This is a genomic window from Streptomyces sp. NPDC048696 (genome assembly GCF_043198895.1).
GTDB lineage: Bacteria > Actinomycetota > Actinomycetes > Streptomycetales > Streptomycetaceae > Streptomyces.
Map to the genome: position 1 here is coordinate 1 of NZ_JBICVJ010000024.1, position 54,282 is coordinate 54,282.

The 54,282-nt window shown below is 71.4% G+C and carries 57 protein-coding genes and 1 pseudogene (1 of these 58 only partly in view); 31 read left to right on the top strand and 27 right to left on the bottom strand.

From position 1 onward, the window contains the following. Nucleotides 1-177 precede the first annotated feature (177 nt). Nucleotides 178-978 carry a DUF4239 domain-containing protein gene (locus tag ACGFRG_RS33305; RefSeq protein WP_393270030.1) on the top strand — a complete coding sequence of 267 codons (801 nt, stop codon included), beginning with the start codon at nucleotides 178-180 and terminating at the stop codon, nucleotides 976-978. A gap of 524 nt (nucleotides 979-1,502) precedes the next feature. Here the strand turns inward: ACGFRG_RS33305 and ACGFRG_RS33310 are convergent. The 3 genes from ACGFRG_RS33310 to ACGFRG_RS33320 form a co-directional block, all read right to left on the bottom strand. Then, nucleotides 1,503-1,814, bottom strand: a complete 312-nt coding sequence (locus ACGFRG_RS33310; protein WP_393270033.1) for a hypothetical protein — start codon at nucleotides 1,812-1,814, stop codon at nucleotides 1,503-1,505. A gap of 405 nt (nucleotides 1,815-2,219) precedes the next feature. Then, on the bottom strand, nucleotides 2,220-3,056 hold the full coding sequence (locus tag ACGFRG_RS33315) for an alpha/beta fold hydrolase (protein WP_393270036.1): 837 nt from the start codon (nucleotides 3,054-3,056) through the stop codon (nucleotides 2,220-2,222). 166 nt (nucleotides 3,057-3,222) lie between these two features. Further along, the gene (locus tag ACGFRG_RS33320) at nucleotides 3,223-3,888 is read right to left on the bottom strand and encodes a DUF4097 family beta strand repeat-containing protein (RefSeq protein WP_393270039.1); all 666 of its coding nucleotides are present in this window, start codon (nucleotides 3,886-3,888) and stop codon (nucleotides 3,223-3,225) included. 222 nt (nucleotides 3,889-4,110) lie between these two features. Here ACGFRG_RS33320 and ACGFRG_RS33325 point away from each other — a divergent pair, with 222 nt between their 5' ends. The 3 genes from ACGFRG_RS33325 to ACGFRG_RS33335 all read left to right on the top strand — a co-directional run bounded on the left by ACGFRG_RS33325 (nucleotide 4,111) and on the right by ACGFRG_RS33335 (nucleotide 6,984). Next, nucleotides 4,111-4,878 (top strand): helix-turn-helix domain-containing protein, encoded by a 768-nt coding sequence (locus tag ACGFRG_RS33325; RefSeq protein ID WP_393270042.1) that lies wholly within the window; start codon nucleotides 4,111-4,113, stop codon nucleotides 4,876-4,878. A 176-nt stretch (nucleotides 4,879-5,054) separates the two neighbouring features. After that, a complete protein-coding gene (locus tag ACGFRG_RS33330; protein WP_393270045.1) occupies nucleotides 5,055-5,714 on the top strand; it encodes a rhomboid family intramembrane serine protease in 660 nt (219 codons plus the stop codon). A gap of 40 nt (nucleotides 5,715-5,754) precedes the next feature. Beyond that, a complete protein-coding gene (locus ACGFRG_RS33335) occupies nucleotides 5,755-6,984 on the top strand; it encodes a cytochrome P450 (protein WP_393270048.1) in 1,230 nt (409 codons plus the stop codon). Nucleotides 6,985-7,003: 19 nt separating this feature from the next. Here ACGFRG_RS33335 and ACGFRG_RS33340 read toward each other — a convergent pair whose 3' ends face one another. The 3 genes from ACGFRG_RS33340 to ACGFRG_RS33350 form a co-directional block, all read right to left on the bottom strand. After that, nucleotides 7,004-7,486, bottom strand: a complete 483-nt coding sequence (locus tag ACGFRG_RS33340) for a CinA family protein (protein WP_393270051.1) — start codon at nucleotides 7,484-7,486, stop codon at nucleotides 7,004-7,006. A 58-nt stretch (nucleotides 7,487-7,544) separates the two neighbouring features. Continuing rightward, nucleotides 7,545-8,258 (bottom strand): hypothetical protein, encoded by a 714-nt coding sequence (locus tag ACGFRG_RS33345; RefSeq protein ID WP_393270054.1) that lies wholly within the window; start codon nucleotides 8,256-8,258, stop codon nucleotides 7,545-7,547. Nucleotides 8,259-8,366: 108 nt separating this feature from the next. Continuing rightward, entirely contained in the window at nucleotides 8,367-9,293 is a 927-nt protein-coding gene (locus ACGFRG_RS33350; RefSeq protein WP_393270057.1) for an FAD-dependent oxidoreductase, read from the bottom strand. Nucleotides 9,294-9,461: 168 nt separating this feature from the next. Between ACGFRG_RS33350 and ACGFRG_RS33355 the strand changes: the two genes are divergently transcribed. Continuing rightward, a complete protein-coding gene (locus ACGFRG_RS33355) occupies nucleotides 9,462-9,791 on the top strand; it encodes a helix-turn-helix transcriptional regulator (protein ID WP_361428549.1) in 330 nt (109 codons plus the stop codon). 47 nt (nucleotides 9,792-9,838) lie between these two features. Here the strand turns inward: ACGFRG_RS33355 and ACGFRG_RS33360 are convergent, their stop codons facing one another. Then, the gene (locus ACGFRG_RS33360; protein WP_361428547.1) at nucleotides 9,839-10,669 is read right to left on the bottom strand and encodes a hypothetical protein; all 831 of its coding nucleotides are present in this window, start codon (nucleotides 10,667-10,669) and stop codon (nucleotides 9,839-9,841) included. 320 nt (nucleotides 10,670-10,989) lie between these two features. Between ACGFRG_RS33360 and ACGFRG_RS33365 the strand changes: the two genes are divergently transcribed. The 4 genes from ACGFRG_RS33365 to ACGFRG_RS33380 all read left to right on the top strand — a co-directional run bounded on the left by ACGFRG_RS33365 (nucleotide 10,990) and on the right by ACGFRG_RS33380 (nucleotide 13,258). Beyond that, a complete protein-coding gene (locus ACGFRG_RS33365; RefSeq protein ID WP_361428545.1) occupies nucleotides 10,990-11,466 on the top strand; it encodes a hypothetical protein in 477 nt (158 codons plus the stop codon). A 23-nt stretch (nucleotides 11,467-11,489) separates the two neighbouring features. Next, nucleotides 11,490-11,804 (top strand): hypothetical protein, encoded by a 315-nt coding sequence (locus tag ACGFRG_RS33370; RefSeq protein ID WP_393270062.1) that lies wholly within the window; start codon nucleotides 11,490-11,492, stop codon nucleotides 11,802-11,804. Nucleotides 11,805-11,848: 44 nt separating this feature from the next. Next, nucleotides 11,849-12,175, top strand: a complete 327-nt coding sequence (locus ACGFRG_RS33375) for a DUF4288 domain-containing protein (protein WP_361428541.1) — start codon at nucleotides 11,849-11,851, stop codon at nucleotides 12,173-12,175. 291 nt (nucleotides 12,176-12,466) lie between these two features. After that, nucleotides 12,467-13,258, top strand: a complete 792-nt coding sequence (locus ACGFRG_RS33380; RefSeq protein WP_393270065.1) for an alpha/beta fold hydrolase — start codon at nucleotides 12,467-12,469, stop codon at nucleotides 13,256-13,258. Nucleotides 13,259-13,362: 104 nt separating this feature from the next. Here ACGFRG_RS33380 and ACGFRG_RS33385 read toward each other — a convergent pair whose 3' ends face one another. The 4 genes from ACGFRG_RS33385 to ACGFRG_RS33400 all read right to left on the bottom strand — a co-directional run bounded on the left by ACGFRG_RS33385 (nucleotide 13,363) and on the right by ACGFRG_RS33400 (nucleotide 18,656). Next, nucleotides 13,363-13,932, bottom strand: a complete 570-nt coding sequence (locus ACGFRG_RS33385; protein WP_393270068.1) for a transcriptional regulator — start codon at nucleotides 13,930-13,932, stop codon at nucleotides 13,363-13,365. 1 nt (nucleotide 13,933) lies between these two features. Continuing rightward, entirely contained in the window at nucleotides 13,934-15,487 is a 1,554-nt protein-coding gene (locus ACGFRG_RS33390) for a helix-turn-helix domain-containing protein (protein WP_393270071.1), read from the bottom strand. Further along, the gene (locus ACGFRG_RS33395; protein WP_361428533.1) at nucleotides 15,484-15,774 is read right to left on the bottom strand and encodes a helix-turn-helix transcriptional regulator; all 291 of its coding nucleotides are present in this window, start codon (nucleotides 15,772-15,774) and stop codon (nucleotides 15,484-15,486) included. Before ACGFRG_RS33395 ends, ACGFRG_RS33390 begins: the two co-directional genes overlap by 4 nt. Before the next feature lie 1,637 nt (nucleotides 15,775-17,411). Continuing rightward, entirely contained in the window at nucleotides 17,412-18,656 is a 1,245-nt protein-coding gene (locus ACGFRG_RS33400; protein WP_393270074.1) for an FAD-dependent monooxygenase, read from the bottom strand. A gap of 121 nt (nucleotides 18,657-18,777) precedes the next feature. Here ACGFRG_RS33400 and ACGFRG_RS33405 point away from each other — a divergent pair, with 121 nt between their 5' ends. The 5 genes from ACGFRG_RS33405 (at nucleotide 18,778) to ACGFRG_RS33425 (ending at nucleotide 22,842) form a co-directional block, all read left to right on the top strand. Then, nucleotides 18,778-19,398, top strand: coding sequence for a TetR/AcrR family transcriptional regulator (locus ACGFRG_RS33405; RefSeq protein WP_393270077.1), 621 nt, complete (start codon nucleotides 18,778-18,780; stop codon nucleotides 19,396-19,398). 186 nt (nucleotides 19,399-19,584) lie between these two features. Next, nucleotides 19,585-19,785, top strand: coding sequence for a hypothetical protein (locus ACGFRG_RS33410; protein ID WP_361428509.1), 201 nt, complete (start codon nucleotides 19,585-19,587; stop codon nucleotides 19,783-19,785). 128 nt (nucleotides 19,786-19,913) lie between these two features. Beyond that, nucleotides 19,914-21,188, top strand: a complete 1,275-nt coding sequence (locus ACGFRG_RS33415; protein WP_361428507.1) for a cytochrome P450 — start codon at nucleotides 19,914-19,916, stop codon at nucleotides 21,186-21,188. A gap of 234 nt (nucleotides 21,189-21,422) precedes the next feature. Then, a complete protein-coding gene (locus ACGFRG_RS33420; RefSeq protein ID WP_393270081.1) occupies nucleotides 21,423-22,358 on the top strand; it encodes a hypothetical protein in 936 nt (311 codons plus the stop codon). 217 nt (nucleotides 22,359-22,575) lie between these two features. Continuing rightward, nucleotides 22,576-22,842, top strand: coding sequence for a chaplin (locus ACGFRG_RS33425; protein ID WP_361428503.1), 267 nt, complete (start codon nucleotides 22,576-22,578; stop codon nucleotides 22,840-22,842). A gap of 120 nt (nucleotides 22,843-22,962) precedes the next feature. Here the strand turns inward: ACGFRG_RS33425 and ACGFRG_RS33430 are convergent, their stop codons facing one another. Then, the gene (locus ACGFRG_RS33430) at nucleotides 22,963-23,841 is read right to left on the bottom strand and encodes a tyrosinase family protein (RefSeq protein ID WP_361428501.1); all 879 of its coding nucleotides are present in this window, start codon (nucleotides 23,839-23,841) and stop codon (nucleotides 22,963-22,965) included. Nucleotides 23,842-23,950: 109 nt separating this feature from the next. Further along, complete coding sequence (locus ACGFRG_RS33435) at nucleotides 23,951-24,649, bottom strand: tyrosinase family oxidase copper chaperone (RefSeq protein WP_393270085.1); 699 nt, start codon at nucleotides 24,647-24,649, stop codon at nucleotides 23,951-23,953. A 512-nt stretch (nucleotides 24,650-25,161) separates the two neighbouring features. Here ACGFRG_RS33435 and ACGFRG_RS33440 point away from each other — a divergent pair. Further along, on the top strand, nucleotides 25,162-25,434 hold the full coding sequence (locus ACGFRG_RS33440) for a hypothetical protein (protein ID WP_393270088.1): 273 nt from the start codon (nucleotides 25,162-25,164) through the stop codon (nucleotides 25,432-25,434). Between the two features lie 91 nt (nucleotides 25,435-25,525). On the opposite strand, the gene ACGFRG_RS33445 is transcribed toward ACGFRG_RS33440, so the two are convergent. The 5 genes from ACGFRG_RS33445 to ACGFRG_RS33465 all read right to left on the bottom strand — a co-directional run bounded on the left by ACGFRG_RS33445 (nucleotide 25,526) and on the right by ACGFRG_RS33465 (nucleotide 28,481). After that, entirely contained in the window at nucleotides 25,526-26,026 is a 501-nt protein-coding gene (locus tag ACGFRG_RS33445; protein ID WP_393270091.1) for a DUF5949 family protein, read from the bottom strand. 228 nt (nucleotides 26,027-26,254) lie between these two features. Further along, complete coding sequence (locus ACGFRG_RS33450) at nucleotides 26,255-26,581, bottom strand: hypothetical protein (protein ID WP_361428493.1); 327 nt, start codon at nucleotides 26,579-26,581, stop codon at nucleotides 26,255-26,257. A 260-nt stretch (nucleotides 26,582-26,841) separates the two neighbouring features. Continuing rightward, entirely contained in the window at nucleotides 26,842-27,558 is a 717-nt protein-coding gene (locus ACGFRG_RS33455; RefSeq protein ID WP_393270096.1) for a hypothetical protein, read from the bottom strand. 290 nt (nucleotides 27,559-27,848) lie between these two features. After that, the gene (locus ACGFRG_RS33460) at nucleotides 27,849-28,088 is read right to left on the bottom strand and encodes a chaplin (RefSeq protein ID WP_393270099.1); all 240 of its coding nucleotides are present in this window, start codon (nucleotides 28,086-28,088) and stop codon (nucleotides 27,849-27,851) included. Nucleotides 28,089-28,229: 141 nt separating this feature from the next. Beyond that, complete coding sequence (locus ACGFRG_RS33465) at nucleotides 28,230-28,481, bottom strand: chaplin (RefSeq protein WP_393270101.1); 252 nt, start codon at nucleotides 28,479-28,481, stop codon at nucleotides 28,230-28,232. 268 nt (nucleotides 28,482-28,749) lie between these two features. Here ACGFRG_RS33465 and ACGFRG_RS33470 point away from each other — a divergent pair, with 268 nt between their 5' ends. The 9 genes and pseudogenes from ACGFRG_RS33470 to ACGFRG_RS33510 all read left to right on the top strand — a co-directional run bounded on the left by ACGFRG_RS33470 (nucleotide 28,750) and on the right by ACGFRG_RS33510 (nucleotide 39,291). Further along, the gene (locus tag ACGFRG_RS33470) at nucleotides 28,750-29,964 is read left to right on the top strand and encodes a glycosyltransferase (RefSeq protein WP_393270104.1); all 1,215 of its coding nucleotides are present in this window, start codon (nucleotides 28,750-28,752) and stop codon (nucleotides 29,962-29,964) included. Then, nucleotides 29,961-31,445 (top strand): exopolysaccharide biosynthesis polyprenyl glycosylphosphotransferase, encoded by a 1,485-nt coding sequence (locus tag ACGFRG_RS33475; protein ID WP_393270107.1) that lies wholly within the window; start codon nucleotides 29,961-29,963, stop codon nucleotides 31,443-31,445. Before ACGFRG_RS33470 ends, ACGFRG_RS33475 begins: the two co-directional genes overlap by 4 nt. 49 nt (nucleotides 31,446-31,494) lie before the next feature. Beyond that, a complete protein-coding gene (locus ACGFRG_RS33480; RefSeq protein WP_393270110.1) occupies nucleotides 31,495-32,901 on the top strand; it encodes an O-antigen ligase family protein in 1,407 nt (468 codons plus the stop codon). After that, entirely contained in the window at nucleotides 32,898-34,592 is a 1,695-nt protein-coding gene (locus tag ACGFRG_RS33485) for a lipid II flippase MurJ (RefSeq protein WP_393270113.1), read from the top strand. Before ACGFRG_RS33480 ends, ACGFRG_RS33485 begins: the two co-directional genes overlap by 4 nt. Nucleotides 34,593-34,617: 25 nt before the next feature. Beyond that, nucleotides 34,618-35,304 (top strand): annotated as a pseudogene (locus ACGFRG_RS33490) (polysaccharide deacetylase family protein); the annotation flags it as partial. A gap of 191 nt (nucleotides 35,305-35,495) precedes the next feature. Beyond that, nucleotides 35,496-36,683 (top strand): glycosyltransferase, encoded by a 1,188-nt coding sequence (locus ACGFRG_RS33495; protein WP_361428477.1) that lies wholly within the window; start codon nucleotides 35,496-35,498, stop codon nucleotides 36,681-36,683. Then, nucleotides 36,680-37,390: a YveK family protein gene (locus ACGFRG_RS33500; RefSeq protein ID WP_393270116.1), complete on the top strand. Its 711-nt coding sequence runs from the start codon at nucleotides 36,680-36,682 to the stop codon at nucleotides 37,388-37,390. Before ACGFRG_RS33495 ends, ACGFRG_RS33500 begins: the two co-directional genes overlap by 4 nt. Then, the gene (locus ACGFRG_RS33505; protein WP_393270119.1) at nucleotides 37,387-38,580 is read left to right on the top strand and encodes a GNAT family N-acetyltransferase; all 1,194 of its coding nucleotides are present in this window, start codon (nucleotides 37,387-37,389) and stop codon (nucleotides 38,578-38,580) included. The genes ACGFRG_RS33500 and ACGFRG_RS33505 overlap by 4 nt, the downstream gene beginning before the upstream one ends. Nucleotides 38,581-38,751: 171 nt before the next feature. Continuing rightward, nucleotides 38,752-39,291, top strand: coding sequence for an RICIN domain-containing protein (locus tag ACGFRG_RS33510; RefSeq protein ID WP_361428471.1), 540 nt, complete (start codon nucleotides 38,752-38,754; stop codon nucleotides 39,289-39,291). Between the two features lie 158 nt (nucleotides 39,292-39,449). Here ACGFRG_RS33510 and ACGFRG_RS33515 read toward each other — a convergent pair whose 3' ends face one another. After that, nucleotides 39,450-40,799, bottom strand: coding sequence for a glycoside hydrolase family 26 protein (locus tag ACGFRG_RS33515; protein WP_393270122.1), 1,350 nt, complete (start codon nucleotides 40,797-40,799; stop codon nucleotides 39,450-39,452). Nucleotides 40,800-40,939: 140 nt separating this feature from the next. Here ACGFRG_RS33515 and ACGFRG_RS33520 point away from each other — a divergent pair, with 140 nt between their 5' ends. After that, a complete protein-coding gene (locus tag ACGFRG_RS33520; protein ID WP_393270124.1) occupies nucleotides 40,940-42,208 on the top strand; it encodes an ATP-grasp domain-containing protein in 1,269 nt (422 codons plus the stop codon). Here the strand turns inward: ACGFRG_RS33520 and ACGFRG_RS33525 are convergent. The 3 genes from ACGFRG_RS33525 to ACGFRG_RS33535 all read right to left on the bottom strand — a co-directional run bounded on the left by ACGFRG_RS33525 (nucleotide 42,169) and on the right by ACGFRG_RS33535 (nucleotide 44,728). Beyond that, a complete protein-coding gene (locus tag ACGFRG_RS33525) occupies nucleotides 42,169-43,653 on the bottom strand; it encodes a chaplin family protein (RefSeq protein WP_393270127.1) in 1,485 nt (494 codons plus the stop codon). The genes ACGFRG_RS33520 and ACGFRG_RS33525 overlap by 40 nt on opposite strands. A 103-nt stretch (nucleotides 43,654-43,756) precedes the next feature. After that, on the bottom strand, nucleotides 43,757-43,990 hold the full coding sequence (locus ACGFRG_RS33530) for a chaplin (RefSeq protein WP_361428463.1): 234 nt from the start codon (nucleotides 43,988-43,990) through the stop codon (nucleotides 43,757-43,759). Nucleotides 43,991-44,314: 324 nt separating this feature from the next. Then, nucleotides 44,315-44,728, bottom strand: a complete 414-nt coding sequence (locus ACGFRG_RS33535) for a rodlin (protein ID WP_361428461.1) — start codon at nucleotides 44,726-44,728, stop codon at nucleotides 44,315-44,317. A gap of 312 nt (nucleotides 44,729-45,040) precedes the next feature. On the opposite strand from ACGFRG_RS33535, the gene ACGFRG_RS33540 reads away from it, so the two are divergent. Next, entirely contained in the window at nucleotides 45,041-45,367 is a 327-nt protein-coding gene (locus ACGFRG_RS33540; protein WP_361428459.1) for a hypothetical protein, read from the top strand. 191 nt (nucleotides 45,368-45,558) lie between these two features. Continuing rightward, nucleotides 45,559-45,972: a rodlin gene (locus ACGFRG_RS33545; RefSeq protein WP_361428457.1), complete on the top strand. Its 414-nt coding sequence runs from the start codon at nucleotides 45,559-45,561 to the stop codon at nucleotides 45,970-45,972. Between the two features lie 113 nt (nucleotides 45,973-46,085). Here the strand turns inward: ACGFRG_RS33545 and ACGFRG_RS33550 are convergent, their stop codons facing one another. Then, a complete protein-coding gene (locus ACGFRG_RS33550; RefSeq protein ID WP_361428455.1) occupies nucleotides 46,086-46,301 on the bottom strand; it encodes a hypothetical protein in 216 nt (71 codons plus the stop codon). A gap of 179 nt (nucleotides 46,302-46,480) precedes the next feature. Here ACGFRG_RS33550 and ACGFRG_RS33555 point away from each other — a divergent pair, with 179 nt between their 5' ends. Both ACGFRG_RS33555 and ACGFRG_RS33560 read left to right on the top strand, forming a co-directional pair. Beyond that, nucleotides 46,481-46,891, top strand: coding sequence for a rodlin (locus tag ACGFRG_RS33555; RefSeq protein ID WP_393270132.1), 411 nt, complete (start codon nucleotides 46,481-46,483; stop codon nucleotides 46,889-46,891). A gap of 214 nt (nucleotides 46,892-47,105) precedes the next feature. Next, nucleotides 47,106-47,582 carry a carboxymuconolactone decarboxylase family protein gene (locus tag ACGFRG_RS33560; protein ID WP_393270135.1) on the top strand — a complete coding sequence of 159 codons (477 nt, stop codon included), beginning with the start codon at nucleotides 47,106-47,108 and terminating at the stop codon, nucleotides 47,580-47,582. Nucleotides 47,583-47,623: 41 nt separating this feature from the next. On the opposite strand, the gene ACGFRG_RS33565 is transcribed toward ACGFRG_RS33560, so the two are convergent. From ACGFRG_RS33565 to ACGFRG_RS33580, 4 genes are all read right to left on the bottom strand, one after another. Next, nucleotides 47,624-48,025, bottom strand: a complete 402-nt coding sequence (locus ACGFRG_RS33565) for a DUF6009 family protein (protein ID WP_067157137.1) — start codon at nucleotides 48,023-48,025, stop codon at nucleotides 47,624-47,626. Continuing rightward, complete coding sequence (locus ACGFRG_RS33570) at nucleotides 48,022-49,593, bottom strand: phage/plasmid primase, P4 family (RefSeq protein WP_393270139.1); 1,572 nt, start codon at nucleotides 49,591-49,593, stop codon at nucleotides 48,022-48,024. The genes ACGFRG_RS33565 and ACGFRG_RS33570 overlap by 4 nt, the downstream gene beginning before the upstream one ends. After that, complete coding sequence (locus tag ACGFRG_RS33575) at nucleotides 49,590-50,636, bottom strand: bifunctional DNA primase/polymerase (protein ID WP_393270142.1); 1,047 nt, start codon at nucleotides 50,634-50,636, stop codon at nucleotides 49,590-49,592. The genes ACGFRG_RS33570 and ACGFRG_RS33575 overlap by 4 nt, the downstream gene beginning before the upstream one ends. A gap of 1,376 nt (nucleotides 50,637-52,012) precedes the next feature. Beyond that, nucleotides 52,013-53,047, bottom strand: a complete 1,035-nt coding sequence (locus tag ACGFRG_RS33580; protein ID WP_393270144.1) for a hypothetical protein — start codon at nucleotides 53,045-53,047, stop codon at nucleotides 52,013-52,015. Nucleotides 53,048-53,266: 219 nt separating this feature from the next. Here ACGFRG_RS33580 and ACGFRG_RS33585 point away from each other — a divergent pair, with 219 nt between their 5' ends. Both ACGFRG_RS33585 and ACGFRG_RS33590 read left to right on the top strand, forming a co-directional pair. Further along, nucleotides 53,267-54,151, top strand: coding sequence for a helix-turn-helix domain-containing protein (locus ACGFRG_RS33585; RefSeq protein ID WP_393270146.1), 885 nt, complete (start codon nucleotides 53,267-53,269; stop codon nucleotides 54,149-54,151). Further along, nucleotides 54,148-54,282: the 5' portion of a hypothetical protein gene (locus tag ACGFRG_RS33590; RefSeq protein ID WP_361428444.1), read on the top strand. Its footprint extends 96 nt past the window's final position; only the first 135 of its 231 coding nucleotides appear in the window; it begins with the start codon at nucleotides 54,148-54,150; the stop codon falls past the right edge of the window. The genes ACGFRG_RS33585 and ACGFRG_RS33590 overlap by 4 nt, the downstream gene beginning before the upstream one ends.

Here is a 54,282-nt window from a genome sequence, read left to right on the forward strand (position 1 = left end):
GCGTGTCCGGTACGCGTCGGCCTCTTCCTCTTCCGGGTGAATGCGCACGGCGGGCGCGCATATCCGTAACGGTTTCTGCGCAGCACACCGGGGAGGTTGTTCTCGTCCGCGGTGGCGACGCCTGGTGTCCGGGCCGGGGTCGCGCGCCGGGATGGGTGCCGGGGATGTCTGTTCGGGGTGTTCGGGGGACCGTTGCAACTGTGGCTGCTGAACCATCTGTCCACGCTGGAGATCGCCGCGGTGGTGGTCGGCGGGCTTGTCATCGTGGCTGTGGCAGGGGGCACCCTGGCGCACCGCCGGTATCCGAAACTGGCTGAGGGTGAGCACAACGACATGGTCGGGGTGCTGCTCGGCATGTTCGGCGCGATCTACGGCATCATCCTCGCCTTCGTCGTGGTGACGCTGTGGACTCAGATGCAGGACGCCAGGTCGGTGGTCGCCGCCGAGACGACCGGCCTGGCCCAGGTCGTCCGCGACATCCGCGCCTTCCCGCCCCCCGAGCAGCGGCAGCTGAACGCCGCTGTCAGTGGTTACGTACACCGAGTCGTGGAGACGCAGTGGCCCCTCATGCGGGCCGGGAAGGCGGATTACGCGGCCACTGAGAGCAGAATGGACGGCATCTACACCGTGCTCCAGTCCTACGAGCCGGCCACCGAGCGGGAGAAAGCTTTCTACGGGCAGACCGTCGCGGACCTGAACGGTGTGGTCGCACAGCGCCGGTCCCGGATAGCGCAGTCCGGCCAGGAACTGCCCCCGCTGCTCCAGGTACTGGTGTACGGCGGCGCACTCCTGATCATTCCGTTCACGTTTCTGTACGGCAACACGAGCCGCAGAGCGCAGCTGTTCTTCGTCGGTTCCGTCGCCGCTCTCATCGGCTTCAGCCTGCTGCTCGTCCTGGTACTCGACCGGCCGTTCGCCGGCGACCTCAGCGTCGACCCGGGCCCGTACAGGCAAGGCGCGCTGGCCCAGTTCTGGTAGCAGTGCCGGTGGCAAGCTGGAGGCGCCCGGCGGGCCCGTTCGAAGCCAATGCCCCGCCTGCCTTCACCGGCCCGCGCCGCGACGCCCTGCCAACGAGTACCTTCTTTCGCCGCCCGGCCGAGCGGGCAGCCCCGCGCCAACGAGCATCTGGCGGTAGGCCGGTACCAGGTCCTCGGCGTCGGGTCCGCGCAGCAACAGGGCCCTCGCGACCTCGACGCAGCGCTGCGTCAGCAGGGATCCGGTCGCGGAGGCCGCTCGGTTGGCCGCCGCTTCGGCGGCGCCGGCCGCAGCGGCCGCAGGCGCCCCGAGCGCCGCCGCGACAGCGACGGTTCCTGCGGTAAAGCCGCGCCGGGACACAGAGTTGGGCCGAGCAGAGCTCTCGGACGAAAACGAAGAGTGCATAACCGCACCATGCAGCCCTGTCCTCGCGACACGGCCCGGTGCACGCTCTCAACCACTGCGGGTGCAGACCAACGGCCCATCTCTGCGCGGCTGCACGCCTGAGCGCGGGCGCGCCCGGTGCTCTAGGTGGTGCTGTCGAGCTGGACGAATCGGGTCAGGGTCTGGCGGTATGCGTCGGGTTCGATGCCCAGCGGCGGTGCGAAGGAGTGCTGCAGGCTCGACACCAGATACACACCGAAGCCGAGTACGGCGCCGAGCAGCACCATCACCGGCATGTGGCGGGGACCGGCGTTGATGCCGACCAACGCGGGGTACAGCACGACCAGGACGGCGGTAGCGATCAGCGCGTAGAACAGCGCATCCGGCACGCTCCACCGTATGTCGCTGGAGCGCTGATTGCGGACGACGGACACCGCGTCCAGCGCGGTGTCCATGGTCTCTCTCGTGGCCGTGCGTTGGGTGAGCGTGAGGTCTGGCTCGTGCCCTCACCTCGGGCACGGTGTAGCCGGCGACGGCCCGCGCGTACAGGGCAAGTGCGGGAAGTGGCGCGCCGTCCGGCGAGACGGCCCCGTCCGCCGTCGTCCCCCACACCTGCGCCGTCGACTCATGGTGCCCGGGCGCACCCGGAGCCTTGGCCCAGCATTCAACCTGCGTCCCGGCAGCCAGACGGCTCGGCAGAGCCCGGCCCGCCGTACACGTCAGGGCCGCACCCGAAGCGAGCAGCGGGTCCAGCAGGCGCACATTCTCCAAAACCGCAGGGCCCGCATAGGCCAGCCGATAGGTGAGACGTTCCTGCACAGCGGATCGCTCCAGAACGGCCACCGCCGCCTGACTGACCGTCAGTCCGCTGGTCCGGCTTCAGCACCCCCGCGATCCAGCGCGGCGACCTCGCGTACGGCCCCGGCGATGGCCTGGTAGTCCTTTCTCATGATCGCACCGTGGTTGCTGGGGACCTTCGCGCTGACGCGGATGTTCGCGTTGCGGGCGGTCACCGCGTCGAGGCCGGCGCGTATCCGTTCCTGCTCATCACCGCGGCTTCCGAAGGACGTGCCCGAAGCGACCACGTACCGCACCGGGACGGTGATGTTGTCCAGCACGGGGCCCAGCTCGTGCTCACGGGAGAGCCTGCCGAGTTCGATGTTGCTGTTCGCCTGTTCCTCGGCGCTCATCCGCGGAGTCAGGCCGGTCGGGCGCAGCAGCGGCGTGAACCAGCCCATCCGCCGAAACAGCTTCCGGATGCGCTGCTCCATGGCCTCGTCGAGCCAGTCGTGCGGGAACGCGCCGTCGACCAGGACCGCGCCCAGGGTACGGGCCGGATTGCGGTCGGCCCAGTGTGCCGCGACGACCGCTCCGTAGGACCAGCCCACCAGCAGGGCCCGGTCCACTGCCCTGGCCGCGAGAACGGCGTCGACGTCGCGGACGGCGGCCTCGAAGGAGTAGTCCGCCGAACACTTCGACTTCCTGCCGCGGGCCCGCTCGTCGTAGGTGATGTGCCGCCACTCCGTTCCCAGTTCGGCGATGGTCCGCCGCCAGTAGCCCTGGGTGGCGAACTGGCCGTTGAGGTAGATCACGGGGGTCCCGGGGCCGCCGGTGTCGCTGACGGCCAGGGCCGTGTCGTCGACCGGCACCATGCCGGTCCACTGTGCGCCGGTCGAGCAGGTGCTGTTCTTCCTCATGGGTCCCCCTGGTCGTGTGAAGCGTCTTGTTCGACTTCTCCGGGCGCCGCGTGTGGAGCGCGGGCTCCTGGGGACGGGCGGCCGGGTCGTCGGCGGTGACCGAGAGGATCGCGGTCGCGGTCGGCCCGGCCGGACAGTCCTGGCTCTGCTCGTTGGAGGCCGCGGGTCAGAGGCTGCGGGCGGTGATGTCGCCGTGGGAGGTGGTGGCGCGGATGTCGAGTTCGGCGGTGCCGTCGTTCTTGAGGGCGTTGTTGATGCGGCCGTGGCCGGTGGCGGCGTTCAGGGCGGCCGAGACGCCGGGCGCGGCGACGACCGAGATGTCGCCGGACTGGGTGCGGAGCACGACCGTGCCGCGCCCGGCCTCGGCGATGCGGATGTCGCCCCGTGTGGTGCTGATCTCCGCGGGGCCGCCCAGCCGGCCGACCTCGACGTCGCCCTCGGTCGCGGTGAGGCGGAGGCTCGCGGCCTCGTCGATCTTGGTCTGGCGGTACGCGCCGTCGAAGGCGACGTCGCCGAGGCGCCCGACGCCCCGGAGTTCGGCGGCGCCCGCCTTCGCCTCGACGCGGGAGCCGGCGGGCAACTGGACGGTCACCTCGACGGATCCGGAGTTTCCGAGGATCCGGTTCTTCGCCGCCGGGGCCTCGATCCGCAGGACGCCGTCGCCGTAGGCCACCTCGATCTGCTCGGCCGCCTTCACGTCGCGGTTCTTGGAGGCGTCGGCGGGCCGGATCTCGACCGTGGTGTCGGCGCGGTCGGCGGCGATGAGCTGGATACGTCCCGCGGGGATGTCGAGGACGGCGACGACGGGGGCGGGGGTGTCGAACTTCTGCATCGTGCTCTCCTTGAGCTCTTCGTTTCTGATGACGGAAAAGCTACGTTGCGTTCATGGATTCGGCAACAAGTGTGTTGCATGGAATTGCCATCCATGCAGGTCAAAGCCGATAAATCATTGCAATGGAATGGAGTTGAATGCAACAACCCACACCCTGTTCGTTGCAATAGATTGAAGGTGAACGCTATGTTGGGAGCACCACGAACCACGAAGGAGGCCGCGATGCCAGGAGGCCGGCTCACCCAGACCGAACGCCAGCAGATCGCACTGGGACTGGCCGACTCACTCGCGTACGCGGAGATCGCCAGACGCCTCGACCGCCCGACCTCGACGATCACCCGCGAAGTCATGCGCAACGGCGGCCCCACCACCTACCGCGCCGAGATCGCCCACCGCGCCACCGCACACCGCGCCCACCGCCGCAGGCAGGCCGCACCCCAGGACCCCAAGGCGCCCCCGCAGGCTTACGGACGCGACGCCGAGGCCGTGCGCCGGTACGAGGAGACGCTCACCACCGTCCTGATGCAGTCCGGCACCCCCCAGATGATGGCGCGGGTGCTGGCCTGCCTCTTCATCAGCGACGCGGGCAGCCTCACCGCGTCCGAGCTCGTCCAGCATCTCCAGGTCAGCCCGGCGTCCGTCTCCAAAGCGATCGCGTTCCTCGAAGAGCAGAACCTCGTCCGCCGGGAACGCGACGAACGCCGCCGCGAGCGCTACATCATCGACGCCGACGTCTGGTACGAGTCGATGATGGCCAGCGCCCGCGGCACCGCCCACCTCGCCGACACCGCACGGCAGGGCGTCGGCGTTCTGGGGTCCGCCACCCCGGCCGCCGCCCGCCTCGAAAACATCGCCCGCTTCCTCGACTTCGTCTCCGAAAGCATTGCCCGCGCCGCGGACCAGGCCCGCGACGTCCTCCACACCAAACCCGGAACAACCTCGAACGACACCGCCCAACCACGTCCGGACCGGCCAGATCAAGTGGGTTGATCGTGTCCGCGTCAGCTGACACCACGACCCTCTCGTGATCACGACCCCGAAAACACGCACCGGCAGGAACCGGGCCGCACCCTGCCCGCCGATCCGGCCGGTGGGACCGCGGTGTGTCCCCCGCTCGCGCAGCCGTGGCCGCCGACGGCCCGTCGGGCTTCTGGCAGGCTGCGATCATGAATAGTCACACCGTATTTCTTTATGCCTGCGCCGCCGCCGTCATGGTCACCGGGACCCGACTCCTGGCCGCGCTCACCACTCAGGGCGACAAGGACCTTCCTCCTCCGCTGGCCCTGTTGCGGATGTGGCGGCGGCCCGTCCCCATGGTCTCCGCCGTGCTGGTGTCCGTCATGGCGGTGCTCGGCTTGGCTCAGACGGTCTTCCCATCCATGATCGGCGCTCTGGAACGTCACCCCGGCGGTGAGTGGTGGCGGGCCGGGACTGCCCTGGCCGTGCAGTCCTCCGGGTGGTTCCAGATCCTGTTCAACGTCGCCGCGCTGGCCGCCGTCGCTCCCGTCGCCGAGCGGCGGCTCGGGCCGTGGCCGATGGTGCTGGCGTTCACGGTGAGCGGTGTCGTCGCGCAGGCCGTGAGCATGGCCGGCTGGAGCCGCCACGGCGGCGGTGACTCCATGGCCATCTGCGGCCTGGTGGGCGCCCTCGCCGTCTCCTACGCCCGGCACGGCAGCCTCCCCGCCCTGCGCCGGCTCGTACTCCTCATCCCCGCCGCCGGGCTCCTCCTCTGCCTGATGACCAACAACCACGGCGCGGGACTCCTCGCCGGGTGCGCCCTGGGCGTGGGTCTGGCGGCCCCTGTCCGTCAGCCCCTCACCGCCTGAACCCAGCGCCCACGACCTCAACCCTGGTGGAAGACCTCCCATGTGCTCTTCTTCGGCCTCTGCCGACGCCCTGCCCCGGCCGTTCGACCATGCCTCGCACTTCGTCGATCCGTACGCGACGTACCGACAGCTCCGTGCCCAAGCCCCCGTCCACCACATCGCGCTGCCCGACGGCTCCCCCGTGTGGCTGGTGCTGCGCGAGGCGGACGTTCGGGCAGGGCTGAGTGACCCTCGGCTCTCCGTCAACAAGGCGCACTCCCGTGGCGGTTACGCGGGCTTCGCACTGCCGCCCGCGCTGGACGCCAACCTGTTGAACATCGACCCGGACGACCATCTGCGGCTGCGTCGCCTCGTCTCCAAGGCGTTCACCCCGCGACACGTCGAGACCCTGCGCGGCCATGTGCTCGCCGCCGCCGAGCGCCTCGCCGACGGCCTGGAGCGGCAGCTGGCCCGCGCCCCGCACGTCGACCTGGTCGCCGCGTACGCCAACCCGCTTCCGCTCACCGTCATCGGGGATCTCTTCGACATCCCCGAGCAGGAGCGGCATGACTTCTCGGCCTGGGTCACCACCATGCTCGCGCCGCCCGGCCGCGAGGAGCTCGCCGCCGCGATCGCCGGGATTCATGAGTACCTGCTCGCCCTTGTTGCCACCCGCCGTGCCAACCCCGGCTCCGATCTGCTCTCCGGTCTCATCGCCGCCCGCGACGAGGGCGACCGGCTCACCGAGGACGAGCTCGTCTCCCTCGTCTTCCTGATCCTCATGGCCGGGAGCGAGAACAGCCAACACCTCATCAGCAGTGGGGTGTTGGCGCTTCTCCAGCACCCCGAGCAGCTTGCGGCTCTGCGGGCCGACCCCGGTCTGATACCGCAGGCCGTCGAAGAGCTCCTGCGTCACGCCCACCCCAACCACATGGCCATCCGGCGCTTCCCCACCGTCGACATCGAGATCGCGGGCACGACCGTTCCCGCCGGTGACACCGTGATGCTGTGCCTCGCCTCCGCCCACCGCGACCCCGACCGCTACCCCGATCCGGACCGCTTCGACATCCACCGCGAGGACACCGCCCACCTCGCCCTCGGACAGGGCATGCACTACTGCCTCGGTGCGCCCCTGGCCCGTATGGAGACACAGATAGCTCTGGCCACCCTGCTGCGCCGCTTCCCCCGCCTCGCTCTGGCCACCCCTGCCGAACAGCTAGCGTGGCGGACCTCGTTCCGCTCCCATGCCCTGAAGGAGCTGCCCGTCACGGTGTGCGTCGACGCCCGGTAGTGGCTGGGCTCCCTCGTCGTCACTCCTTCTCCAAATGCCCGATCAGGATGTCCAACGCCTGCTCGACCGTCTGGCGGCGCACTTCCTCGCGTGTCGTGCCCGTGCTGCGGAACTCGTGGCTCAGGGTGGTCGCGGTGTCCGAGACGCCGATGTAGACCAGGCCGACCGGCTTGCCGTCCTGGCCGGTCGGGCCGGCGACTCCGGTGGTCGAGACGGCGATCGAGCTGGCGTAGAGCAGGCGTACGCCGTGGGCCATCTGCTCGGCCGTCGCCGGGCTCACCGCGCCCTGGGTTGCGAGGACGTGTTCGTCGACTGACAGGATTCTCGCCTTCGCTTCGGTGGCGTACGTGATGGCTCCGCCGAGGTAGTAGTCGGATGCCCCTGGAGTTCCGGTGATCACCGCACCCAGCATTCCGCCGGTGAGCGATTCCGCGGTGCTGATCGAAAGGCCGCGCGCACGCAGCAACTCGCCCAGCCTCGCGGCCTTTTCCTCCTGGGACACCGGCATCTCCTCACGCATGTCGTCATCACGGCTGTCCACGTCGTCACGGGCCTTCCCGCTAATCGAAGAGCGAGCTCTTGTTCGTTTCGATGTCCTGGACTATGTCCTCGATCCGCGCATACCCGTATTCCTTGCAGCGCGGGAAGTCGTTCCCGTACTGCGAGGCCTGGCGGAGCATGAACGGCAGCTCCACGTCACTGTGGTGGTAGTAGACAGAGGGTTTGTGCAGCGCCAGCGCGTAGCCCGCTTCGACGTAGACGCTCGATATCAGCGCAAGCGGCACCACCAGCAGGAACCTCTTGCTCTGGCGTAGAGCCGCCGCGTCGCGCTGGGCGCCGAGGTCCGGCCGCTGGAAGCTGCTCTGGGTGGGCAGGGCGAGTCCGGCGTAATAGACCTTGAACTGGCAGTGCCGTTCCAGGGCTTCCACCACCTGGCGTATTCCGGCGCGGTGTTCCTCGTACTGCTCGGTCGTCGGGAAGGACGCCATCGGGCTGGAGATGAAGACGTCGTACGTCATCTCCGAGTCGGGGGGATCCAGTCCTGTGCGACCCGTGTTCCTCGCACCGCCCGTGCGTCTTGGCCGCATCAGGAGCATCACTATGAACGCGAGTGCCAGGATGGCCACGAAGACCGCCGTGAAGACGAGAAACGCACGGTTGTCGTCGGTCTTTCCGGCCGCCAGCGCGATGATGACGGACGCGGTGGTGCTCAGTGCGGCACCGAGGAAGGTGAGGGGATTCTGGAATCCCCCCTCTGACGCCCGGTTGTCCACTTCGGCCCCCCTGGCCCCTTTGGAACCCTCGGCCCCCCGGCCCGTATTTCGCGAGGAGCAATTATCGGCCCGCTTCGGAACGGGGTGTCAAGGGAGCTTCAGGGAGCTTCACGGAGTCGTCCCCAGCGAGCCGTAGTACGGGGTGAGCGCCGCCCGGCCTCCGTCGCCCAGGGCCACCGCGATGCGCTGCATCCGGGCGCCCTTGAGGTCGCCGGCCACCAGGACGCGCGGGTGCTGCGCGTCCGGCGGGCAGTAGCCGTCCGGGCCGGTGACCAGGCCGTCGAGCGCGGCCGGTTTGCTTCCCAGGTTGGCGAGCAGGGCGTCGGCGGTGGCCCGGTGGCTCGTGCCGTCCGGGTGGTGCGCGGCGATGTCGTACCCGCCGCCCGGGCGCGGGGCGATCCGGACCCGCTCGACCAGGTCGAAGCGCACCCTGCGGTCCTCCGCGACCTCGGCCGTCTTGTACGTGTCGTGGGCGGGGTGGAGTACGCGGAAGCGGGTGTCGGTGTGCGGGTGGGCGCGCAGCCACGTTCCCAGGGGGCGGTCCGCGCCCAGGACGACCACCTCGCGGGCCGCGACCTCCTCGGGGGCGGCTCGCCATAGGGGTGGTACGCGGGGGACTTCGCCCCTGACCTCCACCCAGTCCACGTCCTGGGGCGTCAGCGTCGTTACCCCGGTCGCCACTACCACCGACGCCGCCGTCAGCAACTCGCCGTCTTCCAGGGCTACTTCGGCGCGGGCGTCGTAGCCCGTCACCGCCGTCGCCCTTGCGCGGACGAGCGTCAGGCGGCCCGACTCCCGATGCCTGGCGATGTCCGCCGCGAACGCCTCGGCGAGCTGCGGGCCCGTCGTCCAGCCGCCGGGCACGTTCTCCAGTGCGCCGATCTCCGCCACCTTCGAGCCGACCCCGGCCGCTTCCACCAGGGTGACGCGCATCCGCAGGCTCGCGGCCATCAGCGCGGCCGCCACGCCCGCCGGGCCCGCGCCCACCACCAGCAGGTCGACCGGGTCGGCGGCGGCGTCCGCGGTGCTGGTCATGCGCGTACGTACTCCTTCGTCTTCGGGGTGTTCTCATCGTTCCGGTTCAGGTGCGTCCTGTGGCTCTTCTTGGGGCTTTCGCGTGAAGCGTGTTTTTAGCTCCAACTAAAGGTGGCATCCTGTGAGTAGGAGCTGAACAGGAACGTCGACGAGTGTCTAGGAGCTGACATGCCCTGGTTCGCCAAGGATGATCCCGGCTGTGCCGACTTAGTGGCGGGCGCGGTGGCCCGGCAGGCTGCCGCCTCACTGGCCGGGCTGCTGGAGGAACGCGGCCTCACCCGCAGCCAACTCGCCTCCCGCATGGGCGTGAGTCCCGGCCGGGTCAGCCAGATCCTGTCCGGTGACGCGAATCTGACCATCCGGTCGCTCGCGCTGGCCGCCGCCGCGCTCGACGCGGGCGTCGAGGTCCTGTTCACCGGGCCTTCGGTGCCTCAAGCTGCCGCCGAGACCTCACTCGCGGGCGAGCGCGAACGGGTCCTGGCGCCCACGCACCACTAGCCCCGGCCGCCCTCTAACCCCGGCCGCCCTCTAACCCCGGCCGCCCCCTAACCCCGGCTGCGCTCCGCGCTCCTGCGCAGGACGCGGTGCAGGAACGGCCTTCGCGGGGACGGCAGCGCGGCCGTGGCGTTGCCCTCCTGGCTGGCCCGCCACAGGCGTTCGACCGCGCGGTCGTCCGTACGCCGTCCGTACTCGTGCGCCAGATGAAGCAGCAGCTTGCAGTGGTGCAGGGCGGTGCCGTGGGCCCGGCGGCTCTCGTGCTTCTCGGCGTCGGTCCGGGCGCGCAGCCCGGTCCACTCCCGCCGGTCCTCGGCGCACGCGGTGTCGATACGGGCCTCGATCTGCGCCGATCGGGCGAACGCGTCGACGGCTTCGCGGTAGCGCTCCTCGATGTGCTTGGCCTTCGTCTTGTCCGAGCCCCAGCGTTCGCGCAGATGGTGGGCGACGTCGTCCATGAACCGCTGGGCGCGCCACCGGTCCTTGGGGCCGTCCATCTCCATCAGCCGGTCGCACCAGTCCGCCCGGTCGAGGGCGAGCCGTTCCTCCAGACGTACGAGCAGCCGGGCCACGCCCAGACTCAGTACGGTGGTGAGCGCGCTCACGCCCTCCTGCTGTCTGCGGCCCCGCCGGGTCACGCCCGCGCCCACCAGCGCGAAGGTCGCGGCGGGCAAGTGGGAGGCCAGCGGCAGCAGATACGCGCCCGCGCCGGCCGCCGCGGCCATCAGCAGACACACCGCCGAGGCCAGGGCCGCCGCGTGCACGCTGCCCAGCAGGCGGCCCTTGCCGTGGCAGCGGTCGGTCAGGGTGATCCAGGTGACGATCGCGCTCAGTCCCGCCGCTAAGCCCTCCTGGCCCGCGAGCTCGGACACCGTCTGCATGCTGAAGCCCCCACTGCCGCCCGCGCGCCGCACTGCCGTCCGCGCCGCCTTGTTCACGCCCTGTCACCACGTTGCTGTGTGCACGATATTCGCAGACCGCCGAAGGGCTGGTCACTCAAGGGAGTACCAGCCAAAGGGAGTACACGGGCGGGGACTGGTGCCGAGCGGTGACTTGAAGTAGTTTTGTCGTCACTCCCCGTGCACGATGGCGCCTTGTCACGGGGAGCGAGCGCTGTGCTGAACAGGGCCGAGCAGGGCTGAAACAGAACAGAGTTGAGTCGAACAGAACTGAAAGGCACCACATGCAGCACCGGCACCGCATGCGGAATCTCTCCCGTACCTGCGTCTTCGCCTTCGCGGGTCTCCTGGCGACCGTCACCTCCTCCGCGGGGCCGGTGTCCGCCGCCCCCGCCCCCGCATCCACCTCCGCGAAAGCCCCGGCGGCCGCCCGGGCGGCCGACTGCCGCGGCATCGGCACCTCCTTCGACGACCGGATGCTCCCGGGCCAGTGCCTGCGCAACGGGGGCTACCGGTTCGAGATGCAGTACGACGGCAATCTGGTCCTCTACTCGGGCTCACGCGCGTGCTGGGCGAGCGGTACGGACGGGACCGACGGCGTGTACGCGAAGTACTCCGGAGACTGGAAGATCGATTCGCCGTACATGACCCTGGAGTCGCAGTTCGGCGAGCTCAGGAAGTACCGGGGCACCTACACGTACCTCCACAAGAGCGGCAATGTCAGCCTCAACAACAAGGGTGAAGTGTGGATCGCGTACGGGAAGATGGCCGGTTGCTGACGTCGGCGGGAAGGGGCGTGCGGATGCGGCGGGGCATCGGGCGCGCGGTCGCGACGGCGGCTTTCGTCGCCGTCGCCGCGCTGGGCGGCGTCCCTTCCACGGCAGCAGCCGCTACGACCACGACCGCGACGGCCGTCGTCGCGGACGACGCGTGCGCCGCCAACGACAACCTCGGGGAGATCGCGAACAACTTCATCTCGCGCTGCCGCAAGGGCTCCATCCGGTCGGTGTTCCCCGGGCAGCACTACGGCGACACCCTCGGGGAAATCAAGGGCTGCGGCGAGGCATCCTGCAAAACGGCCTGGAAGCTGTTGAACGACAACCGGTTCAAGAAGTAGCAAGAAGTAGCCAGAAGTAGACCGAAGCGAAGGTGGCCGGGGAGATGAGCCTTTACGTCGGTGTCCTGCTCTGCGAGGCGTCGACGACAGCCGAAGGCCAGGCCCCGCTCTACCAGGAGAACTTCGTCCTGCTCACGGCGCGGGACGAGGACGAGGCCCGCGACAAGGCGCTTGCACACGGCAAGCGCCTTGAGACGAGTTACGAGAACGAGCTCGGCGAGACCGTCACGTGGAAGCTGCTCCATGTGGTGGACGTCAGCGAGGTCGCGGACCCCGAGCCGGGTGACGGGGCCGAGCTGTACACCAGGCACTTCCGGAACTACGACGCGTACCGGTCCTTCGAACCGCTGCTGTCGGGGGAAGAGCTCTGACGGGCCGCCCCGCGCGGGAGTCGGCTGGTGGGTGAGTCGGCAGACCGGCGTACGGACGAGGACGGTGCCCACCGTGCCGCGGGTGAGCCTTCGGGCGGCGCGGGCCCGGCCCGTCGCTCTCTGCCCGCACCCATCGCCCCCACGGGCAAGGTAGCGCGGCCCCTCTGGACCCTGCCCTGAGCCAGGTCCCGGGCCCCCGGCCCTCGTGTCACAGATACGCCACCGCTCTGCGCGACATCGGGATCGCGATTACCTTGAGGGGATCTGCTGTCAGCCCGTCAGAGGTGGACGATGAAGCCGAGGGTCCTGGTCAACGAGGTGAAGGGCGAGGGGCCGCCGGTCGTCCTGGTGCCCGGCGGGCTCACCGGATGGGTGTCGTGGACGCCGCTCGCGGAGGCCCTGTCGGCGAGGCGCAGGACCGTCAGGGTGCAGCCGATCCACAACGAGCTCGGCTCGGCCGGCGAGCGCGGGGACGCCGGGTACACCGCGGCGATCGAGCGTGAGTCGCTGCTCATGACGCTGGACGCCCTCGGGGTCGGGACGGCCGACTTCGCGGGGTGGTCCGGTGGCGGGCGGGCCCTCATCGAGTTCGCCCTGGCCCATCCGGAGCGGGTGAGGACACTGACGCTCGTGGAGCCCGCGGCGTACTGGATCCTCGACGCCCTCGGTGAGTCCACCCCCGAGGTCGCCCGATTGAACCAGTTCCTGCATGGACTGGCCGGACGGGACGTGAGCGAGGACGACCTGGCCGAGTTCCTCGAACTCGCCGGACTCGCGCCGTCCAAGGACCAGGCCCGCGACCACCCCGCCTGGCCGCGCTGGGTCCCGCACCGGATGGCCCTGTCCTGGAGCTCGGAGCAGGCCGACCGGCCCGACCGCGACGTCACCGAACTCGCCGGCATCCGGTGCCCTGTCCTCCTGGTCCACGGCTCCGCGACCACCGACTGGCTCAAGCGGGTCGTCGCCGTCCTCGACGAACGGCTGCCCGACACCCGGGTTCTCGAACTTCCCGGCGACCACGCCTGCCACCTGGAGAACCCGGACGCGTTCCTCACCGCGCTGGAGCGACACCTGGCGCGGTGAGCCCGGCTGCGTCGGCCACGTCGCCGACGCACTCGCGTCCGGCCGGAAAGCCCCCTGGCCAAGCGTGAGATCGTGCGGCGAAATCCGAGCCCCTACAGGAGCGCTCAGGCCGCGAAGCCCACGTTCGTCACGTACTCGTACTGGCCCCAGTTCGAGCCCAGGTCCTCGATGACGGTGGTCCACTCGTCGTCCAGGCCCTGGGTGTCGCCGGTCGACCAGCACTGAACGATGCGGTCCCAGCGGCGTACGTTGATCGTGCGGTATTCGACGATCCGCTGGCGCGGGCGGTCGACCTGGGACTGGTTGAGGGGGTGCAGCTCGACGCGGGTGCCGCCCCGGGAGTTGAGACGTTTGAGGAGGTGGCGGGCGACGTTCTGGCGGCGGACCGTCCAGTACGCCGCCTCGACGCGGTCCAGGTTCGCGGGGGTGGGCCGGCGCTTCTCGTCGAGCCACGCCTTGAGGGTGCGTTCGGTGACCGTGAGGCCCGCCTCGCGGGCGGCCTGGCGGGCGTGCGGGGTACGCGTCAGATAGTGGAGGCGGGCGAGCAGGCCGCGCCTGGCGGTGACGGGGGTCGCGATGCCGCCCGCGAGGTCGTCGAGGACGCGGAAGACGAGCTCGCTGCCCTTGTAGCCGCGGGCGCCGTAGAGGCCGAACTCGTGGGTGCGCTCCGGCATTTCAGCCCTCCTCGTCGTTCACGTCGTCCGCCGCTGCGTCGTCCGCCGCCCGGCCCACGTCGTACACGTCCTTCAGCTTGACCTCACTCACGCCGCGGCCCTCCGCGAACACCTGGCGCCAGTCGCCGATGACGTGGAGCTCGTCGGTGCCCATCGCCCGTACGACGGTCAGGCCCTCGTCGTGCGCCTTGTACGCCTTCATCCAGAGGTTGGCGAAGGCCTGGGAGCGGATGATGTGCATCCAGTCCGGACGGTACAGCTCGCGGTTGTAGTTCGACTCGCCCATCGTGGAGACGAACTTGGAGTACATCGCCTTCACGTACTCCAGTGTCACCTCGTCCCCGTCGGCCAGCGCCGTGTCGCGGGCGTCCTTGAGGGCGATACGGAACTTCTCCAGGAGGTTCTCCGTGGCGCCGGAGGTGTACGACTCATGGATCTCGGGCGGGTCGCACAGGCCGTACTTGGGGCCGGACAGGCGCAGCAGGAGACGCAGGGTCGGCTCGGTGACCCAGAGGGGACCGGGCTCGTCGCGGTTGCCGATCGGGTTCGGCAGGACCGCCTCGTGCTCCCACGCCGGCGGGGTGATCAGGTGCACGCCGGCCCGGCGGCGGTCGTGGTCGAAGCCCGCCGAGTGCTCCAGCTGGCCGAGCGGGAGGTGGGTCTTGAGCGCGGACAGATAGGCGCCGTTGATGTCGAGCGCGGTCACCTCGTGGCGGCCACTGGGCAGCTCGTGGCGGGTCCACTTGGGGCGCGCCTCCCAGATCTGGTCGGCGCCCTTCGCGGTCTGCTTGCGCAGGATGTCGGGGATCCAGGGGTGCGCGATGATGTCGTAACGGGCGCCCTTGCGCGTGTCGTCGAGCAACCGCATGGCGTCCGGGATCGCCCGCCGCAGCAGCGCGGCCGTGGCCGCCTCGATGTCCCCCTTGTGCTCGGCGAGGGCCGCCTGGACGGCCTGGGTGATCAGGTGTGTCGCGTCGGGCTGGTCCTGGAAGGCACGGCGGGTGGGGGGTTTCGGGGACTGCGACGGTCGGGGGCGGGCCGCGGGCGCCGTCGGCTCCGGTGCTGGTGCCGGTTTTTGAGGTGCGGCGGCGGGCGCCGCTTGCGCCGTGTGGCAGTCGGCCGGGTCGAGGTGCTGGGCGAACCCGGCCACGCGGGTGCGGGCGGGGTGGCCGCACAGGACGCAGGGTTCGGCTGTGGCGAGGACTTCGACGTCGTCGTCCAGATCGTCGGCCTCGGGGACATCTGTGGGTTCGGCGGCCTCCGCCAGTGATGCGTCCGGCTCTTCAGTGCCGGTGGTGGTCGGCTCGGCCGTCGCGTCGAGCTTGGCGCGCAAGCCGTCCAGGAGGTACGCGTACCGGGTGCGCACCTCGCCCGACGGCTCGCGGCCGGTCTCCCAGCCGGTGACCGTACTGGGGCTCACGCCGAGGGCGCGGGCGACCTGGGTCTTGGACAGCCGGGCCTGCTCGCGCAGCCGGACCCGTTCGGCGGGCTCGGGCAGTTCGGCTTCGGGGCCGACCTCGGCGAGCAGCGAGTCGATCGCGTCGAAGTCGCTCACGCCCCGGCCCCGTTCTTCGAACCACCCGCATGCGTGGTGGCGATACGGCGTGCGACCGGCAGCGCCTCGCACGCCCGGGTCGGCCCGGCGAGTACGTCGAGCGCGCCGATACCGTAGTGCTCGGCCAGTACGTCACAATCCCGCAGACTCCAGGCCGTCGCCCCCGACTGACGCCGTGACACCTGCGTCTGCGAGAGCCCCAGCGCCGCCGCGACATCCGTCTGCGACTCACCGGTCACCTGCATCAACGCGGCCACCGTCAGCCTCAGCGACTCCTCCAGTCCCATGCCATAACCGTATCAGATATGCGGTTACCGCATGAGAGGTGCCCTGGCTGACATCGAGAGCTCTCACCAGCTCCCAAGGCGCGAGCCTGCGCCAGTGCCCAAGCAGATGTACGAGGTCCCCACCGAGGCGATGACACACAGCACACATCGGGCACTCCGCCCGCGACCGTGACCACGCCTCCCGTTCTCCGCTCCAGCCCGGACTCGGCGTCCGGCGTTCACATCCGCAACGCCGGGTGCAATGAGACGGCCGGGGCCAGTGCGGTTCATCCCTATCCGGCGTACCGGTGGTACGCGTACGAAAAGAGGAGGCGTGAGGTTCACACCGGGAAGCCGCCCGTTGTGTGATTTACGCGACTCAGCACGCGGGAACTGACACCGCGTTCCAGATGCACCGTCAACCCCCGCCGCAGCTAGGGGGCTTATCACACCGTGCCGATGCGCCTCGGTGCCGCATGCACCCCCAGCCATGGCACGGAGTGCCCCATGCACCGTACGGGGACGGGCAGTTGGCGTCGAGGCGAACACCGCGCCACCCGGGTACGCTGCCCCTCATCAATCACCCCAGGGGTCCAAGCGCCCTCGTGTCCACGGGGGGTCCACGAAGGTGTGGACCTGCCGAACGGGCCTGTGAAATCCGCAGGCCCCAGGAAATGGGGTGGTCGATCCCGATGGCCGAGAAGAACAACAAGCCAGCGGGGCACTGCCGTTGCTGCAGCAAGCGGGAACAGCCGTACCGAACGGCTCGCTGGATGGGACCGGTCTACACGCTCTACAAGATCGTGCGGGACAACTGGCCCTTCTGACGCGCAAAGCCCCGACCTGACCGGTCGGGGCAGCGCTGCAGACGGTATGCGAGGAGGGCTTCACCTTGAGCTTCACGGGCGACGGGTGGGGCCCTTCCCTCTATCCGCATGCGGGTTACCGTCGCGTACGCAAGCTGAACGCCGTCAATGTGATGGCGATCACACTCCCCCGCGACGATGCCCCCATCTTGCCTTGTATTGCAGTGCTTCTGCACCAGCTAGCCAGATGTCGGTCTGCGCAGTTGGACACTCGAAATCGGGCAAGAGCCCAGCTTGACGCGCATTCCTCCTGCGAATTGTGATGCACGTCACGCACGAAAGGGTGACTCGAAGCACACCCGAGCGGATCCCTTTTAGGATTGTTTGTCGATGTTTCACAGGCTGCGGAGGTACGGAACGACCTACTCCGTATGAGCGGGGCGCACTCTACCCGCGCCCACCGACAACTCGGGGAGCCTGCACCGAATATGCCATTCGCCCCATCCCGCGGGCACTCCTGACGGACCGCCACGGCCTGCGACGACTCTCCTGTTCGGGTACGGCCGGTTGCGCACAAGCACGCAGCGGATAGTGAGCCGACGCGCGTCGCCCGCCGGTCAGGTCAGCCCTGGGCCGGCTTCCGCCTGATGGTTTCCCGGCCGGCGCCGGCCGGGAAACCGTGGTCTCGATCGAGGAGCGGCAAGGGGGAACGGGCAGGGTGCCGGGTGAGTCGTCAGTTGTGAGCACGACGGACTCCCCTGGCCCCTGCGGGCGCGCCCCCTTCGCGGTATCAGGGTGACAGGCCGGTCTAACAAGTCGCTAACCGTCCGGACCCCGCCCGCTAACCCGGCTTCACCCCAGCCTCGGCGGGGTCCAGTCCGCGTGGCGCAGGATCATGCGCAGGGCCGCGCCGGACGGCGTCAGGCGCAGGGCCGTGTTGCGCAGCCGGACCGCCAGGGGGTGGGTGAGCTGCTGGCCCATTCGGCCGGCCCGGCGGGCGGCCAGGGAGACGGCCTGGCTGCGGGGGCGGCGCTCGGCGTCGTAGCGTACGAGCGCGGACTCCACGGCCGTCGGGCCGTGCGCGTCGGCGAGCGCGGCGGCCAGCGTGACCGCGTCCTCCAGCGCCTGGCAGGCCCCCTGACCGAGGTTGGGCGTCATGGCGTGGGCGGCGTCGCCGAGGAGGGCGACACGGCCGACGGCGTACGAGGGCAGGGGCGTGCGCAACTCGTTGACGTCGTGGTGCAGCACCGCCTCGGGCCGTGTCGCCGCCAGCAGCGCGGGGACCGGGTCGTGCCATCCGGCGAACCTGTGGCGCAGCTCAGCCAGCGGGTCCGGGTAGCGCGTACGGGCGGGCGCGTTGAGCACCGCGTGCCACTCCGCCCGGCCGTCCGCGAACGCGATGTGGCCGAACTCCGTGCCCCTCCCCCACGTCAGCTCGAAGTCGGTGCGCAGGCCCACCGGGTGCTCGGTGATGGCGCGCAGGACCGTCGAGCCGCTGTAGGCGGGGCCGGGGTGGGCGGGGAAGAGCCGGGAGCGGATCCGGCTGCCCAGGCCGTCGGCGGCGATCAGCAGGTCGGCTTCGAGGGTGGTTCGTTCTGGAGCACCGCTTTCTGAGCTTCTGTCTGTGGTCCCGCCCCCGTCGCCGCCCGTGCCCCCGTCCGCGCCCGCCTCCGCGTACGTCACTCGCGGCCGCGCCCGGTCCGAGACGTCCACCGACGTCACCTCGGCTCCCAGCAGCAGTGACTCCTGCGGCAGGGCCGCGCGCAGTATTCGGTGGAGGGTGGCGCGGGGGATGCCGACGATCGGGGTGCCCAGGGCGCGTTCGAGTGCGGCGCCGTCCATACGGGCCAGCCAGCGGCCGGCGGGGGTGCGGGTGCCGCCGGTGTACTGGGCGCGTGCCGCCTCGCGTACGGGCTCGCCGACGCCCAGGGCGTCCAGCGCGCGCAAGCCGTTGGCGTGCAGCGAGATGCCCGCGCCGACGTCGGCGAGGACCGGTGCGCGTTCGACGACCGTCACCTCCCAGCCGATCCGCCGCAGCCCGATCGCGGCCGCAAGCCCGCCGATGCCCCCGCCGACCACCACCGCACTGTTGCCCATGTCCGGGCCCCTTTCGCCGATGTCATCAGACCGTCCGCCCTCTACATCTGTAGAAGGCGACGACGGAACGACCGTACTACGCCGCTTCTACGGATGTAGAAACCGGGTGTAGAAAGAGGGCGTGACCACCGACCGACGCACCGCCCTCGCCGACGCCGCCATCGGCGTCCTCGCCGACGAAGGCATGCGGGGCCTCACCCACCGTGCCGTGGACCGGGCGGCGGACCTGCCCCCCGGCACCACCTCCGCGTACTTCCGCACGCGGGCCGCCCTGCTCACCGCGCTCGTACGCCGCCTCGTCGAACTCGACCAGGCCGAACTCCAGTTGGCGGGGCAGGACTCCCCCGAGCCGCGCGACGCCGACGAGCTGACGGACGCCATCGCCGCGCTCGTCCAGCGGCGTCTCACCGGCGACGGCCGGCGCCGCTCGCTGGCCCGTTACGCCTGCGCCGTCGAGAGCGCGCGCGATCCGGAGCTGAGGGAGATCCTCGTACCGCGCGACAACGCGGCGCGCGACGCGGTGACGAGGTTCCTGGCCGCGCACACCCCCGAGGCCGCCGCGGCCGACGTCGAAAGCCGCACCCTCACCCTGCTCGCCTGCGTGGACGGCCTCGTCTTCGACCGCCTGGTGAGCGGCGGAGCCGTACCCCGCGAGGCCGTTCGGGGGCTGGTCGCGGGGGCGTTGGGCGCAGAAACGGAGGGATCACAGCGATCACAGCCTTCACGCCGCTCCCACCGTTAATACTGTTAATCCAGTGGGCGATTTTCCTATGGGATTCCCTTGGGTCACTCAAGTCCCGGGGAATTCATACGACTACGGGCCGGAAAGGCCGGGGCGTGCCCTCGTCGGGGTTTTGGCGTTGATACGGGCATGAATGTATGTCGAGTTCTCAGTACTGCGGTGGCAGGGTCGGCACTGGTGGCCGCTATGGCTCCTTCTGCTCAGGCGCTTGACCTCGGTCGGACCATCAGTAGCGCCGCGCACACGGCGACGGTTGCCGGGGAGCAGGCCAAGCCGGTGGCCGAGCAGATTGTCGGGCACAACCTGAACAAGCGGGTGAAGGCCGTCGGGGAAGCGGTCCGGGCGGGCACCGACGCCGCCAAGGCCGGGCACGAACTGCTCAGTTGATCCCCGCTGATCGTCGCGCTCTCTCTTTCTCTCCGGTCCCGGGTGTGTCCCCGGGACCGGATTCTTCTTTTTTCGAGCCTTTTATGTGACAGTTACTACAGTTGTGACAGTTACAACTGTAATGGCGGATGGGTGTGCTCGTGCGCGGTGCAGAGATCGATCTCGCGGATCCCGCCTTCTGGACGCTTTCGCGGGAACGGCGTCTTGAAGCCTTCGCACGGCTGCGGCAGTTGGAGCGGCCCGCCTATTTCGTCGAGCGGCGGGCGTCCTGGCGCGGACCCGAGCGCGGGTTCTACGCGCTGGTGCGGCACGCCGATGTGGTGGAGGCGAGTCGGCTGCCCGAGGTATTCGCCAGCGCCCCCGGTGTCACCGCGCCCGAGCCGCCCCGCTGGGTGCGAGCGGTTTTCGGGGACTCCATGGTCAATCTGGACGGGCCGCGGCACGCGCAGTTGCGGCGGATCGTCTCGCGGGCTTTCACCCCCCGGGTGCTCGCCGACGCCGAGGCGGACATCGGCCGGCTCGCCGCCCGTATCGTCGACGACGTGATGGCCTCCCGGGCCGACGAATTCGTCTCCGCGGTCGCCTCGCGCATGGCCTTCGGGGTCATCTGCGACATGCTGGGCGTGCCCGAGCAGGGGCGGATCGAGATCGCCCGGCAGGTCGACCGGGCGTCCGAGAACGCCGGAATCGCCCGTACGCTCCGCTCCCGCATTCGCGTCCCCGGGCGAGGACTTCGAGCGCTCGGCCGTATGCAACTCACCGTCGCCGCCCTCGGGCGCGAGCGGCGGCGGCGGCCCACCGGGGATCTGATTTCCGCGCTCGTGTGCGCGGACGTCGACGGACAGGCGCTCAGCACACGGCAGTTGGGGTCGTTCTTCTCGCTGCTCATGGTCGCCGGCGTCGAGACCACACGCAATGCCATCGCCCATGCGCTCGTCCTGCTCACCGACCACCCCGAACAGCGGGAACTGCTGGCCGGTGATTTCGAGCGGTACGCCGACGGGGCCGTGGACGAGATCGTACGGTTCTCCACACCCATCATCCAGTTCCGGCGGAATGTGATCGGCCCTCATGTTCTGGGCGGCGGGCATGCGCTGGCGAGCGGTGACCGGGTCATGCTTCTGTATGCCTCCGCCAACCGCGACGAGGCCGTCTTCGCCGATCCCGAGTCCTTCGACATCACCCGGCGGCCCAATCCGCATCTGGGGTACGGGGGCGGTGGGCCGCACTATTGCCTCGGGGCCCATCTGGCCCGGGTGGAGATCAAATCCCTGCTGCGGGAGCTGCTGAACCGGCCGCTCGCCCTGCGTACCGTGGGAAGGCCCGACCTCGGGCACTCCAACTTCGACAATCGCGTACGGGCCCAGCGTATTTCCTTCGAGCCCGCCCGGGCGAGGGCGTAGTCCTGCACTCCTGCACTCCTGCAGTCCCACATTCCTACCGCCGAACAGATCATCCGATTTGCGCTAGACGGGTTGCTGCACGCGCCGTCCGGTGCGGACACGCGCGCGGATACGGCGTTTCCCCGGATGCCCGGAGTATTCGTATCAGCATCTGGTCCGTTCAATAACGGTCCGACTGGTTCAGCTGGTCGTTTGGTCCTTTCTCCTCGCATTCTGTCGAAGGGTTAGTTCGGCATGCACAACATCTCTGGTTCTGTCGCGCGGGCTGCCCTGGTGGCCGGCCTCGTCACCACGCTGGGCACCGCCTACAGCGCCGCCGCGGTCGGCCATGACCCGGGCGGCGACCGGTCCGCCGCCGCGCCGCCGGGGGCGGCGGCCGCGCCGGTCGCCGGGCAGCGGACGGGCGCCGGGGCGGACTCCGGTACGCAGAACGGTTCGCAGGACGGTGCGCAGTCGAGTACGCAGTCCGGTGGGCGGGCGGGCGGGCAGGACGGTCCGTACTCCGGGCCCGGTGGCCATGCCGACTCCGCCTCCGACGGCCGCGAAGGCCGCACCGAAGGCCGCATCGACGGCCGTGGTGATCACGACGGGTACGGGGACGAGCACCAGGGCGGCGGCAACAGCTACGGCGGAAACGGCGGCGGCGGGAGCTACGGGCACGGGCACGAGTACGGCCGCGACCATGAACACGGCCGCGACCACGAGCAGGGACGCGACCACGAGCACGGGAACGGCCACGAGTACGGGAACGAGCACGGTAACGGCGAGGAGAACGGGTACGGGAACGAGACCTCGCACCCCCGCCCGTCCCACACCCCCACGCCCACCCCGACCCACACCAAGCCCCCCTGCACACCCACTCACCCGCCGAAGCCGACGCCCTCCACGCCCGGCGGCTGGACCACGCCTCCCGAGGAGACGCCGACCCCTCCCGAGGAGACGACGACCCCTCCCGAGGAGACGACGACCCCTCCCGAGGAGACGACGCCTCCTCCCGGCAGCACGACGCCGCCGCACCCGGGCAAGCCCCCGGAGCTGGCGCACACCGGCGGCTCCGGCAGCGAGCTGCTCCCGCTCGTCCTCGGCGCGGCCAGCGGCACCCTCCTGATCACCGGCGGGGCGGCGTTCGCGCTGACCCGGCGCGCGGCCCGGCATCAGCAGACGCCGTAGCGCGAGGTCGTGACCGAGGCCGAGGCCGATGCCGCAGCCGAGGTGCAGTCGAGGTCGCGGTCGTCCCCCTGTGCCTCGGCGAGACGCAGTAAACCTCCGTTACTTCTTTACGCCGGGCGCGTTTAGCCATGGCAACTGCGGCTTCGCGGTGGCCGATGGCCGTCGTCAGCCCCGAAGCCGTCAGCCCCGAAGCGTTGGAACAAACAAGGAGAACTTGATGTCTCGTATCGCGAAGACCGTCGCCGTCCTCGCCTCAACGGGCGCGGTGGCCCTGAGCGGTGCCGGCATGGCCGTGGCCGACGCGGGGGCGCACGGCGAAGCGTCGCACTCCCCCGGTGTGGCCTCCGGCAACGTCATCCAGGTGCCGATCCACGTGCCCGTCAACGTCTGCGGCCTCACCGTGAACGTGATCGGCGCCCTGAACCCGGCGTTCGGCAACCACTGCGAGAACAACAGCGGCCACGGCGGCGGCTACGGGCACTGACCGCCCGTCAGCGCCCGGTCATCCGACCGGCCGCACGCGTACGGCCTCCCGGAACTTTTCCGGGAGGCCGTACGTATGTCTGAGTGCGCCTCTGAGTATGTAGATGGCGGTGCGTACGTGTCAGTCCGCGTATTTGTAGATCTTGGAGTGGTCCAGCAGCGCTGCTGGAGTCGTGTTCCACGGCGGCATGCGGTCGTGGAGGGCGGCCACACGGCCGTTCTGGGGATCGCCGGACGGGGGTGGTTGGGTGGGGCGGTAGCCCGATTTGGGGTGGCGGGTCTGCCAGCGGGACCAGATGAGGTCGACGAAGGCGTGGTGCAGCCAGAAGACGGGGTCGTTCACGGCGCCGCCGCCGATCATCGTGCCGCCGATCCAGCGGTGCACCCGGTTGTGGGTGCGGAGCTTGTCGACGCCGGTGCCGTCGGCCCAGCCCTCCATCTTGTTGCGGAAGCCGGTGCTGCTGGTGGAGTCCCAGGGGGCGACGTCGTAGACGGCGTCACGCAGGGCCCGGTTGAGGTCGTCGCGTGGCGGCAGGTCGAGCGGGTCCTGGCGGCGGGCCATCTGGCGGCCGAGGTCGCGGGTGAGGAACGGGTCCTCGGTGACGCCTTCGATACGCCAGTGGCCGTGCCCGTACGCGAAGGGCCCGGTCATCACCTGAAGGTCCTCGCGGCGCCCGTTGCCACCCATGAAGTCCTCGCCCCACAGGGACGACGCCGGGGTGTTGTCCCTGGTCCAGTCCCAGTACGGGACGGTGACACGCGGGTTGATCTTGCGCAGCTCGCGTTCGAAGTCGAGCAGGAACCGGCGGTGCCAGGGGAGGAAGGAGGGTGCCATGTGGGCGACGCGGAGTCCCTCGTCGCCGTCCCCGACGAAGTACTCGATGTGCGTACGGACGAACTCGTCGTATGTACCGCGTCGTTTGAGCTCCAGGACGGCGTTGACGAAGGCCCTCTTCTCGGCCTTCGTGAGGTTCTTCTGGTTCTTTCGGATGTACACCATGCGGGTTGTCTCACCTCGCCTGTCGGGGGCGGTGGGCGTCACATGCCGTGGAGCGTCGGGTTTCGTTGGTGCGGTGGGTGCTGTGGGTCTGGGGGGTGCTGTCGGTGCGTCACGTGCCGTGCAGCGGGGTGGCGGCCAGGCGGGCGCGGCCCAGTTCGTCGACCGCCGCGCGCACGGCCTCCAGCGGTGTCGGATACGACGTGTAGTGGTCGACGGCGCTGAGATACGTGCCGTCCGCCCGGCGCATGAGGTGCAGACGGCGGCCGTCGATGAGGGCTTCGAAGCCGGGTCCCGGACCTGCGTGGGAGGCGCCGGCGGGGCCGTGCTGCCCGGTGCCCGGGGCCTGGTTCGGCGCGCCTGACGCCGGGTTCGCGTTCAGGTGCGGTTTCGCGGCCGCCGGTGCCAGTGCGCCGGTCGGCAGCGCCGCCTGACCGGCCGGGTGCGCCTCGACGCTTACGTCCGTGGGGACGATGCGGCCCTGGATGCGGCGGCCCCGGTATGTCTCGTCGAAGGAGGCCGGCGGGCCCGGTCGCGCCGAGGCGTCGAAGGCCTGGCCGAGCCACGTGCTGGTCGGATCCGTCGGGGCGGTCGTCGGAGCGCCGGGGTCCGCCTCGGCGCGGGGGGCGGCCGTGATGCGCGCGAGGGTGCCGCCGGTGAAGGTGACGACCGACAGGGTGAACAGGCCCCGCAGGACTCCTCGGCGAGTGGACGCGGGGGCGGTCCACCGGGGGCGGCCGGGCCATGCGGCGCCGAGGCGTCGCAGTCCGGAACGCGGCCGGCGGCGGTCCGCCGGGTCTTCGCTGATCACACAGGGTCTCCGTTCTGTCCCCGGGGCTGGTCGGTCAGTGACCAGCGGCTGGTCGTTCAGTGAGGGGTTCCAGCCGTACGTATCGGGCACAACGAGGCCGTCCTGAAACCGTTCCGCCTCAAGTGATCACTTGCCCGATCACTTGCCGTCCGATCCGGCGGACGACCGTGACGTTCCGCGCCGTGGATCGTTGTTGCGGATAGGGCAGAGGAGAATGAACGCCTGCTGGGGTCCCGGAGGCCTACGCGCTTCCGGGGCCTTGGTCTCTGCGCCCTGGTCTTGATGTGCCGCCCTCGATGCAACGAGGGTCGTCATGTCAGCTCCGTACCTGACGGGTCGATTGTTGACGGGCCGACTTCTGATGGGTCGAATCCTGACGGGATCGAATCCTGACGGGTCGACAGCCGTCGACACTCGCGTGCAGTAATCGCTTGCTCGCTCAGCGCGACAGGTGTGATTTGTCGGATTAGCGTCCTAGGTGTCCGTGTTCACCACATCAGGAGACACCGAAAATGACGCTTCGTCACATAGCTGTAGCCGCCGCCCTGTCCGCCGTGGCGATCCTTCCGGTCGCCGGCGCCGCCCAGGCGGCGCCCACGGCCCGTACCCCGGCATCGGCGGCCCATCAGTGCGGGTACGGAGACAAGTGCAAGGACGACCACCGGGATCACGGTCGCTACGACCGGGATGACCGCGACGACCGGGAACACGGTCGCCACGACCGGGACGACCGGGATCACCGTGGGCACCTGGGTCTGCTGGGCCTGGTGCTGGGCATCCTCTGAGTCCCACCCCACCGGTCGGTATCCGAGAACGGCGTGTGCCGGAGACTTTCCCGTCTCCGGCACACGCCGTTCTCATGCGTACGTACGTGTCCTACCTCCGCAGGCGGCGGGCCGGGAGCACGCAGTGGGCCGCCGTCGTCAGCGTGTCCGCGTCACCCGCGAACGCCTGCAGCTGCGCCTCGGTGAGCGGCCTGCCCGGGACCGCCTCGGGCCACGGGCGGGTGGCGAAGATGAAGTTGGCGCCGCCCTGGGCCTGCGCGGCCTCCATCCACTGAGGCGGGGTGGCGCACTGGACGTTGAAGTGAGGCATCGTCAGGACCGCCTGGCCGCCCTCCAGAAGGAGGGTGATGGGCAGCGTCGCCCCGTGGTCCGGGTCATGGACGGTTCCGGCGGGCATACCGAGCTCGTCGAGCAGCTCCCGGGCGGCGGCCTCGGCGCCCTCGGGGCCGCCTTCGCCGTCACCCAGCGAGTACGCCAGGAGGAAGGCCACGTCACGGCCCTCTTCGGGGTGCGGGCCGCTCCACGCGAGCAGGGCGAGGGTGCCCAACCGGGCGTTCCTGGACGGGCGTACGGTGCGGGGGGCTGTGGTCATGGCGGGACTCTAGCGACATTGGTTCGCGATGCGGACCAATCGCCACCCGTTAGGGCGAATCGGGATTGCCGGTGGTTCTTTTGACTGCGGTCACTGCGGGCCGTCATGGGCCGGTCGCGCAGTTCCCCGCGCCCCTGGGGGTGCCCGCTCAGGTATTTCGTGCGCTCAGACATTCCGGATTCATTCGCTTTGCGAATTGTGCAGATCCGGAAATTCCTCACCTATTTGTCAGTGGCCGACCGGAAGGCCGCCCAGCAGGCCTGCCGGGGCGATGCCGTTCGTCTTGTTCAGGCCGCCCGTGGCCTGGGCGACCGTGTGGAAGAGGGAGTCGCTCTTGGTCGGGTCGAGGGCCTGGGTCTGGACGATCGTGGGCGTGGGGTCGGCGAGCGTGCGGCTGGCCAACGTCTCCAGGCCGCCGTTGAGGCTGGTCGGAGCCATGCCCGCGGTGTCGAAGCCGCCGCTCGCGAAGGCCGGGGACGCGGCGCCCGCGACCGCCAGGGAACCGGCAACGATCGCGGCGGCCTTCATCGCGTGCATCGGCTTCGTCGACTTCATCATCATTTCCTTCCTGTGGCGACTTATGTCGCGCCATTAAGGGTTTTCGCACTGCTTCTTCCTGGGTAACGACCTGTCCGCCCGGGGGAAACCCAGTAATCGGGAAATTGTTGCCGGACCACTCGTATGAAGTGGGCCGCGCCGATACTCGTATGAAGGCGTTCCTCGTATCAGCTGGAAGGCATCTGTACAGCACAAAGCGCCGGTCCACGGGGACCGGCGCTTTCCGTTTGTGCGGGGGTCGTACGAGGGTGCGGCGCTCAGGAGGAATTCGGGAGGCTGGACAGCGGGAGCGGAACGGGCAGCCCCGAGACCGGGAGCTTGGGGAGTGCGGGCAGGCCCGGGAGGTTGGGGAGGGGCAGGCCGCTGCCCAGCACCGTGGCCATGACGAAGCCGACCAGGGCGGTGACCACCGCGGTGGCGTCTCCCACGAGCGCCGTGGCGTTGGCGGCGGTGAGGTCCTTGACCAGCTGGTCCACGGCTTTCTGCAGGGCGGCCAGGGCGTCGCCCTTGAGGTCCGCCGCCGGCGCCTTGGCCGCGGCCGCGGGCGCGCCGTGCAGCGCCGCCTTGGGCAGCGGAAGTCCGGGCAGCGGGGGCTGTGGTACAGGCAGCGGCGCCGCCGGGGTGGCCGGGGTGGCCGGGGTGGCCGGGACCGCGGCGGTCAGCTTGGCGATCGCGGCCTTGACGGCGGCGGTGAGCTTGTCCAGGTCCGCTGCGGGGACCTTGCCGTCGTCCGCTTTGAGGGCCGCGGTGACCAGGTCGGTCACCGGGGTGAGCACTGCCCCGATGTCGCCCAGCGCCTTGATCTGGGCGAGGAGCGCGTCGGCGCCCGGTACCGGTGCCTCGGCCGGGACCACCACCGGGCGTGGCTTGGGCTGTTCGGCGGCCATCGCGGTGCCTGCGGCACCGGCGACGCAGAAGGCCATCGAGGCGGTGACGGCGGTTGCGGTGATTCGACGGGAGGCGCGACCACGCATGGAAGGGTGTCTCCTTCGTGAGGGAACGGATGTCCCTCACCTTGTGTGCGCCATGACCCACCTGCAACCGGATGATCACACCGTGTGATCAACTGACAGATCCTCACCTCTCTGAGCTGGGCGAACCCATGAGCGTGAACTGACGGGGCGTGCGGCCGTTCGTGGGCGGCCCGTCGGCCCCGTCCCCCGGATGGCCGACCGTCCGTACACGCACGAAGCCGCCCTCCCCGGTGGGGAAGAGCGGCCTCGGTACAACCGTGACGTGGTGAGACGTCAGACGTGGTGAGACGTCAGTTGTTGACGCAGGTGTTGCCGAACGCCGGGTTCAGCAGCCCGACGAGGTTCACGGTGTTGCCGCAGACGTTGACGGGCACGTGGACCGGGATCTGGATCAGGTTGCCGGACAGGACGCCCGGGGAGTGGCTCGCCTCGCCCCCCGCGTTGGCGTCGGCGGCGGCGGCGCCGGCACCGGCGGCGACGGCCGCTGCGGCAGCGGCGGAAAGAGCGAGGGCCTTGGCGGTACGCGACATGAAGAAGCGCTCCTCTTGAATGTGGGGCTGTGACCGGGCGTCGTCGCCCGGTCTATCGATCAACGCAGGTCAAGGCCCGTGGTTGTGGCCTGACTGGGTGAACTCACTCCTGGCGGGGTGAACTCACGTCGACTGACGGGGTCAGTCGTTGGTGCAGCGGTTGCCGAACGCGGGGTTGAGCACACCGATCACGTTGACGGTGTTGCCGCAGACGTTGACGGGCACGTGGATCGGCACCTGGATGACGTTGCCGGAGAGCACGCCCGGGGAGTGCGTCGCGACTCCGTCGGCGTGCGCGCCACCGTGGCCGCCGGCCGCCGCGACGCCGGCGCCGAGGACGACGACGGCCGCGCTCGTACCGGCCATCGCCATGGACTTGGCAATGCGCTTCATCACTTTTTCCTTTCAGGTCGACGATGAGGCACTTCCTCAACGAGCCTGTTTACGAATGGATACGGATGATCACCCGATGGGACACTCCGAAAACCCATTCCTAGCGGGCCCTCGCGGTGAATACGGCTACAGTTGCCCCCCGCCCGTTGACCACTCGAAACAGGGTCTGTCCGGGCGCTTCGGCCATCCGGCTCAGCAATGCGGAATTCCATGACCGAGCCGGTGAAAGTACACCCGTTCGGCGGCCCGCTTATACGAATACCTTCACATGAGCGGAAGTGAGCGCGTGCAGCCGCAATTTCCAGCAGCCGAAACAGGGACCGAACGGGAGGCCGAACCCCTGCACGTCCTGCATCTCGTGCAGCCCGTCGACGGCGGGGTCGCCCGGGTCGTGGTCGATCTGGTGCGGCATCAGCTGCTGGACGGGATGCGGGTGTCCGTGGCGTGCCCGCGCGCGGGGCGGCTCGGCGCGGAGCTCGCCCGGCTCGGGGCGGATACGTACGTATGGGAGGCGACCCGCGCTCCGGGGCCCTCTCTGGTGGGCGAGAGCGTGCGGGCGGGGCGGCTGGTGCGGCGGCTGGGACCCGATGTGGTGCACGCGCACAGCGCGAAGGCGGGCGTCGCGGCGCGCGTCGCCGTGCGCGGGCGCGTGCCGACCGTGTTCCAGCCGCACGCCTGGTCGTTCGAGGCGGTCACCGGCGCGGTCGCGCTGGCCTCGCGGCTGTGGGAGCGGGTGGCGGTGCGCTGGACCGCACGGGTGGTCTGCGTCAGCGAGGGTGAACGGCGCACCGGGGAGCGCGCGGGGGTACGCGCGCGCTGGTCGGTGGTTCCCAACGGTGTCGACCTGGAGCGGTACCGGCCCCGGCGCGACGGCGAGGACCCGCGCGCCGCCCTGCCCGCGCTCGCGCATATCGCGCCGAACGCGCCGCTGGTGGTGTGCGTGGGCAGGCTCTGCCGGCAGAAGGGGCAGGACGTACTCCTGGACGCCTGGCGGGAGTTGGGGAGCGAGCTGCCCGGGGCGCGGCTCGTGCTGGTGGGCGACGGGCCCGACGAGCAGGCGCTGCGGGCGGCCGCGCCCGGCTCGGTGGTGTTCGCCGGGGCCGTCGAGGACGTCACCGCCTGGTACCGGGCCGCCGACGTCGTCGTCCTGCCCTCGCGGTGGGAGGGCATGGCGCTGGCGCCGCTGGAGGCGATGGCCTGCCAGAAACCCGTCGTCGTTACAGATGTGGGCGGTTCGTCCCAGAGCCTGCCGCCCGGGCACGCGCCGTTCTGCCTCGTCCCGCCGGACAGTCCGCAGGCGCTGGCCCGGGCCGTCGGCGCTCTGCTCCGTGACGCGCCGCTGCGTGACGCCCTGGGCCACCAGGGCCATCAGCACGTGTCCACCACCCACGATGTGCGGCAGACGGCGGGAACGATCGCGGACGTGTACCGCGAAGTGGCCGGCGCGCGGCGCTCCGAGTACAGGGAAGCCATCCACCAGTGACTGCGGACAACACCGTTCCCCCTCCAGGGAGCGTTCCTTCCCCGGCGGGTCCGCGCCGGGGCGGCGGGGGTGCGGCGGGGGCCGTGTCGGTGGTGGCGACGCCGCGCGGCGCACCCGGACAGCAGACCCCGCCACCGCTCCCGCTCCGGCGCGCGCCCCGCCCGCGTACGGACGTGCTTCTCGTGGCGGCGGACGGCGCGGCGGCGCTCGCGGGGGTGGCGGCGGCCGCCGTGCCGGGGCCGGCCGCCGCCGCTCTCGTGGCGGGGGTGCTCGCGCTCCACGCGTACGCCGGGCTGTACCGGCCGCATTCGATCGTGGCGGGCGGGGTCCTCGACGAGGTGCCCGCGCTGGCCTTCCGGGCGGCCGTCGCCTGGTGCGTGCTCGCGGCCGTGCTCGCCGCGCTGCGGCCGGACCTGGCGCTCGGGTCCGGGGCGCTGGCCGGGGCGTGCGCGGCCCAGCTCGGGGCGAGTTGCTGCGGGCGGGCTGCGGTGTACGGGGTGCGGCGGCGCCGGGCGGCGCGCGCGCCGCGCTCCGCGCTGGTGGTGGGCCCGCCCGGGGCGGCGCTGCGGGTGACGGCGGCGCTCGCCCGGCGTCCGCTGGGCGGGATCCGGCCGGTCGGGGTGGTGGTGCCGGTGACCGCGCAGCCGCCGGACGGCGCCGGGGTGCCGGTGCTGCGGACCATCGAGGAGGTGCAGCGCGCGATCATCCAGAACAGCGTCCGGGACGTCCTGTTCACCGACGCCGACGCCGCCGACCACTCGGTCCTGCTGAGCCAGCTCGGCGCCTGGGGCTGCACCCTGTGGTACGTGGACACCCGCGCCCCCGTGGTCGCGGCGGGCGGGCGGGGCGGGGAGCTCGCGGCGTTCCCGGTGCGGCGGGTGCAGATGACGGACGTGGCCCGGCCCGGGTTCGTGGTGAAGCGGCTGCTGGACCTGGCCGTCGCCGTGACGGCGTTGCTCCTGGCGGCTCCGGTGCTGCTGGTGTGCGCGGCGCTGCTGCGGTGGAGCGACGGGCCGGGGGTGGTGTTCCGCCAGGAGCGCGTGGGGCGCGACGGGCACACCTTCACGCTTCTCAAGTTCCGCACCCTGCGGCCCGCCGACGCGCACGAGGCGGCCACCCGCTGGAGCGTCGCGGACGACGAGCGGATGAGCCGGACCGGCCGGATCATGCGGCTGACCTCGCTGGACGAGCTGCTGAACCTGTGGAACGTGGTGCGCGGCGACATGAGCCTGGTGGGGCCGCGCCCGGAACGGCCCTACTTCGTGGCCCAGTTCGGGCAGGCGCACCGCGGCTATCTGGCACGCCACCGGATGCCGGTCGGGATCACCGGGCTCGCCCAGGTGCAGGGGCTGCGCGGCGACACCTCGATCGAGGACCGAGCGCGCTACGACAACTACTACATCGACCACTGGTCGCCCTGGCAGGACGTGTGCGTCCTGGTGCGCACGGCGGCGTCCCTGGCGCGTCCGACGGGGAGCTGACGATGTGTCATATCAGGTACGCCCGGGTGCGCCCGGCCCGGGGGCGGACATGAGCGCGGTCGCGGCCGGGGCGGCGCCCCGGGCCGCCGCCGGGCCCGTGACTCCCCGTACCGCCCGCCGCCTCGTACGGCTGCTGCCGCTGCTCGCCGTGCTCGTCCTGCTCGCGGTGCCGCCGCCGGGCGGGGCGGGCGGCGGCGACGGCCCGGGCAGTGGGACGCTCGCGGACGCCGCCTCCGGTGTGCTGGTGCTGTGGGCCTTCGGGTCGGCGCTGCGCACCGGGTCGCGGCCGCTGGCGCCGTTGGCGGCCGCTCTGTTCGCGCTCGCGGGGGTGGGGATCGCGGTGGCGGCGGCGGGCGCGGGCGAGGTGGCGGACGCGCTGCCCGGGATGGCCCGCTACCTCCAGATCTTCGTCCTGGTCCCGGTCTCGGTGCTGCTCCTGGTCCGCGACCGGCACGACTTCCGCGTCGTCGCCGGGGCGCTGGTGGCGCTCGCGCTGTTCGAGGGCGGGGTCGGCGTCCACCAGTATCTGACCGTCACCGGCGCCTCGTACATGGGCGAGGACATCCGCGCGGTCGGCACCTTCGGCGCCTCGGACATCATGGGCATGGCCACGGTCGTCGCGTACGGACTGGTGGGCGCGGTGGGGCTCGCGCTGGCGCCCGGCGCCCGTACGCCGGAGCCCGGTGCGTGGGCGGGGCGCGCGTGGCGGCCGCTCGCGCTGGTGTGTGCGACGGTGCTTCTGCTGCCGCTCGCGCTGTCGTTCAGCCGGGGCGCGTGGATCGCGACGGCGATCGCGTGCGGCGTACTGCTGCTGCTCTCGGGTGTCCGGCGGGCCCTGCTCGTCGTGGTGGCGGGGGCCGCGCTCGCGGTCGTCCTGGTGGGCGGCGCGGGGGCGGGCACCGCGCTGCTCCAGGAGCGCCTGTCCAGCATCACCCAGGTCGCCGACGCCCCCGACCAGTCCGTCACCGACCGGTACACCCTGTGGAGCGCGGCCGTCGGGATGTGGCGCGAGTCGCCGGTGAGGGGCGTCGGCCTGAAGGGGTTCCCGGCCCACCGCGACAGCCACGCCCCGCTCGCCCTGTCCTCGGGCAGCGACACGGCGGGCGCGGGCGCCGCCTTCCACCGCCAGCCGCTGCTCTCCCCGCACAACATGTACCTGCTGGTGCTCAGCGAACAGGGCCTGGTGGGCGTGTGCACGCTGGTGGCGGGGTGGGGGGCGCTGCTGGTGTGTGCGGTGCGACGGTTGTTGCGCGTGTTGTACGGGTCCGGGCGCGCGTCCGGCCGCGACGCCGACTGCGGCCTCGTCGGCACCGGGCTGCTCGTGTGGCTGCTCGTCGACTTCTTCTACGGGGACATCGGCGGCCCCTCCACCGTCCTGACCGCGATCGTCCTCGGCCTCGCGGCGTGGTGGGCGGTGGGGCGGCGGGACGGTTCCGGGTGGGGGGCGGGGCGATGACCGAGGCCTTCCGCACCACCGGTACGTCCCGCACGGACGTCCCCCGCACCGACGCCCCCCGGGCCCTGGAGCGGGCGCCGCTCGGCCGCGAGCTCGAACCCGCCTCCTCCACCGGCAGGTTCCTCGCCCGCGCGGCCGCCGTCACCGCCGCGCTGACCGTCGCGGGCGCGGTGCTGGGGCTCGTACGGGACCAGACGTTCGCGCACGTCTTCGGCGCGGACGGGGACACGGACGCGTTCCTGGTGGCGTGGACCGTTCCGGAGGTGGCCGCCACGCTGCTCATCGAGGACGGGCTCGCGCTGATCCTCGTACCGGCGTTCAGCCTGGCGGCGGTGCGGCGCGGGCGTACGCGTCCCGGCCGCCCCGACCCCGTACGCGCGCTGGTGGCCGCGACCCTCCCCCGGCTGATGCTCGCGCTCGCGGCGGTGGCGCTGCTGCTGGTCGTGGCGGCGCCCGCGCTGGTGGACCTGCTCGCGCCCGGGCTGCCCGAGCCGGGCCTCGCGGTCGACTGCACCCGGCTGACGGCGACCTGCGCGCTCACCTTCGGGCTCGCCGGGTACTGCAGCGCGGCCCTGCGTGGCCACGGCCGCTTCCTCGCCCCGGCCACGATCTACCTCGCGTACAACGCGGGCATCATCACCGTGCTGCTCGCCTTCGGCGCCCGCTGGGGGGTACGGGCGGCGGCGGCCGGGGTCGCGGTCGGCGGCGCCCTGATGGTGGCGGCGCAGGCGCCGTCGCTGTGGCGGGGGGTGCGGCGTACGGCGCGTACGGGCATGAAAAGGCCCGCGCGGCCCGCGCCGGGAAAGCGGCCCGACGCGCTGCGCCTCGCCATGGTCGCCCCCGTGATCGTCTTCGCGCTGAGCCGCCAGTGCCAGACCCTGGTCGAACGCCATCTCGCGGCCCCGCTCCCGGCGGGCGCCATCTCGCATCTCAACTACGCCCAGAAAGTGGCGCAGATGCCGATGGTGCTGTCCCTGATGCTCTGCACGGTCACCTTCCCCGTGGTCGCCCGCGCGCTCGCGGCGGGCGAGCGGGAGCGGGCCCGGCGGCGCGTCGAGGGCGACCTCCTGGTCGCGGGGGCGATCGTGCTGCTCGGCGCGGCCGTGGTGATCGGCTGCGCGCCGCAGATCGTGCGACTCCTGTTCCAGCGCGGCGCGTTCGGCCCCGCCGACACCGCCGCCACGGCCGCCGTGATGCGGGTGTACGCGCTGGGGCTGCTCGCCCAGACGATGGTCGGCGTCCTGGTGCGCTCGTACTTCTCGGCCGCCCGGCCCACCTGGTACCCGGCCGCCACCATGCTGGTGTGCCTGGCCGTCACGGCGGCGGCCGGGGCGTGGGCCGCACCCCGGTGGGGCGCCTCGGGCATCGCCGCCGCCAACGCGCTCGGCATCGCGGCCGGCGCGCTGGGGCTGCTCGCCGGGACGGGACGGCGTTCCGTCGGGCTTGAGCGGGGGCGGCTCGGCGGCGAGCTGGCGAAACTGGCCGCCGCCGGAGCCGGGGCGAGCGGCGCCTGCTGGTGGTGCGCGGCGCGGGTGGCCGAGCCCGCCGCCGCGATCGCCACCGGATCGCTGGCGGCTCTGCTGACCTTCACCTTCCTGGCCCGGGCCGCGCGGGTGCGCGGCTTCGCCCCGCTGACCCTGCTCGCCCTGCTCGTCCGCCCCGTCACCCGAAGGCTCCGGCATGCCCGCTGACACCTCCCCTCCGCTCTGGGTCGCGATGTACCACTCGGTCGGCGCCCGCGAGCGCCCCGGCGACGACGACCCGTACAACATCACGGTCACTCCCCCGCGCCTGGAGCGGCAACTGCGCTGGCTGCGGGCGCGCGGGCTGCTCGGCGTCGGCATGGCCCGGCTGCTGCGGGCCCGCGCGGCGGGCGGCGGCAGCAAGCTGGTCGGGCTGACCTTCGACGACGGGTACGCCGACTTCACCGAGCACGCGCTGCCGCTGCTGCGCCGCTACGACTGCACCGCCACCCTGTTCGCCCTGCCCGGGCGCCTGGGCGGCACCAACGAGTGGGACCCGCTCGGCCCGCGCCGCCCGCTCCTCGACGAGGCGGGCATCCGGCGGGCGCTGACCTGGGGCATGGAGATCGGCTCGCACGGCCTGCTCCACACCGACCTGACCACCGCCGACGACGACACCCTTCGCCGCGAGACCGAGGAGAGCCGCGCCCTGCTGTGCGCGCTGACCGGCCGGGACGTGCTGGGCTTCTGCTACCCGTACGGAACGGTCGACCAGCGCGCCATGGACGCCGTGCGCGCGGCCGGTTACCGCTACGCGTGCGCGATCGACCCCGGCCCCCTGACCGGCCGTTACGCCCTGCCTCGCGTCCACATCGGTGACAACGACACCAGCTTGCGGCTGCACCTGAAACGCCGCCTGCACCGCTGGCGCCGCCGCCCGCCGGGGGACGGCCCGGGGGCGGGCTTCGTCCCCGAGGACCGGTCGGGGGTGCTGGGGGCGCAACGGGGGCCGCGGCCGTCGGAGACCACGGCTGGGACTGCGGCCGGGAGTACGCCCGGGAGTAGGCCCGAACGCCCGGCCGACGGCGGTCCCGTACAGCCGTCACCGCCTCCACCTCCGGAGGCGACGTCGTGAAGGTCCTCCACGTCATCACCGGACTCGGGATCGGCGGCGCCGAGCAGCAGTTGCGGCTGATGCTGCGTCATCTGCCCGCCGGGGCCGAGGTGGTGACGCTCACCAACCCGGGCGCGGTGGCCGAGGGCCTGGCCGCCGACGGCGTCCCCGTCCACCACCTCGGCATGTCCGGCAACCGCGACCTCGGCGCACTCCCCCGCCTGACCCGGCTGATCCGCCGGGGCGAGTACGACCTGGTCCACACCCACCTCTACCGCGCCTGCCTGTACGGGCGGGCGGCGGCCCGGCTCGCGGGCGTACGGGCGGTCGTGGCCACCGAGCACTCGCTGGGCGCCACCACCATCGAGGGCCGCCCGCTGGGCGCCGGGGTGCGCGCGCTGTATCTGGCGGCCGAACGCCTGGGCACCGCCACGGTCGCCGTCTCGGCGACGATCGCCCGGCGGCTGCGGGAGTGGGGCGTACCGGCCCACCGCATCCACGTCGTCCCCAACGCCGTCGACGCGGCCCGCTTCCGCTTCGACCCGCTGCTGCGGACCCGGGCGCGCGCGCTGCTCGGGCTGCCCCGGGACGGGTTCGTGATCGGGGGCGTGGGCCGCCTGGTGGCGGGCAAGCGGTTCGAGGTCCTGGTGCGGGCACTGCCCCACCTCCCGGACGCCCGGCTGCTGTTGGTGGGCGGCGGCGAGCGGGAACCGGCGCTGCGGGCCCTGGCCGGGCAGCTCGGCGTGGCGGACCGGGTGTGCTTCGCGGGCGAGTGCGCGTACGGGGGCGATCCGGCGGGCGAGGGCTCCTTGACCCTCGCGGGGCTGCTCGCCGCGATGGACGTCCTCGCCTCCCCGTCCGCCGACGAGTCGTTCGGGCTCGCGGTCGTGGAGGCGCTGGCGGCGGGTCTTCCGGTGGTCTACGTGACGTGCCCGGCCGTCGACGACCTGCCGCCCGGCGACGCCCCGGGCGCGGTGCGCACCGACGAGGCGTCCTTCGCGCGGGCGCTGCGCCGCGTGCGGGAGAGCGGGTGCGCGCGGCTGCCCGTGCCCCCGGCGGTGGAGCACTACACGGTCGCGGCCTCGGCGGCCCGCCTGAGCGCGGTGTACGAGGCGGCGCTGCATCGCTCGGTCGGCAGGCACGTCACATCAGGAGTTTCAGGAGTATCGGAAGAATCGGGAGTATCAGGAGTGAGCGTTCGATGAGCGAATCCCCCAGCCCCTGGCGCCGGGCGCGGTCGTCCATGGCGTCCGTGGCGTCCGTGGCGTCCATGGGCACCCACCGCGCCCGGCCGCTGCCCCGGTGGTGGCCGCTGCCCGCGTGCGCGCTGCTCGGCACGGTGGTGGGCGGTGTGTACGGGCTGGTGCGCCCACCGGAGTACAGCGCGACCAGCTATGTCGTGGTGACGCCCACCGGAAAGTCGGACCCGGCCACCGCCCTCGGCTTCGCCCAGGCGTACGGGCGGGTCGCGACCCAGGTCGCGGTGATCGGGGACGCGCAGGCGTGGGCGGGGGTGCCGGCCGAGACGATCCGCCGCGACGTGCAGACGGCGACGTCGCCGGACGCGCCGATGATCGCGATCACGGGCAGCTCGCGGCGCCCGGATCAGGCGGCGGACATCGCCAACGCGGTGGCCCGCGCGCTGACGCTGAACGGCCGTCACACCGAGGCCAGCACCGGCGTGCGCCTGGTCCAGTTCTCGCGCGCGGCCCGGCCCGTGGACCCGTCGTCGGCGCCCGCGTCCCTGACGGCCCTGGTCGGCGGCTGCGCCGGGGGCCTGACGGGCGCTCTGGTCCTGCTCGTACGGCGGCGCCCGGGCAGGAAGGAGCAGCCCGCTCCCGTACCGTCCCCGGCGGGGCGGGCACCGGCGGCGGAGCTGACGGCGGCGCGGCCGGGGGGCGGCGCGCAGTGACGGTCGTGGGGGAAGCCCGGGTTGCGCACGACCGCTCCTCCTTCTCGGTGGAAGTCTGTACGGAGGCGGGCCGGTTCGGGGCGCTGGCCCCCGAGTGGGGGCGGCTGCACGCCCGCTGCCGCACGGCGACCCCGTTCCAGAGCCACGCCTGGCTGCACTCGTGGTGGCTGTCGTACGGCGTGAACGGCCGCCTGCGCGTGGTCCTGGTGCGCCGGGACGGCGAACTGGTGGCGGCGGCCCCCCTGATGCTGACGTACCGCCCCTTCCGGGTCCTGGTCCCCCTGGGCGGCCGGATCTCGGACTACAAGGACGTACTCCTCGACGACACATGCGTGCCGGAGGCGGCGCACGCCCTGGTGACGGCGGTACGGGAGACGGCCGGGGGCGCGCTGGTGGACCTGCGGGAGGTACGCCCGGGAGGCGCGGCGGAACTCCTGCACGCGCACTGGCCGGGCGCGCGGGCGACCCTGCCGGACTCGACCTGCCTGGAACTGCCCGCCGCTCCCATGGACGACCTCCTGACCCGCCTCGCCGCCAACCGCGCGCAGCGCGTACGCGCGAAGCTCCGCAAGATCGACGCGCTCGGGGTGGCCGAGCGCCCGGTACCGGTGGCGGAGGTCCCCACGACGCTGGAGGCGCTGCTGTCCCTGCACCGGATGCAGTGGCGCGGCCGGGGGGTGACCCCCGAACACGTACGCCCCCGCTTCGCCGACCATCTGACGCGTTCCGTACGGCAGATGGTGGCGCGGGGGGAGGCGGTGGTGACGGAGTTCCGCCTGGAGGACAAGGTGGTGGCGGTGGACCTGACCCTGCGCGCCCCGTCCCTGACCGGCGCGTACCTGTACGGCGCGCACCCCGGCCTGCGCGCCCGCAAGGTGGACGTGGCCGCGCTGCTGCTCCGGGCGTGCACCCGCAACGCCGTGTCCACCCCGCCGGCCCCGTCGGGCTCGCAAACCCCTTCAGCCCCGTCGACCCCGTCGGCTTCTTCGGTGCTGAGCCTGCTGCGCGGCAACGAACCGTACAAACACCACTGGCGCCCGACCCCCGCCCTCAACCACCGCTACTTGCTGGCCCGGCGCAGCCGGTGGACGCCGCTGGTGTGGTGGTGCGTGGGGTACGCGGGGGTACGGGGGCGGGTCGCGGGGGGTGTGCGGCGGCTGCGGGGGTGGCGGGGTGGTGAGGCGCGTTGATCGACGCGTTCCGCACCGGACCCGCTTGCCGTCGGCTGTCGGCATCGGCGTCGCTGTTGGTCCGCGCACGGCGCGTACGCCGTGTGAGCGGGATGTTAGCCGGTTGTTGGAAGGCGCCGTCAGTATCTTCGTGCGGGTCGAAGGGCGGCCCGCTCAATGACGGGGGAATCCATGCGCATCCTCAAGACCGCGGCCATGACCGCATCGGCTCTGGCACTGACCGCCGGGGCGGCGCTCTCCACGGCGGGGACGGCCTCGGCCACCTCGACCAACGAGTTCGTCAACCAGAACGGCAACCACTGCCTGGCCATCGACATGTCCATGGAGTACCAGGTTCTCGGGATCCTGTGGACCTGCAACCACAACCCCGACCAGCAGTGGCGCGTCGCGGACTACAAGGGCAGCGACGGCGGCGGTGACTACTACGAGATCAAGAACGGCTACGGCCAGTGTCTCGGCACCTGGGAGGGGGCGACGGACAACGGTACGAGGATCTCGGGCTGGGACTGCAACGGCAACGCCGACCAGCAGTGGTACATCGACAGGGTGTCGAGCGACCCCCGGTACTCCAGCATCCGCAGCCACGCCGCCTACAAGAACAACAGCAACAAGTGCATCGGCGCCCTGAACGGCGCCGTCGACAGTGGCACCCCGGTCATCCTGTGGGACTGCAACGGCCACAGCGACCAGAACTGGATGCGGGTCGGCTGACCCGTACTCGGCTGACCCATGCCCAGCCGTCACCTGCGGATCGGGCCCGCCCCACCCGCCCCTGGTCCGGGGCGGGTGGGGCGGGCCCTCGCGGATTTCCGCGGAACGACCCAGGTGGCGGGCGTTCGCGGATCTCCGTGATCACAGCAGCTGAGTGTCTACCTCCTGCGCGAGTACCAGTCGAACCGCAGGCACAGCTTGCCGCCGAGCCAGTACTCGACCCAGTCGCCGAGGTCCACCGGCTGGCAGTTCGGCGGCGGGAGTTTGCCGGTCGGGGGCGTGGTCGGAGGGACGGCGGGCGGGACCACGGGCGGGGTCGCCGGGATGGCCGGGGTTGCCGGGGGTGTCACCACGGGCGGCGTGACCGGCGGCATCACCGGCGGTGTCACCGGTGGCGTGACCGGCGGCTTCGTCGGGGTTGTGGGGACCGGCAGCGGTGTCGGGTCCGTGCGGCCGAACAGGATCGACTTGTAGACCTGCGACGCCTTCGGGTTCGCCGCGCAACTCCAGACCCCGTGCGGGCAGTAGTCCGTGATCGTGTTGTAGAGCGGCTTGTGCGCGTCCATCCAGTTCAGCATGCGGCGCATGTATTCGGGGTTGTCGCCGTTGCGGAACAGGCCCCATTCGGGATACGAGATCTGCTTTTTGTGGGCGGCCGCGAAGTCCACCTGCTGCTGCAGCCCGTACGGTTCCTGGATCTGTTCGTCGAACTTCCGGCCCGGCGGCTGGTCGTACGAATCCATGCCGATGATGTCGACCACGTCGTCACCGGGATAGCATTCTGTCCACGGAACGGCGTCCCGCCCCCGGCTCGGTGCGAAATCGAAGCGGAATTTCTGGCCGGGCACCGCGCGCATCGCGGTGACGGCCCGCCGCCAGTATTTCTTCCAGGCCTCCGGGTCGGGTCCGCAGCGATGGGTGTACGTGGTGCCGTTCATCTCCCAGCCGAGCACGATCACCGTGTCCGGGATGTTCAGTGCCACCAGGCGTTCGGCGAGTGCCGTGAAATGCCGGTCGAAGCGGCCTTGCTGGCCCGATCGCAGCAGACGCCGCACCGCGTTGTCGGAGAGGTTGTCCTCGTTGGCCGCCTGCATGGGGACGTTGAGGACGAAAAGCCGGTCGGCGCGCGCCCGGCGCCAGGCGGCCCAGCTCTCCAGGAATCGGGCGCGGCCCTCGATGTCCGACCAGCTCTCGCCGGGCAGATAGGTGTGACCCACTCTCAGTTCCGCTCCCCCGAGCCACTTCTCCAGTTCGCCCATCCGCTGGACGCCCCGGTCGTCGGACTCCAGGAACGCGCCGAACCACGTGGTGGAGGGGTGCACAGGGCCGGGGCCGACGCCGCCGGTGGGGTCCGGGGCGCGGTGCGGCGGGGCGACGGCGAGGCAGGAGACGAGGGCGCCGGCCGCGAGGACCGAGCACGCCACTTTGTACGTCGCCGTGGCCGGCCGGCGCTTTTGCCGGTGCTTGGCGTGGCGCTGCTTCGTGTGGCGGTGCTTCCCCTGGCGCATGTCCACTCCTTGGTGCCGAATCACTCCCCATACTCGATATACCCAGTGGGAAAATATTGTTATTGCGCTGATTGGGAAGATAATCCGTTCGGGTAACCGAGGAAGGGGTGACGTAGGGAATGGTGAGGATGCCTCATTCCGTGCCCGCGCTCGATCGCCGCGTCCCCGCCGTCCTTCTGAGGATCGATCAGAACCCGTTCCATCACGGCACCCTGGGAGCCGTCCGTTCGCTCGGACGGGCGGGGGTCGACGTGCATGTCGTGGCCGAATCCGCGTCAAGTCCCATCGCCCGCTCGCGATATCTGCGCCCGGGCCGCATTCACCCGCCCCCGCGCGGCCGTACGGACGACGATGTGACGGACGACGACGTCCTGGCCTCGCTGGTCCGCGTATCGGACCTCATCGGCCGGGGCCGACCGGCCGTACTCATTCCCATGGACGATCTCGGCGCCCTCGCCGTGGCCCGGCTGCGCGAACGGATCGGCGGCCGTTTTCTGCTTCCGGAGCAGCGGGCCGACATCGTCGAATCAGTTGCCGACAAGGCGGAACTGGCCCGCCTTTGCGCGGCGTACGGCATCGCGCATCCGACGACCGTCATTCCCGGGAGCGCGGAGGAAGCTGTGGCCGCTGTCGCGGAGCTCGGGCTGCCCGTGGTCGCCAAGTGGAGTCGGCCGTGGCTGCTTCCGCACGGCTCGGGGCTGCGCAGTACGACGCTGGTGCGCTCGGCGCGCGAGGTGGGCGCGCTGTACGCCCGGCGGCGGACGGCGGGCAGTGCGCTGCTGTTGCAGCGGTTCCTGCCCGCCGGGCCCGGCCGGGACTGGTTCTTCCACGGGTGCGCGGGCCGCGATGGCACGCTCCTCGCGGGCGGGGTCGGCCGCAAGGACCGCGCCTGGCCCGCCGAGGCGGGGCTGACGGCCGTCGGCCGCTGGGTGCCCAACCCGGCCGTCGAGGCGAGCGCCCGCCGCCTGATCGCCGCCGTCGGCTACCGGGGCATCGCCGACCTCGACTTCCGCCTGGAGGCGGCGACGGGCGCGTACCACCTGCTGGACTTCAACCCCCGCCCCGGCGCCCAGTTCCGCCTGTTCACCGACCGCTCGGGGCTCGACGTCGTGCGCGCGCTGCATCTGGACCTGACGGGCCGCCAGGAAGGGGCGGGCGGGGCGGCGGCTGTGGGCCGCCTTTTCGTCGTCGAGAACTACGCGTTGCTGTCCCTGCTGACGACGGGCGGACGGCCGGGCCGCGGCGACCGTGTCGGCGCCACCGAGGGCGCCTGGTTCGCCCTGGACGACCCGGCGCCCGCGCTCGCCATGAGCGCGGGCTGGGGCCTGCACGCGGTACGCAAGGGCCTCACCGCGTTCGTACGGTCGTCTCAGCGGCGGGCGGACGCGGCCGCCGTGCCCCGGCGGTAGAGGATCCCGCCGCCGATCAGCAGCCCGGCGGCGGCCGCGGTGGCCGCGCCGAGCAGGTCGGCGTCCCCGCCGGTCGCGGCGAGCTGCGGCCGCGCGGGCGCCGCCGCGACCGGCGGCTGAGCCGCGGGCTTGGCGTGCCGGGGACCGCTGTGCGGCATGGACTCGCGTACGTGCTCCCGCACGTGCGACGGCATCGCCCGGGGCGCGGGCGGCGCCATGGCGGGGCGCGGCGTCACGGTCGGCGTCACCGGCTGAACGGGCGTCACCGGGTGCGCCGGGGGCGCCTGCTCGTGGCGCGGCGGGACCGTGACCGGCGGGGTGACCACGGGCGGCTTGGCCGCCGGGGGCTGCGGCGCGGGCGGCGTCGGGGTCGCCGGGCGGTGGTGCACGGGCGGCTGGGGGGCCGGGATGCGCATCGGAGGGGCGAGGTGGACGGGGGGCGCGTGGTGCGTCGGCGGTGCGGTGTGGTGCGCGGGCGGAACGTGGTGCACCGGCGGGGCGGTGTGCTGTACCGGCGGGGTCGCGTGGTGCGCCGGAGGCATGAGCGGCGGCGCGTGCGTCACGTGGTGGTGGACGACCGGGCGGTGCGGCTTCGGCGCGTGCGGCATGGGCGGCGCGGGCCGGGTCGGCGGCTTGGCGACCGGGGGCTTGGCGACCGGCGGGTGTGCCGCCGGGGGCTGGGGTGCCGGGGTCGGCGGGGGCGTCGGGGCGTGGGCCCGCTGCACGGGGTGCGGGGGCGCGTCGTGGTGCGCGGCGTTCTCCGTGCTCGCGCACTGGTTGCCGAACGCGGGGTTCAGCAGCCCGATGAGGTCGACCGTGTTGCCGCACAGGTTCACCGGCGCCTTCACGGGCGCCTGGGCCGCGTTGCCGGACAGCACGCCCGGGGAGCCGTGGACGTCCGCGTGCGTCGTCCCGGACCCGGAGGGGGCGCGGTGGTGGCGCTCGGAGCCGTATTCGCGCTCCTGACCGTAGTCATCGTGGCGACGGCGCTCCTCGCCGTAGTGGTGGCGATGGTGGCGGCCCTCGCCGTACTCGCGGTCCTCGTCGTACGACCGCTCGGAGCCGTAGTCCCCGTCCTCGTCGTCCCCGTACGAGGAGCGCTCGTCACGGTCCGAGTCGCGGTAGGACTCGCGGGACGACTCGTAGCGCTCCCGCCGGTCGTCGCGGTCATACCGGTCGTGGCGCTCGTGCCGTCCCGACTCGTGCTCGCCGTGCGAACACCCGTTGCCGAACGACGGGTTGAGCGCGCCCACCGGGTCCACCGTGTTGCCGCACACGTTCACCGGGACTTCGAGCGGCGCCTGAATGGAGTTGCCGGACAGGACACCTGGCGATTCCCCGTTCTCGGAATTCACCTCGGCCGCATGAGCGCCGGCGCCGCTCATGGAGAGAACACTGGTGGCCGCCATGGCCGTGAACAGTGTCTTGGTGATGACCTGTCGCAATGCAATGCCTTCCTGATCCTGCTCACGGTCCCGGTCGGGGTACCGGCTTCGGGATATGCCGCCGCACGTCCCGAAGCCGGCGGGAGAAATCCGTAGTGCGTTGTCAGTCGTTCTGGCAGTGGTTGCCGAACGCCGGGTTCAGCAGCGCGATGATGTCGACCGTGTTGCCGCACACGTTGATGGGGACGTGGACCGGGACCTGGATGACGTTGCCCGACAGGACGCCCGGGGAGCCTTCGGCCTCGCCGCGCGCGTTGGCGTCGGCGAGGGCCGGCGTGGCCGCGCCCGCCGCCATGACGAGGCCGGCCAGGACGGTGGCAGTCTTCCTGTACTTCACTTGTTTCTCTTTCCTTTGAGAAAGGCCATCGCAACGAATTGTTGCGCGCGGCGCGCACCGGAGAGGCACCGCTGACGAATTGGTAACGATCGCGCCCGGTAAAGGAAACCAGCGGCGGGGCGTACGCCGTGTATTCACTCGCTTGGCACTCGGTCGGGCCAGGTGCACCACACACGCGTAACCGGTGAAGAAATGAAACTGCCGGCACCTCGGGAAACGAGGTGCCGGCAGCCCGGTCGCTCAGAGCCTCGGCGTCGTGCCCGGCGGGCACAAACCCCGGCAGGGCTGGAATCAGCCGCCGACAGAAACAGCCGTCGCCACAGATCAGCTGCCGACGGCGCCGTTCCCGGACAGGACCGGGATGTTGGAGAGGATGTGCGACAGCGGCTCGTCGCCCTTGGCCTGCGTGGAGTTCTCGGTGCACTGCTGGTTCTGCGGGGCCGAGAGGATCGGCACGTCCTGGACAGCCGTGACCGGGATGAGACCGACGACCGAACCGACGTTCGCCTTGACCGGCAGGCCGACGCAGGGCTTGTTGAGCGTGCCCTGGACCAGGCCCAGCTGCGGGCTCATGTCACCCTCGGTCTTCTGGTTGCCGAAGGCCTGCTTGGCGTTGTTGCCGCTGAACGACGTCGTGCCGTTGTCGTTGCCGATGGCCATGGCCTGGGGGGCGGTGACGGCCGCGGCACCGACGATGGACGCGGTGACCGCCGTAGCCGCCATAACCTTCTTGATCACGGGGGTGTTCCTTTTCTGGAGAGAGGAGTTCACGCGTTTACTGCACTCCGATCAACTGCCTTGGCGGGGTTTAGTTATGCCCATTCACCCGATCGGTGGGGAACCGAATTCAGGGTGTCGCGCGGCGCGCCACGGGGGCGAACACTTGCAGGCCGTTTATCATTCCGTTTCGTTTCTCCGGAGCTCTCCAGGGCTCCGCACAGCGGTAGCGGGATGACAACGGGAGGCCCTTTGAAGCGCGCGAGCGCGGCTGACGCGGGGGTCGGCAGACGCCGGCGCCGCGGTTTCTGGAGCGACCGGGAGCTCAGGCTGGTGGACCGCCTGGCGGCCCTGCACACCCAGCTCGACGCCCTGCACCAGGAGCGCGCCGCCCTGATCTCCTATGTGGCGCGGCTGCACGGCGGCGATGTCACCTCGGAGCGTACGGGCTGGTCACTGGTGCATGTGCACACGGCGGCGGGCCGGCTGTCGTGGCGGGTCGCGCCGGACGACTGGCATCTGTTCGCGGGCCTCGGCGACCGCCCGGCCCCGGCCCCCGCCGACCAGATCCCCCCGCTGCGCACGGCCGAGACCAACACCCGGCTGTCCTTCCTGCATCTGCACCGGCGCCCCAACATGGCGGCGGCGAAACGCGGTTGACGTCCGCGCCGCGGCCCGCGCCGCGCCTCTCCCCCTCGCCCGTCTGTCCGGTAAAGCCGGGGCGCCCGCGATATCGGCCGTACGGGTGACAGCGGGAAACCAAAGCGCGACAAGTCAGTTGACCAGATAGCTCCGACAGCTCCGTCCGGGGCATCCACTCCGGGCGGGGCATCCATGAGGAAGGGACCAGAGTGTTCAAGAAGGCTATGGCGGCAGTTGCCGTTTCCGCGTCGGTCGTGGGAGTTTCCGCGGCCGCGGCGCCCCAGGCCCTGGCCATCGGGAACGACAACGGGACCACCACGTTCAGCGGCAACGGCGCGATGCAGGCGTACGGCAATTCCTCCACGTACGGCAATATGAGCCCGCAGTTCGCGCTCATCCAGGGCTCTTTCAACAAGCCCTGTATCGCGCTTCCGGCGAAGGCGAACATCGGCTCGGTCGTCGGTGCCATTCCGGTCACCGCCGTCCAGGACGTGCCGATCCTCTCGGCCCCGCAGAACCAGCAGTGCACCGAGAACTCGACCCAGGCCAAGGGCGACGAGCCGCTCTCGCACATCCTCGACAACATCCCCGTCCTGTCCGGCAACGGCTCCCGCCACAGCTGACGGACCACGGCTGACGCACGCCATCGGGACCACAGGGCCGGATCACCGCTGTTCACACACGGTGGTCCGGCCCTTTCCCGTACGCAGGCAACGTACGCGGTACGTACGGTCGTTCAGGCGGGCCAGCAGGGGCGGGTGATCACGGCCGTCCACTCGCGGTCGGGGCGGCCCGGCAGGGTGCGGCCCTGGGCGGCCCAGGCGGCGGCGAGCTCCTGGTAGATCGGCGGTTCCGGCGCCACTGGCGCGGGCGCGGCGGACTCCGTGCGGCTCGCGGGGCGGCTGGCGGGGATGAACGCCTGTCTGTGCCAGGCGCGTTCGGGCTCCGTCATGTGTGTTCACCTCGCGATCCGGCGGACAGATGTCTTCACCCATACCGTGCGGCACGCCGGTTATGGGGCTGAATGAGCCATCCGGGCTATTCCTCCCCGTCCTGAGCAACCAGCGCCCGGTCCACCCGTTGATCGTTGCAGATCTCCGTCAGTGGAGTCGGACTCATAGAGGAGCCAACATGCAGAAGTTGTGGTCGGCCGCGGCCGTCGCCGCAGCCGTCTCCGGTGTCACGATCATGGTGGCGCCGGCGGCCCTGGCCATCGGGAACGACGGCGGGACCACGTCGTTCAGCGGGAACGACGCCGAGCAGAAGTTCGGCAACGCGGCCACCAAGGGGGACATGAGCCCGCAGCTCGGTACCGTCCAGGGCTCCCTCAACAAGCTCTGCCTCGGCGTTCCGGTAAAGGTGAACGTGGGTTCGGTCGTCGGCGCCATCCCGGTCACGGCCATCCAGGACGTGCCGATCCTCTCCGCCCCGCAGAACCAGCAGTGCACCGAGAACTCCACGCAGGCCAAGGGCGACGAGCCGATTTCGCACGTGCTCGACAACATCCCGGTGCTGTCCGGGAACGGCGCCAAAAACAGCTGAGCCCCGCCGCGTCCACCGGGTCGGCGCACCTCCCCGCCGGGGGTGCGCCGACCCGGTTGTGTCTCACCCGGGGCTCTCTGGTCCTGTTCTGTCCTGCCCCATCCTGTTCTGCCGTACGGGGGCGTCTTCTGGGAGCGTCTTGTGTCGTACGAGGGCGTCCCGTTTGCCGTACTGGCTCGTTGGGCTTCGTGAGATGAGCACAAGGAGGCACCGCATGACCGCGCCGACGACGACACGCCCGTCCCGGATGCGCAACCCCGCCGTGGTGATCCCCACCGCGATGCGCCCGCTCCTGGACATCTTCGAGGCCGCCAAGAAGGGCGGGGTGGCGCAACGCACCCTGGAGCTGGTCCATCTGCGGGCCAGCCAGATCAACGGGTGCGGCTACTGCGTGCACGGCGGTGTGGCCAGTGCCAAGAAGGCGGGCGAGAGCGACGAGCGGCTGCACGCGGTGGCCGCCTGGCGCGAGGCGGTGTGCTTCACCGCGCCCGAGCGGGCGGCGCTCGCCCTCACCGAGGCCGCGACGCGCCTGGCGGATCGCCCCGATCCGGTGCCGGACGCCGTCTGGGACGAGGCGGCCCGCCACTACGACGAGACGCAGCTCGCCGCGCTGACCCTGATGATCGCCCTGACGAACCTGTTCAACCGGTTGAACGCGACGACGCGGCAGCCGGCGGGCGCGACCTGGTGACGAGGGCCGTCGACGCGTCCCCTTGACCTCTCCCCTTGACCTCAGAGCGGCAGCGTTATCCCGAGCTCGCGCATCGCCGAGGACGGCGGCCCGCCCTCCGAGCGCTCGGTCTTGCGGCCCTTGCTGCCCGGGGCGAGCGTGCGCGGGTCGATGGCCTCGGCCGGGGCGCCCGTCGCGTACAGGCCGTCCGGCTCGCTGTCGCGGTCGTGCGGCAGGACCCAGAAGACGCGGCGGCGCCAGGTGCCGGAGGAGGGGGACGCCTTGGCCTTGGGGCCGAGCAGCGCGTAGCCGACCATGCGGCCGTCGCGGTGGTAGGCGGGCTTGCTGCGCCGCGTCGGCAGCCGGTCCAGGCTCTGGCGCACGTAGTCGAGCACGGAGATGTCCTCCAGCCAGACCAGCTCGGTCTCGTGGCTGATCTCGTCGTCGGTGATCAGGGAGCTCATGCCCTCTCCTCGTCGGCGAGCAGTCCGATGCCCGGGTAGTACTTCCGCGAATTGGACAAGATCATCTCCTTGGGCGAGGCCAGCCCGACCAGTTCGCGTGCGCGCGCGGCGAACGCGCGGGAGGTGATGACGGGTGCCCCCTCATTCTGACACCAGGCCCGGTACGCGGCGTAGAGGCGGGTCTGCTCCGCCCGGTGGTCGGGGTGCAGGGCGCAGCTCTCCTCGAAGAAGCGCCCGGTGTGGTCCTCGGTCTCCGCGTACACGGTCGTGGCGATCCGTACCCGCTCGGGGCCGGTGAGGTCCTTGTCGCCGCCCAGGTAGCGGCGGGCGCCGTCGATGAGCCAGTTGAGGATGCCGGGGCCCTCCTCGGTGACCAGGACGTCCGCCAGGTTGTCGATCTTGCGCTCGTCGGAGACGACCCGTTCGAACGGAATCAGCCGCATACGGCGCCAGAAGGCGAAGCCGCCGGTGCCGACCTCGGGGCGGTGGTTGCCGAGCAGCCAGAGCTTGTGGGTGGGCTGGAAGCTGAAGAAGTCCTGGCGCATCCGGCGCGCCTTGATGCGGTCGCCGCCGGTGAGCAGCTTGACGCGGGCCTCGTCGAACTTGTCGCCGGGCTTGACCTCGGAGCACACGATGACGCGGCGCCCGTGCAGTTCGGCGAGGTCGGTGGGGTGGCCCTCGAAGGGCCGGGCCATCAGGAAACCGGGGGGCCCGGCGTCGGCGTAGTCGCCGAGCAGCTTCATCACCACATCCAGAAGTACCGATTTGCCATTCTTGCCCGATCCGAACAGGAACGGCATGATCTGCCCGCCGACGTCCCCGGTGATCGAGTAGCCGAGCAGCAGATGCAGGAACGCGATCATCTCCGCGGATTCCTGGTCCTCGCCGAACGTGTCGGTCAGGAACCGGTTCCAGCGGGGGGTGGCCATCTGGCGGGGCCCGGTCGAGGTCGAGCGGGAGTGGAAGTCCTTGTTGGGGTCGGGGGTGCGCACCAGGCCGGTGCGCAGGTCGACGATCCCGGCGGGGGTGCACAGCGCGTACGGGTCGGCGTCGAGCAGGGAGGCGTTGAGCACCATGCCGGGGGCCGAACGCGCCTGCGCGAGCATCGCGTTCATCCCGGAGGTCGACAGGGCGCGGCGGCGGTGCTGCTGGAGCGCCTGGACGGTGTAGAGGCCGCGCGGGTCGGTGGCGGCGATGTTCTCGGCCAGGTCCCCGGCCGCCCACATCACGGTGTCGTCCTCGTCGAGCTGCCAGCGCGTGGTGTCCCAGCGGTACCAGCCCAGGCCCGGGACATGGCGGTAGTCGTCGGCGAAGAGCCTTACGAACAGCTTGGCGTTGCCCCGGTCGGTGAGCGTGTCGGGCAGCAGCCCGGCCTCGGTGGCCCCGGGCGCGTGCGTACGGGCCTCGGAGCCGCCCTGGGCGGGCAGCACGGCCCCTCCGGGGTCGGGGGCCTTGGTGTGCCCCGTGGGGGCCGTACGGGCCGTGTGCGCCAGGATCTGCGAGGCGACCGTCTGCGGGTCGAAGTCGAACAGCACGTTGTCGTTGCTGCCGTTGCCGGAGGCGGTCACGGGCGGCTCCGCAGCTGGAGGGGACGGCGGGAGCCGGCGGCCATGCCGCTGCGGACCACCGCGGCCGAGCGGCGGTCCTGGCCGGGCCGGGCGTACTCGGCGGCCTCCAGCAGGCCCCGCTCGGCGGCCTCCTCGGTGAGGTACCCGGCGGCCACCAGACCGCCCACGGTGTACGCGGCCCGGTTCAGCTTGTCCGTGAAGCCCGCGCCCTCGGGAACCGAGGCGCAGTCGGCGACTTCGGCCAGGGCGGTGGCGAGGACCCGGGTGGCCTGGTCGCGTCCGCCGCCCGCCGCGATGACGGCCTGCCGGGCACGGGAGGGCGCCATGGGGCGTACGAGCCGCTGTGCGGCCTCCTGGGCGTCCCGCAGGTGCCCCGTGCGCTCCAGCTCCGCCGCGAGCCAGGAGGGCAGCACAGCGGGCTCCTTGGCCCCTTCCAGGGGGGTGTAGGTCCCGGCGGGGGTCACGGTGCCGGGCGCGACGATGTAGCCGCCGTGCGCCCGTACGTCGACCTGCCAGGCCAGCGAACTGCCGCCGCCCGACCCGACGGAGGAGTGCCAGCGGCGCCCGTCGGGGGCGGCCCGGTACCAGACGTGCAGCCCGCCCGAGGGGGTGCGCACACGCAGCGTGGAGGCGTCGTCGGCGGGGCTGGGGTGCCCGCGCAGGGCGGCCAGGACGGCGAGGGTGTGGAAGCCGTTGGACAGTCCGCGCAGGTCGACTTCGGGGTGGATCGGGATGCCCGGCAGGAGCAGGTCCCGGGCGGGCGGCGGCTTGTCGTGGTCGTCGACGTCGATGACGACCAGGCCCGCGGGGCCGCACGCGACGCCGACGCCGAGTCCGGGGTGCGCGCCCCACCACATGCCGATGCGCTCGGGGTCGACGGTCGCGGCGTGGAAGCCGTGGCACCAACGGCCCGCGTCGACGCAGGCGCAGACCTCCCGGCGGTGGCCCGGCAGGCGGCAGTCCGCGCAGTTGGCGACGGGGGTCTTGCGGCCCGGCGAGAGCGGGTGGACCGGCCAGCCCCGGGAGGCACACCAGCGGGCCATGACCAGCGGCGGTGCGGGGGCAGCGGCGGGGTCGCCCGGCGGGGGGGCAGCGACTGAAGGCGCAGCGAGCGGCGGTGCGGGGGCCGGAGGTTGTGCCGAGGCCGGGTGCGCAGGGGCTGACTGGTCTGAGTCGCTGCGCGGAAAACGCAGCTCAGCAGTCATGCGGTTCCCCTACTCAGCGACTGAAGCGACTCAACGACGGACATAGGTTAGCGAAGCTTCGGGGCTGGGGAGCGCAGGCCCACGCAAAAGCCGGTGCCCGTGTCGATGATGGGACAGTCGGCGCCGCCCGGTGCGGGAGTTGACCCGGGGGGCGTCGGGGGCGGTGCCGGGTCAAAGGCGTTGGCCCGGCAGGCGCGGAGGCGGGGCTGTGGCCGGGCCCGGTGGAGCGACCGAAGACCCAGCGACCGAAGACCAGCGACTCAACTCGGATCCAGCGACCGAAGTTTTTTCAGTCGCTGTGCTTCGTGCTGCACAAAACCGCAGGTCACAGGCTTGCGGAAGATCAATCAGCGACTCAAAGCGACTGAATCACTCTATCTATGAGTCGCACGCGCACATGAGCCAGAACGCCATATCCCCGAGGAATACTGCAGCCTGAGTCGCTTCAGTCGCTGATTGTCTGACGAAACATCATCTGACCTGCGGTTTTCTGGCAGCGACTGAACAGCTACCGAACTTTCCCGGGTAGCTGCGTTCAGTCGCTGGCCCTCCTGGAGCCCCGGAAGCCGTCACTCCCGGGCCCCGAATCAGCGACCGAACGCCTCGGAAGCGACCGAACGGCAGCGACTGAACCCGCCCGGGCCGCCCCCCGGCTGAGCTACCGAAGCGACTCAAGCGACCGACCGCCGCACCTGCTCCCCCGACTGGTCCGGGACACGCCAAGAACTCCGGGCCTCAGTCGCTTGAGTCGCTTCGGTAGCTGCTACGCCCGCTGGACGGCCCGTCACCGGGCCCCGTTTCCCGCCGGGGACACCAGGGCGCTCACCAGCGCGCTCACCCAGAAGATTTCGGGCGACCGTCCGCGCCGGGACACGGGGGCGGGACGGGCGCCGGGCACGCCTGCGCCGGCCACGGGAGTTGCCGAGACTCGGCAGCGTCCGGGCGCCCCGGCTCGGGCACCCGGCCCCGCGCGATGCCCGGCAGGACCTGACGGCAGGCCCCGCACTGCCGGTTCTGGCATGCGCACGGATGGCAGTCCCCCGTGACAGCGGACGTACGGACCGGAGTCGCCCCAGGCTGCGGGGTGTTTCCGGTCGGCCGGGCTCAGCATGCAACACAGCCGACCGGGTTTTCTCCCGATGATTTTTCCGCCGAAAAACCGGTTGGCTGGTCCGTGGCTTCTCAACTTCCGCACGCGCCACGGCGTCCCCGGCTCACTCCTCCTCGATCAGCCGCTCCGCCGACAGCGCCCAGCAGTACGTGAGTTCCGCGAGCGTCGAGACCTGCCACAGTTCGCGCAGCTTGCCGATCTCCTTGGACAGGGTGCGCAGCCCGATGCCGAGGCGCTGGGCGGTGATCCGCTGCTCGATGCCCGCGGCCGTGTCCCGCAAGATCTCCCGCTGGAGCCGGGTCGTACGGGCCCCGGCGGCCACGTCCGAGGGGCGCGGGTCGCCGTGCCAGATCTCGGCCCGCCGCCACTCCTGGTCGAAGCCCTCCGCCATGTACGCGACGGCCGCCCGGTCCAGGACGTGCCAGGCGGCGTGGCTGGGCACCGAGTTCACGATGTGGTCGGAGATGAAGGCGGTGCGCCGGTCGACGATGATGCACCGCTGGAACGGACCGCTGAGGGTACGGAACTGGGCGCCCCGGCCGGTCATCACCCGGGCCCACTCCCGGGTCGCCTCGTCGTCGCGCAGGCTGTCGCGGTACAGCGTGCGCACACTCACCCCGCGCTCCAGCGCCCGGCTGTCCCGGTCCATCGCGAGGCCCAGCATCTCCCTGCCGCGCGGCTCGCCGGGCTGGGCCGTCAGCAGCTCGCTCTGCGCCTGGCTGATCGCTTGCTCGATCCGGGCGTTGACCAGACCCGGCTCGGTCAGGAACTCCGAGCCCCGCCCCGAGCGCCACTTGGCCCGCTCGAAGTGCACGCTCAGCTCGTCCGCGTCCTCCGGTATCGCCGCCATCCGGGCCGCCCGGGCCGCCATCTCCCGCAGATCCGCGTCCAGTTGCCGCCGGGCCGCCTCCTGCGGGTCCAGGGCCACGGGGATGTCCGGCAGGTCCGGGTCGACGGCCACCAGGCCGCGGGCGCGCAGCTTGGCGAGGACGGGTTCGTCGTGCGGGGTCAGCGGCTCGTGCCGGGTGATCCGCCCGTACAGCTCGACGGCCTCGGGCGGCAGCCGGGCGCTTGTCGGTGGGACCGTCCGCGCCTGTTGTTCGGGATCTCCGGGAAGTCCGGGAATCTCGCTCTCCACCTGGTTCGCCCCCGCCGTGCGGCTGCGTGTGTACGCCGGGCGTACGTACGCAGCCGTAACCGCTTGATCGCTGCATGTCAGACCAGGCAGCGTAACCGGTGGGCCGGTACGGCCCCGTCCGCCCGGCGCCGCTCCCGCACCGGTCACGGCTGAAAACGCTCGCACTGGAGAGCGGTGGCGGCGGTCGGTGTTCGACAGTTCACTGGGGAAACACGATTCATGGACAAGGTTGCGGACAAGGTCGCCCTGGGCGGCCTGTTGCGCGAACGCCGTGCGCTGATCAAGCCCGAGAGCCAGGGACTGCACCGCCCGACCCGCCAGGGCCGCCGCGCCCCCGGCCTCTCGCAGGCGCAGATGGACCAGCTGCTGCACCGCTCCCCCGACACGTACGGGCGCCTGGAGTCCGGCCGTTACGCCAACCCGCCCGCCGACCTCCTGGAGGACGTGGCCCGGCTCCTGGAGATGAACGAGCAGGAGTGGATCGCGCTGTGGCGGTACGGTCTCGGCCAAGATCCTCCGTACCCGCTCAGGCCGCAGTCCGGCGAGGAGATCCCCGGGGTCTGGCAGGAAGCCGTCGACGGCATCGCGCACATGGCGTACGTCCATGACCGCTCCTGGAACCTGCTCGCCTGGAACTCGGCGTTCGCGACGCTCTTCCCCGCGGGCCGCGTCCCGCACAACACCATGCGGTGGATGGCGTTGGACCGGGCCGCGCGCTCGATCCTGATGGACTGGGAGAACGCCTGGGCCCCGCTCGTCCTCCCCCACCTGCGCGGCGCGCTCGCCGCCGACCCGCAGGACGAGACGCTGCGGCAGATAGAAAAGGAAGTCCTCGCGGACCCGGTCACCTCCCCTATATACGACCGCGCCAGCGCCTACATCCACCTCGACGGCGACGAACGCCCCCTGCACCACCTCGCGCTGGGCCCCGGCTGGGTGACGATGTGCGCGGCCCAGCCGATGGCGGCGCCCGGGGCGCGCATGATCATCCTGGTCTTCCACCCCGGCGACCGGCGGCGGCACGCCCGTACGCCGATGCTGCGCGCGGAGGCGGGCCGAGAGCCGAGAACGGATATGAGGGGTGGGACGTTGGGACGACCATGAGCCTTCTCGACTTGTTCCTGCTCCTGGTCTTCGTCTGCTGGACGCTGGTGTCGGTGGCGATGCTCGCCGACTACCGAGGCATGCGGACCTCGTTCAGCCGCTCCCGCGCCCGCAACGACCCGTACGCGATA

Excerpts from the sequence above, each read along its gene's own strand:
- ACGFRG_RS33310 (WP_393270033.1), bottom strand. The coding sequence starts at position 1,814 with ATGGACACCGCGCTGGACGCGGTGTCCGTCGTCCGCAATCAGCGCTCC.
- ACGFRG_RS33315 (WP_393270036.1), bottom strand. The coding sequence starts at position 3,056 with ATGAGGAAGAACAGCACCTGCTCGACCGGCGCACAGTGGACCGGCATG.
- ACGFRG_RS33320 (WP_393270039.1), bottom strand. The coding sequence starts at position 3,888 with ATGCAGAAGTTCGACACCCCCGCCCCCGTCGTCGCCGTCCTCGACATC.
- ACGFRG_RS33325 (WP_393270042.1), top strand. The coding sequence starts at position 4,111 with ATGCCAGGAGGCCGGCTCACCCAGACCGAACGCCAGCAGATCGCACTG.
- ACGFRG_RS33330 (WP_393270045.1), top strand. The coding sequence starts at position 5,055 with ATGAATAGTCACACCGTATTTCTTTATGCCTGCGCCGCCGCCGTCATG.
- ACGFRG_RS33335 (WP_393270048.1), top strand. The coding sequence starts at position 5,755 with ATGTGCTCTTCTTCGGCCTCTGCCGACGCCCTGCCCCGGCCGTTCGAC.
- ACGFRG_RS33350 (WP_393270057.1), bottom strand. The coding sequence starts at position 9,293 with ATGACCAGCACCGCGGACGCCGCCGCCGACCCGGTCGACCTGCTGGTG.
- ACGFRG_RS33355 (WP_361428549.1), top strand. The coding sequence starts at position 9,462 with ATGCCCTGGTTCGCCAAGGATGATCCCGGCTGTGCCGACTTAGTGGCG.
- ACGFRG_RS33360 (WP_361428547.1), bottom strand. The coding sequence starts at position 10,669 with ATGCAGACGGTGTCCGAGCTCGCGGGCCAGGAGGGCTTAGCGGCGGGA.
- ACGFRG_RS33365 (WP_361428545.1), top strand. The coding sequence starts at position 10,990 with ATGCGGAATCTCTCCCGTACCTGCGTCTTCGCCTTCGCGGGTCTCCTG.
- ACGFRG_RS33370 (WP_393270062.1), top strand. The coding sequence starts at position 11,490 with ATGCGGCGGGGCATCGGGCGCGCGGTCGCGACGGCGGCTTTCGTCGCC.
- ACGFRG_RS33375 (WP_361428541.1), top strand. The coding sequence starts at position 11,849 with ATGAGCCTTTACGTCGGTGTCCTGCTCTGCGAGGCGTCGACGACAGCC.
- ACGFRG_RS33380 (WP_393270065.1), top strand. The coding sequence starts at position 12,467 with ATGAAGCCGAGGGTCCTGGTCAACGAGGTGAAGGGCGAGGGGCCGCCG.
- ACGFRG_RS33385 (WP_393270068.1), bottom strand. The coding sequence starts at position 13,932 with ATGCCGGAGCGCACCCACGAGTTCGGCCTCTACGGCGCCCGCGGCTAC.
- ACGFRG_RS33395 (WP_361428533.1), bottom strand. The coding sequence starts at position 15,774 with ATGGGACTGGAGGAGTCGCTGAGGCTGACGGTGGCCGCGTTGATGCAG.
- ACGFRG_RS33400 (WP_393270074.1), bottom strand. The coding sequence starts at position 18,656 with ATGGGCAACAGTGCGGTGGTGGTCGGCGGGGGCATCGGCGGGCTTGCG.
- ACGFRG_RS33410 (WP_361428509.1), top strand. The coding sequence starts at position 19,585 with ATGGCTCCTTCTGCTCAGGCGCTTGACCTCGGTCGGACCATCAGTAGC.
- ACGFRG_RS33415 (WP_361428507.1), top strand. The coding sequence starts at position 19,914 with ATGGGTGTGCTCGTGCGCGGTGCAGAGATCGATCTCGCGGATCCCGCC.
- ACGFRG_RS33420 (WP_393270081.1), top strand. The coding sequence starts at position 21,423 with ATGCACAACATCTCTGGTTCTGTCGCGCGGGCTGCCCTGGTGGCCGGC.
- ACGFRG_RS33425 (WP_361428503.1), top strand. The coding sequence starts at position 22,576 with ATGTCTCGTATCGCGAAGACCGTCGCCGTCCTCGCCTCAACGGGCGCG.
- ACGFRG_RS33430 (WP_361428501.1), bottom strand. The coding sequence starts at position 23,841 with ATGGTGTACATCCGAAAGAACCAGAAGAACCTCACGAAGGCCGAGAAG.
- ACGFRG_RS33440 (WP_393270088.1), top strand. The coding sequence starts at position 25,162 with ATGACGCTTCGTCACATAGCTGTAGCCGCCGCCCTGTCCGCCGTGGCG.
- ACGFRG_RS33445 (WP_393270091.1), bottom strand. The coding sequence starts at position 26,026 with ATGACCACAGCCCCCCGCACCGTACGCCCGTCCAGGAACGCCCGGTTG.
- ACGFRG_RS33450 (WP_361428493.1), bottom strand. The coding sequence starts at position 26,581 with ATGAAGTCGACGAAGCCGATGCACGCGATGAAGGCCGCCGCGATCGTT.
- ACGFRG_RS33455 (WP_393270096.1), bottom strand. The coding sequence starts at position 27,558 with ATGCGTGGTCGCGCCTCCCGTCGAATCACCGCAACCGCCGTCACCGCC.
- ACGFRG_RS33460 (WP_393270099.1), bottom strand. The coding sequence starts at position 28,088 with ATGTCGCGTACCGCCAAGGCCCTCGCTCTTTCCGCCGCTGCCGCAGCG.
- ACGFRG_RS33465 (WP_393270101.1), bottom strand. The coding sequence starts at position 28,481 with ATGAAGCGCATTGCCAAGTCCATGGCGATGGCCGGTACGAGCGCGGCC.
- ACGFRG_RS33470 (WP_393270104.1), top strand. The coding sequence starts at position 28,750 with ATGAGCGGAAGTGAGCGCGTGCAGCCGCAATTTCCAGCAGCCGAAACA.
- ACGFRG_RS33480 (WP_393270110.1), top strand. The coding sequence starts at position 31,495 with ATGAGCGCGGTCGCGGCCGGGGCGGCGCCCCGGGCCGCCGCCGGGCCC.
- ACGFRG_RS33485 (WP_393270113.1), top strand. The coding sequence starts at position 32,898 with ATGACCGAGGCCTTCCGCACCACCGGTACGTCCCGCACGGACGTCCCC.
- ACGFRG_RS33500 (WP_393270116.1), top strand. The coding sequence starts at position 36,680 with ATGAGCGAATCCCCCAGCCCCTGGCGCCGGGCGCGGTCGTCCATGGCG.
- ACGFRG_RS33510 (WP_361428471.1), top strand. The coding sequence starts at position 38,752 with ATGCGCATCCTCAAGACCGCGGCCATGACCGCATCGGCTCTGGCACTG.
- ACGFRG_RS33515 (WP_393270122.1), bottom strand. The coding sequence starts at position 40,799 with ATGCGCCAGGGGAAGCACCGCCACACGAAGCAGCGCCACGCCAAGCAC.
- ACGFRG_RS33550 (WP_361428455.1), bottom strand. The coding sequence starts at position 46,301 with ATGACGGAGCCCGAACGCGCCTGGCACAGACAGGCGTTCATCCCCGCC.
- ACGFRG_RS33555 (WP_393270132.1), top strand. The coding sequence starts at position 46,481 with ATGCAGAAGTTGTGGTCGGCCGCGGCCGTCGCCGCAGCCGTCTCCGGT.
- ACGFRG_RS33560 (WP_393270135.1), top strand. The coding sequence starts at position 47,106 with ATGACCGCGCCGACGACGACACGCCCGTCCCGGATGCGCAACCCCGCC.
- ACGFRG_RS33565 (WP_067157137.1), bottom strand. The coding sequence starts at position 48,025 with ATGAGCTCCCTGATCACCGACGACGAGATCAGCCACGAGACCGAGCTG.
- ACGFRG_RS33575 (WP_393270142.1), bottom strand. The coding sequence starts at position 50,636 with ATGGCCCGCTGGTGTGCCTCCCGGGGCTGGCCGGTCCACCCGCTCTCG.
- ACGFRG_RS33585 (WP_393270146.1), top strand. The coding sequence starts at position 53,267 with ATGGACAAGGTTGCGGACAAGGTCGCCCTGGGCGGCCTGTTGCGCGAA.